General features: G+C 46.7%; 44 protein-coding genes and 1 riboswitch (1 of these 45 running past the window's edge). Of the genes, 26 read left to right on the plus strand and 18 right to left on the minus strand.

The window, feature by feature from the left end:
- A partial coding sequence (locus MO387_RS03100; protein WP_242325993.1) for an integrase core domain-containing protein occupies window positions 1–209 on the plus strand: 209 nt, incomplete at its 5' end.
- Window positions 210–313: 104 nt separating this feature from the next.
- Here MO387_RS03100 and MO387_RS03105 read toward each other — a convergent pair.
- Entirely contained in the window at window positions 314–1,561 is a 1,248-nt protein-coding gene (locus MO387_RS03105) for an MFS transporter (protein ID WP_107948262.1), read from the minus strand.
- Window positions 1,562–1,712: 151 nt separating this feature from the next.
- On the opposite strand from MO387_RS03105, the gene MO387_RS03110 reads away from it, so the two are divergent.
- The gene (locus MO387_RS03110; RefSeq protein WP_107948264.1) at window positions 1,713–2,594 is read left to right on the plus strand and encodes a LysR family transcriptional regulator; all 882 of its coding nucleotides are present in this window, start codon (window positions 1,713–1,715) and stop codon (window positions 2,592–2,594) included.
- 97 nt (window positions 2,595–2,691) lie between these two features.
- Here MO387_RS03110 and MO387_RS03115 read toward each other — a convergent pair whose 3' ends face one another.
- The 4 genes from MO387_RS03115 to MO387_RS03130 form a co-directional block, all read right to left on the minus strand.
- The gene (locus MO387_RS03115; protein WP_107948266.1) at window positions 2,692–6,588 is read right to left on the minus strand and encodes a S8 family serine peptidase; all 3,897 of its coding nucleotides are present in this window, start codon (window positions 6,586–6,588) and stop codon (window positions 2,692–2,694) included.
- A gap of 723 nt (window positions 6,589–7,311) precedes the next feature.
- Window positions 7,312–7,713, minus strand: a complete 402-nt coding sequence (locus MO387_RS03120; protein WP_006082308.1) for a YbaY family lipoprotein — start codon at window positions 7,711–7,713, stop codon at window positions 7,312–7,314.
- A 1-nt stretch (window position 7,714) separates the two neighbouring features.
- Window positions 7,715–8,581 (minus strand): acyl-CoA thioesterase II, encoded by an 867-nt coding sequence (tesB, locus tag MO387_RS03125; RefSeq protein ID WP_107948268.1) that lies wholly within the window; start codon window positions 8,579–8,581, stop codon window positions 7,715–7,717.
- A 91-nt stretch (window positions 8,582–8,672) separates the two neighbouring features.
- On the minus strand, window positions 8,673–9,611 hold the full coding sequence (locus tag MO387_RS03130) for an SDR family NAD(P)-dependent oxidoreductase (protein ID WP_063884917.1): 939 nt from the start codon (window positions 9,609–9,611) through the stop codon (window positions 8,673–8,675).
- A gap of 365 nt (window positions 9,612–9,976) precedes the next feature.
- Here MO387_RS03130 and MO387_RS03135 point away from each other — a divergent pair, with 365 nt between their 5' ends.
- Window positions 9,977–10,852 carry a 1,4-dihydroxy-2-naphthoate polyprenyltransferase gene (locus MO387_RS03135; RefSeq protein ID WP_006082311.1) on the plus strand — a complete coding sequence of 292 codons (876 nt, stop codon included), beginning with the start codon at window positions 9,977–9,979 and terminating at the stop codon, window positions 10,850–10,852.
- Window positions 10,853–11,009: 157 nt separating this feature from the next.
- Here MO387_RS03135 and MO387_RS03140 read toward each other — a convergent pair whose 3' ends face one another.
- Window positions 11,010–11,825: a class III extradiol ring-cleavage dioxygenase gene (locus MO387_RS03140; protein WP_107948270.1), complete on the minus strand. Its 816-nt coding sequence runs from the start codon at window positions 11,823–11,825 to the stop codon at window positions 11,010–11,012.
- A 61-nt stretch (window positions 11,826–11,886) separates the two neighbouring features.
- Entirely contained in the window at window positions 11,887–12,369 is a 483-nt protein-coding gene (locus tag MO387_RS03145; RefSeq protein ID WP_234420952.1) for a DoxX family protein, read from the minus strand.
- A gap of 162 nt (window positions 12,370–12,531) precedes the next feature.
- On the opposite strand from MO387_RS03145, the gene MO387_RS03150 reads away from it, so the two are divergent.
- Window positions 12,532–13,434, plus strand: a complete 903-nt coding sequence (locus MO387_RS03150) for a LysR family transcriptional regulator (protein WP_107948274.1) — start codon at window positions 12,532–12,534, stop codon at window positions 13,432–13,434.
- 47 nt (window positions 13,435–13,481) lie between these two features.
- Here the strand turns inward: MO387_RS03150 and MO387_RS03155 are convergent, their stop codons facing one another.
- The 5 genes from MO387_RS03155 to MO387_RS03175 form a co-directional block, all read right to left on the minus strand.
- Window positions 13,482–13,946, minus strand: a complete 465-nt coding sequence (locus MO387_RS03155; RefSeq protein ID WP_006085523.1) for a hypothetical protein — start codon at window positions 13,944–13,946, stop codon at window positions 13,482–13,484.
- A 10-nt stretch (window positions 13,947–13,956) separates the two neighbouring features.
- The gene (locus tag MO387_RS03160; protein WP_006085524.1) at window positions 13,957–16,071 is read right to left on the minus strand and encodes a S8 family serine peptidase; all 2,115 of its coding nucleotides are present in this window, start codon (window positions 16,069–16,071) and stop codon (window positions 13,957–13,959) included.
- Between the two features lie 789 nt (window positions 16,072–16,860).
- Window positions 16,861–18,387, minus strand: coding sequence for an NADP-dependent phosphogluconate dehydrogenase (gene gndA, locus MO387_RS03165; RefSeq protein WP_107948276.1), 1,527 nt, complete (start codon window positions 18,385–18,387; stop codon window positions 16,861–16,863).
- Window positions 18,388–18,546: 159 nt separating this feature from the next.
- Window positions 18,547–18,861 (minus strand): quaternary ammonium compound efflux SMR transporter SugE, encoded by a 315-nt coding sequence (sugE, locus tag MO387_RS03170; protein WP_006085526.1) that lies wholly within the window; start codon window positions 18,859–18,861, stop codon window positions 18,547–18,549.
- 366 nt (window positions 18,862–19,227) lie between these two features.
- Window positions 19,228–21,186, minus strand: coding sequence for a propionyl-CoA synthetase (locus MO387_RS03175; protein ID WP_107948278.1), 1,959 nt, complete (start codon window positions 21,184–21,186; stop codon window positions 19,228–19,230).
- A gap of 291 nt (window positions 21,187–21,477) precedes the next feature.
- Between MO387_RS03175 and MO387_RS03180 the strand changes: the two genes are divergently transcribed.
- The 11 genes from MO387_RS03180 to MO387_RS03230 all read left to right on the plus strand — a co-directional run bounded on the left by MO387_RS03180 (window position 21,478) and on the right by MO387_RS03230 (window position 33,405).
- Window positions 21,478–21,885, plus strand: coding sequence for a MerR family DNA-binding transcriptional regulator (locus tag MO387_RS03180; protein WP_006082318.1), 408 nt, complete (start codon window positions 21,478–21,480; stop codon window positions 21,883–21,885).
- A gap of 139 nt (window positions 21,886–22,024) precedes the next feature.
- The gene (locus MO387_RS03185) at window positions 22,025–23,194 is read left to right on the plus strand and encodes an isovaleryl-CoA dehydrogenase (protein ID WP_107948280.1); all 1,170 of its coding nucleotides are present in this window, start codon (window positions 22,025–22,027) and stop codon (window positions 23,192–23,194) included.
- Between the two features lie 116 nt (window positions 23,195–23,310).
- A complete protein-coding gene (locus MO387_RS03190; protein WP_006082320.1) occupies window positions 23,311–24,918 on the plus strand; it encodes a carboxyl transferase domain-containing protein in 1,608 nt (535 codons plus the stop codon).
- Window positions 24,919–24,967: 49 nt separating this feature from the next.
- Window positions 24,968–25,837: an enoyl-CoA hydratase-related protein gene (locus MO387_RS03195; RefSeq protein WP_242325994.1), complete on the plus strand. Its 870-nt coding sequence runs from the start codon at window positions 24,968–24,970 to the stop codon at window positions 25,835–25,837.
- Entirely contained in the window at window positions 25,837–27,879 is a 2,043-nt protein-coding gene (locus MO387_RS03200; protein WP_107948285.1) for an acetyl/propionyl/methylcrotonyl-CoA carboxylase subunit alpha, read from the plus strand. The genes MO387_RS03195 and MO387_RS03200 overlap by 1 nt, the downstream gene beginning before the upstream one ends.
- Window position 27,880: 1 nt before the next feature.
- On the plus strand, window positions 27,881–28,804 hold the full coding sequence (locus MO387_RS03205) for a hydroxymethylglutaryl-CoA lyase (RefSeq protein WP_107948287.1): 924 nt from the start codon (window positions 27,881–27,883) through the stop codon (window positions 28,802–28,804).
- Between the two features lie 87 nt (window positions 28,805–28,891).
- Window positions 28,892–29,596, plus strand: coding sequence for a CoA transferase subunit A (locus MO387_RS03210; RefSeq protein ID WP_006082324.1), 705 nt, complete (start codon window positions 28,892–28,894; stop codon window positions 29,594–29,596).
- Between the two features lie 127 nt (window positions 29,597–29,723).
- Complete coding sequence (locus tag MO387_RS03215; RefSeq protein ID WP_107948288.1) at window positions 29,724–30,380, plus strand: 3-oxoacid CoA-transferase subunit B; 657 nt, start codon at window positions 29,724–29,726, stop codon at window positions 30,378–30,380.
- A 345-nt stretch (window positions 30,381–30,725) separates the two neighbouring features.
- Window positions 30,726–31,043 (plus strand): cytoplasmic protein, encoded by a 318-nt coding sequence (locus tag MO387_RS03220; protein ID WP_107948290.1) that lies wholly within the window; start codon window positions 30,726–30,728, stop codon window positions 31,041–31,043.
- Window positions 31,044–31,222: 179 nt separating this feature from the next.
- A complete protein-coding gene (locus MO387_RS03225; RefSeq protein WP_107948292.1) occupies window positions 31,223–31,981 on the plus strand; it encodes a sulfite exporter TauE/SafE family protein in 759 nt (252 codons plus the stop codon).
- A 221-nt stretch (window positions 31,982–32,202) separates the two neighbouring features.
- The gene (locus tag MO387_RS03230) at window positions 32,203–33,405 is read left to right on the plus strand and encodes a PQQ-dependent sugar dehydrogenase (RefSeq protein WP_107948295.1); all 1,203 of its coding nucleotides are present in this window, start codon (window positions 32,203–32,205) and stop codon (window positions 33,403–33,405) included.
- Window positions 33,406–33,562: 157 nt separating this feature from the next.
- Here MO387_RS03230 and MO387_RS03235 read toward each other — a convergent pair whose 3' ends face one another.
- Window positions 33,563–36,640 (minus strand): transglycosylase domain-containing protein, encoded by a 3,078-nt coding sequence (locus MO387_RS03235; protein WP_107948297.1) that lies wholly within the window; start codon window positions 36,638–36,640, stop codon window positions 33,563–33,565.
- A gap of 134 nt (window positions 36,641–36,774) precedes the next feature.
- The gene (locus tag MO387_RS03240) at window positions 36,775–37,353 is read right to left on the minus strand and encodes a thymidine kinase (protein ID WP_012089650.1); all 579 of its coding nucleotides are present in this window, start codon (window positions 37,351–37,353) and stop codon (window positions 36,775–36,777) included.
- 544 nt (window positions 37,354–37,897) lie between these two features.
- Between MO387_RS03240 and MO387_RS03245 the strand changes: the two genes are divergently transcribed.
- Window positions 37,898–40,003 (plus strand): cytochrome C, encoded by a 2,106-nt coding sequence (locus MO387_RS03245; RefSeq protein ID WP_107948299.1) that lies wholly within the window; start codon window positions 37,898–37,900, stop codon window positions 40,001–40,003.
- A gap of 203 nt (window positions 40,004–40,206) precedes the next feature.
- On the plus strand, window positions 40,207–42,357 hold the full coding sequence (locus tag MO387_RS03250; RefSeq protein ID WP_107948301.1) for a M3 family metallopeptidase: 2,151 nt from the start codon (window positions 40,207–40,209) through the stop codon (window positions 42,355–42,357).
- 173 nt (window positions 42,358–42,530) lie between these two features.
- Here the strand turns inward: MO387_RS03250 and MO387_RS03255 are convergent, their stop codons facing one another.
- The 3 genes from MO387_RS03255 to MO387_RS03265 form a co-directional block, all read right to left on the minus strand.
- The gene (locus MO387_RS03255; protein WP_063884897.1) at window positions 42,531–44,099 is read right to left on the minus strand and encodes a Na+/H+ antiporter NhaC family protein; all 1,569 of its coding nucleotides are present in this window, start codon (window positions 44,097–44,099) and stop codon (window positions 42,531–42,533) included.
- A 79-nt stretch (window positions 44,100–44,178) separates the two neighbouring features.
- Window positions 44,179–44,375, minus strand: a riboswitch (Lysine riboswitch).
- A 95-nt stretch (window positions 44,376–44,470) separates the two neighbouring features.
- Entirely contained in the window at window positions 44,471–45,397 is a 927-nt protein-coding gene (locus tag MO387_RS03260) for an FAD-binding protein (RefSeq protein WP_006085545.1), read from the minus strand.
- Window positions 45,398–46,147, minus strand: a complete 750-nt coding sequence (locus MO387_RS03265; protein WP_106651012.1) for an electron transfer flavoprotein subunit beta/FixA family protein — start codon at window positions 46,145–46,147, stop codon at window positions 45,398–45,400.
- 299 nt (window positions 46,148–46,446) lie between these two features.
- On the opposite strand from MO387_RS03265, the gene MO387_RS03270 reads away from it, so the two are divergent.
- From MO387_RS03270 to MO387_RS03300, 7 genes are all read left to right on the plus strand, one after another.
- Window positions 46,447–46,839 carry an H-NS family nucleoid-associated regulatory protein gene (locus tag MO387_RS03270; protein WP_006082339.1) on the plus strand — a complete coding sequence of 131 codons (393 nt, stop codon included), beginning with the start codon at window positions 46,447–46,449 and terminating at the stop codon, window positions 46,837–46,839.
- A 215-nt stretch (window positions 46,840–47,054) separates the two neighbouring features.
- Window positions 47,055–50,144, plus strand: coding sequence for an amidohydrolase family protein (locus tag MO387_RS03275; protein ID WP_107948303.1), 3,090 nt, complete (start codon window positions 47,055–47,057; stop codon window positions 50,142–50,144).
- The gene (locus MO387_RS03280; RefSeq protein WP_107948305.1) at window positions 50,144–51,490 is read left to right on the plus strand and encodes an amidohydrolase family protein; all 1,347 of its coding nucleotides are present in this window, start codon (window positions 50,144–50,146) and stop codon (window positions 51,488–51,490) included. The genes MO387_RS03275 and MO387_RS03280 overlap by 1 nt, the downstream gene beginning before the upstream one ends.
- A gap of 78 nt (window positions 51,491–51,568) precedes the next feature.
- Window positions 51,569–51,949 carry an Rcs stress response system protein RcsF gene (gene rcsF, locus MO387_RS03285; RefSeq protein WP_107948307.1) on the plus strand — a complete coding sequence of 127 codons (381 nt, stop codon included), beginning with the start codon at window positions 51,569–51,571 and terminating at the stop codon, window positions 51,947–51,949.
- Window positions 51,950–52,142: 193 nt separating this feature from the next.
- A complete protein-coding gene (tsaA, locus tag MO387_RS03290; protein ID WP_106651017.1) occupies window positions 52,143–52,877 on the plus strand; it encodes a tRNA (N6-threonylcarbamoyladenosine(37)-N6)-methyltransferase TrmO in 735 nt (244 codons plus the stop codon).
- Window positions 52,878–53,513, plus strand: coding sequence for an acyltransferase (locus MO387_RS03295; protein WP_107948309.1), 636 nt, complete (start codon window positions 52,878–52,880; stop codon window positions 53,511–53,513).
- Between the two features lie 198 nt (window positions 53,514–53,711).
- Window positions 53,712–55,427: a proline--tRNA ligase gene (locus MO387_RS03300; protein WP_107948311.1), complete on the plus strand. Its 1,716-nt coding sequence runs from the start codon at window positions 53,712–53,714 to the stop codon at window positions 55,425–55,427.
- A 153-nt stretch (window positions 55,428–55,580) separates the two neighbouring features.
- Here MO387_RS03300 and MO387_RS03305 read toward each other — a convergent pair whose 3' ends face one another.
- The gene (locus MO387_RS03305; RefSeq protein ID WP_107948313.1) at window positions 55,581–56,468 is read right to left on the minus strand and encodes a helix-turn-helix transcriptional regulator; all 888 of its coding nucleotides are present in this window, start codon (window positions 56,466–56,468) and stop codon (window positions 55,581–55,583) included.
- 183 nt (window positions 56,469–56,651) lie between these two features.
- Here MO387_RS03305 and panB point away from each other — a divergent pair, with 183 nt between their 5' ends.
- Both panB and MO387_RS03315 read left to right on the plus strand, forming a co-directional pair.
- Complete coding sequence (gene panB, locus MO387_RS03310) at window positions 56,652–57,494, plus strand: 3-methyl-2-oxobutanoate hydroxymethyltransferase (protein WP_107948315.1); 843 nt, start codon at window positions 56,652–56,654, stop codon at window positions 57,492–57,494.
- A gap of 136 nt (window positions 57,495–57,630) precedes the next feature.
- Window positions 57,631–57,671, plus strand: partial view of a patatin-like phospholipase family protein gene (locus tag MO387_RS03315; protein WP_106651022.1) — the beginning only. It continues 1,111 nt past the right edge of the window; 41 of the gene's 1,152 nt are visible here — the first part of the coding sequence; it begins with the start codon at window positions 57,631–57,633; the stop codon falls past the right edge of the window.

Here is a 57,671-nt window from a genome sequence, read left to right on the forward strand (position 1 = left end):
ATTGCTACCAAAATGCATTAGCAGAAAGAGTGAATGGCATACTGAAGCAGGAGTTTTTACTGCACCGATGTAGGACATTTGCGGAGCTGAAGATACTTGTTAGAGAATCGATAGCAATATACAACGAAATGAGACCGCATCTGAGTTTGAATATGGCAACCCCTAATCAGGTGCACAATAGAAAAGGCCAGCTACAGGAGCTGGCCTAAAAACTGTCAACCTATCTTAGGACGGGACAGATTTAATCACTTGATATAATAGCTGAGCGATTTTTTTACTTTTATTGCTTTAACAACAATAGCCCTGTCAAAGCCTATGCAAGCGCACGAACATCATTGGTTTGATGGTAGTGCAAACGAGTGATGGCCAAGGCAATCAAGGCCAGTAAGGTTAACGAGCCCATCACCACGCCGCGCCACTGCGCCTCATGCCAAAACATCATCAAATAAGGCCCACCAATCGCAGCGCCTAAGTAGTAACAACATAAATACAGCGATGTCGCTTTAGCCCGATCGCGACTGGCGCGCATCGCGACAAAGGAATTACAGCAACTGTGGGTGAGGAAGAAACCACAGGCCGTCATCAAAAAACCTAAGCTAATGGTTAAAGTGGTCTCAAACAGGGTCAGTAAGCTTCCGAGCAACATCACGCACCAAGACCACTGATACAACTTATGTTGGCCAAATTTGGCGAGCCATTTCGCAGTGAAATACGAAGCTATAGTCCCACTGGAATAACACAGGAAAATCAAGGTTGCTTGAAAGCGACTCCATTCATAGGGCGCCGCCATCAAATGCAGCTGAATAAAACTAAATTGATTCACCATCATCATAAAGGTTAAGCCGCCAATCGCGTAGACCAAGCGCATTTGTGCATCGGTGAGATGATGGCTAAAGCCATGAAGATCTTGGGCTAAACGGGCGCGTTTTGATAAAGAGGGCTCAGTTTTACTCTTTGACATGGCCTGCGCATCGGCAAGTGAAGGCAGCAAATAGTTCACTAAAGCCACGCCCGCTAAGGTGACTAAAAACAACAGCCACATGGATTCTTGCCAAGATAAAAACTGCGACATAACGCCGCCGAGTAAACGACCAACAATGCCACCAATGCTATTCGCCATAATGTAAATGCCCGCGGCTTTGAGCATAGTGCTCGGTGACAACTGCTCTTTAAAGTACGCCATAGCAATTGCTGGCACGGCAGCGAGTAACGCACCTTGCAGCAATCGCACTAGCACTAGCCCGTTAAAGTCCGGTGCCCAAATTAACAGTAAGTTAGATAGCGCCAACAACCACAGGCTGACAATAATCGGTGTGTGTCGACCGATACGGTCTGACAGTACCGCATACAAGAGCAATGAAAAGGCCAAGGAAAAACTGGTTACCGACAGGATTAACGTCGCTTTAGACCCCGATACCGCAAAATGCTCCGCAATCAGCGGCAACATGCCTTGCATCAGATACAAGTTGATATACACCACCACAGAGGCGACACATAGCGCCCACATCAATCGGGTGTCACGCTGTTTATGATCAATCATAGTATCTAACTCGGCTTGCACAGGAGCCTCGACAAAGCACACTCATAGGATAGACAAAGGTTATCACCGGGCATAACATAACAATAATAGATAATATCTATCGCTATCATTGATTTTTGTTATAGCCACAAAGTACCTACCTTACCACTATTCAACAGTATGGGCCCGATTGATGGATATCCGCCAACTCAAGCATTTAGATGCCCTTGCCAGTACTGGCAGCTTTACCGCCGCAGCCAAAAAGCTCAATATGGCCCAACCTGCCTTAAGCCAAAGTATCAAGCGCTTAGAAGTCGCACTCGGCGTGACTTTGGTCAATCGTACGAGCAACAAGAATGACAAGCTGCTCGCACTCACGGCCGAAGGTTTAGTCCTACATCAACATGCCACTTTGATCCTGAAACAGATTAAGCAGGCCGAAGCGCAAATTCGCGCCATGGCCAATCTCACCTCGGGGGAAGTCCGCATTGCCGTACCGGGCATGCTGGGGTCTTTCTACCTGCCCTCGCGCTTAATGGCTTTTCGGCATAAATACCCCGAGTTGAAACTGTCACTGTTTGAAGGCGGGACGCGCGACGCGTTGCGTATGTTGCAACACGAAGAAGTGGATATTGCGATCATTACCGCCCAAGACCTACAACCTGAATTTGATAGTCAGCTATTGATCCGTGAGCAAATGGTGATCGCTATGGGAGCCGAACATCCTTTAGCGGAACATAGCGCCGTCAGTCTCAATGATTTTTTCGACCATGAGTTAGTAATGTTCAAGACAGGTTATTTCCACCGCGAGTGGATCTTATCGCAAGCCAAGGATCTGGGGAAAAAGCCCAATGTCGCCTTCGAGACTAATCTGATCAACCTTATCAAACAGATTGTTTCCCAAGGATTTGGGATCACCAGCGTGCTCGAAATGGCAATAAGTTCAAAAGATGACATTTTAGCTAAACCCTTCGATCCACCGGTATTTTTAAACCTGCATATCGCATGGAAAAAACAACGCCCCGTCAGTCAAGCAGACCGCGCCTTTGTCGATTTTTTAATGTCAAATCGCTGACCTAAATCGATTAAAACAAAAAGGGCTGATATCAATATCAGCCCTTCTCTTTTTACTATTAACTTACTGTTAAACCTTTCGATTTAACCCTGAGCGATTAGCCTTGTTTACGACGACCAAAGGCAAACGGTAGCAATAACAAGCTTAACCAACCTAATGAACCACCATCATCTTTCTTAGCTGGTGTTTCAGTCACAGACACAGACACGACACTTGAATCCTTGTTGCCATGGTTGTCCGCTACAGTCAGTTGGAATGACACGGTTTGAGCTGTACCACTCACTTCTGGCGCCACTAGATTAAGCTTGGCTGCATTAGCGTCAAAGTTAAAGCTCGCGCCGCCTAACTGAGTCCATTTGTAGGTTAATGGATCATTATTGGCATCGGATGACTTGCTCGCATCGATAAACAGTGGTTTACCTTCTTGAACAGATACCGGTGCTTCAATCACTGCCACTGGCGCAACTTCTGGCACATCAAATTGATATTCTTGCTTCAAGACTTCAGCCGACTCGTTGTTCACTTTGTTGGTCAAAGTCACAAGGTTGTCTTGGCTTGCCTTACGTGGCACTAAGTCAAACGTCACATCTTGCGCCGCGGCACCAGAGGCCATCTCGATAGTCCAAGTGATCTTATTGCCCACTTGTGTACCTTGATGGCTGATATTAGCCACTTCATGACCTTCTGGTAATAACGCTTCTAAGGTGTAAACGCGGGTTTCTTGCGTTTTGTTCGCTTCGATACGGGTCTTCATTACCTTAGCGGCGCCTGGCATTAACTCACCTGAAACAGTGCTACCTAGAGGCGGTAACACATCATCACTGACGCGCTCAAATAATACCGGAACTTTAACTGGAGCGACTTTGTCATCAGTAGTGGTCAGCGTCAGCATTGCCAAGCCTGTATCGCCCACTAACATCGCTTGTTTCCATGCTAAGTTGACGTTGAAATCTTTATGGTCACCCGTAAGATTTGCCGTTAAGTTATCACCCGCTTCATCGTATAAAGTCACTTGTTTCAAACTAAAAGCATCATCCGCATTGGCTGCAGATGCCTGATAGTTTTGTATCACGACAATATACTCACCTTTCACTGGGTTCTTAATAGATACACTTTCCTTTGAACCACCAAACGCTGAAGATGCCGCGATAGAAAGTGGACTACCATCTTTCTTATCGAGTATCACAAACATGTCTAAGTCAGGAGAGGTGGTATTACCGATTGATGCATTGAAAAATAACGCTTTGTCTTCAACGTTAAAGCGAAATACTTTTACGCCATCGGCCAAATCATCAAATGCACTATCGGTATTTGAATCCTGTTTCACACTTGATTCATAAGTAGCGCTTAACTTAAGTTCAGTCACTGTCGCCGCAACACCCGGTAGATCAATCGCTTTCAAGTGAGCCAAATTGCGCTCATCGGCATCACGTGAGGCTGAAACATTAACAACCGCAGGTAAGTCGCGTTTAGCAATCTTAGCCACGATCGGCATGTTAGCCGTTGGGAAGGCTTCCGAAGCTAATACTAAGTTACCAAAGCCCCAACTTGCACCGACGTTAGTCACATCCGCAGTCACAGTGATAGTTTGACTCTCACCTTTTTTCAGGTTGAAGCTTTCTGGCGTCACAGTTAACGCGAACTTATCGGTTGCGGAAACACCTTTTGCTGTCCAGCTACCGTCAGCCGTTGCAGTGACAGTACGTGTCCAAGTACAAGTATCGATACAACGTGAATCAGCCATGCTTGGAATGTTTAACTTACGTGGATCGCCACCTGTTGTAGGGTTAGCAATCTCGTAGTTTAAGGCACTTTCATCCATCACTAAGCCAGATTTAGCCGCTAAATCCACACGAATACGGCCTGCGCCTACGTCAAACGGATCTGCAACAGTTTTGCCATCAGCCTTTTTCATCGCTTGGGCTGTCGTTGCTGTCATCATTAGCGCAGAACGAATGTTATCTGGGGTCCAATCTTTATGCAGTGATTTAAGTAACGCGCCAGCACCGGCAACGTGAGGACTCGCCATCGAAGTACCTGACATCAACGTGAAATCAGCAGGATCAGTTCCCGCCTTATCATGGCCGAATTGTTGATCTGAATAAGCAGCATAGATATCACTACCCGGTGCAGCAACATAAGGCACCAGTACATCGTTAGTCAGGTTAGGTCCAATCAATGAGCTGGCAGATAAAACATCCGCTTCTTTACTGATGACTTTAGGGGTTGGAGACAGCGTGATTTCAAGCGCTGGATTTGCCGCCATAGCAGCAATCAGTTCTAAGCCATCGATATCGCCAATAAATACCGCTGGAATATCCAATTTATCTAGCCCAGACATGGTCAGACGCGCATTATTTTCACCATCTCTATTGAAAACAATCACACCCTTAGCGCCAGCTTTCATCGCCGCAGCGACTTTAATATCGAATGAACAACCACCGCGTCTTAAAATGGCGATCTTGTCTTTAAAAGCATCCGCAGCAAATGGTTTACAGGCTTCAAAATTGGTCGCATCGATTGTGCCAGCATAAACAGGCACACCTTTGAGCACTTCAGTTTGAACCGGGCCAGAGCCAGCAGTGTAGTGGTAGTTTTTACCATTAAATTCAACCGCGCGAACTATGTCGCGATTGTGGGTCGAGTTAGCAACCGACGTATACCAAGGCGCATTTTTAGGCGTAGAGTAAGGTGTTTGATTAATAGCAGGGCTAGTGTTTGTCGCGGCACGTGTGTTACCCGCAGCAACGGCAGCAAAAATACCCGCATTACGCGCAGCTAAGAAACCTTGTTCTGTTGCACTATTCCACGGATTTCCACCACCGCTGATTGAAAAGTTAATCACATCGACGCCATCTTTGATTGCATCGTCTAACGCTTTCAAAATAGGTGCGGTCGGGCAGCCAGAATAAGTGTCGCCCGCATTACCCGGATTACAGATTTGATAAGCTATGATGTTTGCATGTGGTGCAACACCTGAGATTTGCGTAAATTCAAGACCCGTCGCAATACCATCACCTTCTAACTTACTGGTTTCACCTTGCACGTAAGGGACATTAACTAAAATGTTACCCGCTGCTGTACTAGCAACGTGCGAACCGTGTCCGCCGTAATCCTCACCATTTTTTGCCGGGGGGGTGTCACCATACACTTTTACGTCATCAAAGTTATTGGTGATTTCTGGATAGCTACGGACACCGATCAGTTTGTCGTTACACATGCTGGCGAAGTCAGTTTTACAGTCACCAATATAGATGCCTTGACCTAATGGGTTAGTGTGGTCATAACCATCTTGGCCAACATCCGCAAATGAAGCATGGTCAGAGTTAATGCCTGAGTCGATAATACCGACGATCACGCCTTCGCCCATGGCTTTCGTGCCCGTTGCGCTGCCATCCCATACATTTGGAGAACCGATAAGCGCTTGGCTGACGTCGGTTTCCATTTGTTCCATGCGTTCGCGCTCAACAAACGCAACCTCAGGTAACTCAGCCATTTTCTTCGCTTGAGCTTGAGTCATGCGAACTGCCATACCGTTTAACGCATACTGATAGGTCGTTAATGGCTGCAGATTGGTGCCAATTGCCGCACTCGCGTTAGCTAAAAATCGGTTTTGTTTGACTTTCAAATAGCTTACATAACTTTTGACTTCAGGTCTTGAAGCATCGAGTTTACCATTCACAGCGACTTTTGAAGTGCCACTTGTCTGCACTCTCTGTGAGCTCGTCGCTTTAAAGCCAGGAGTCGTTCCTTGATAATTGGCGACTGAACTGTCACGTAAACGAACGATATAAGTAAATTCACCCTCGCCTAAATCCGCTTCTGGTACAAACTTAACTTCAGCTCCGGCGGCATTACCGCGTAATGACGTGGCTTGTAGTTCACTTGGAATATCTAACTGCAAGGTTTCACCCGTAGGTGATAAAACGGTTTGCGCATTTGCCGCCGACGATAACAGCGCCATAGACACTGCTAGTGCTATTTTAGTTTTCATTGTGACTTCCCTAATTCTTATAAGTTGTATGATTTATAAAACTCAGGTTGGTGGCATGAACATACTGCAACAACCAAGAACGTCACCTGTAACTGACATTTTTTATGAATAACTATTCAATTTACTGTAATGATGATCACTGAGTTTTATCGCGACAATTTGTAACACGCGAAGATACAAATTAAAACATTAAGTTAACGGAACGTTATTCAGTAAATCGTATATCAGCTTCTATTTATCTTAAAAAAGAGAAATAGATTGTTTCGCAGGTTGAATAGCCGGTAAATTAAAGCTCATAAACAAAAATGTGAAATACAAATAGTTATTTAAAATCAGTACATTAATTAAAAACTTAAATGTTTGAGCACCAAGATAGTGCACCAAAAAACAGAACGAGTGACCGTAAAAGTATTATTATTCGTAAAAAATATCTGTTACAAAATAAACATTTACGAAAATAAAATTAAACACAAATTAAACATGACTTTAACTTTTTTTAAACAATTTAGTGTGAATGCCATTTTTACAAAATGCCACTCCTTATAAAAAATACTAACTTATGCATTAATATTCTTAGCTCTGTGTAAAGCAAAATCATATTTGATTTTACATTTACAACATGGATACCCGAATATTAACCAAAAAAAAGCCCTTGCAATATAAATTGAAAGGGCTACATCTTCAGCAATACAAAAATAATGCGTAGGCAATAATTAGGAGTGATTAATTCGCCATAACCGCCTTCATTAACACTTCTGTCGTGAACTTATCATTATTGACGACAGGGAACCTGTCATAGGTTTGGAAGATCACTTGGTCTTGGAACTTGATCATCGCCACTACGCCATATTGGATACTCTTATCGATCGATTTTGCAGGCAGCGTAAATTTAAACGGCACTGGCGCTCTGGCGATGTTAAAGGTTTTCTGTGCGACGATAATACCCGGGGTATTCAAATCAATAATTGCAATAGTGATTTGGCAACCTTGAGGCAAGGGAATTTTCTCTAAATAACCCGCTGCGCCATTGATAATAATCGGGGGTTCAGGTTTCACCGTCACGCAGCCATTAAGTAGAATAGCCATGAGCGAGAACAATACAAACGACTTTATTTTCAGATACATATTAACGTCCTTTTACCATGCGGATCAGGCCTTCTTGGGTAGAAGAAGCCACTAATTCACCTTGTTGATTGAAAAACTGCCCTCTGACGTAACCTCTGCCACCGCTGGCATTGGGGCTATCAATACTGTAAAGCAACCACTCTCCCATATTAATCGGGCGATGGAACCACATCGCATGATCTATCGTCGCCATGCGAACTCCAGGACTTAAAAACGACACGCCGTGGGGCTGAGCCGCTGTCACGAGAAAGTTAAAGTCCGAGGCATAGGCGAGTAAATATTCATGAATATGGGCGTCATTTGGCATGGGACCATTGGCCCTCATCCACACGTAACGGTACGGCTCGGTTTCTTTGGGCGCAAAGGGATGTAATGGATTAACCAGTCGCATCTCAATGGGCGCATCGGCCATAAACTTTTCCAGTATGCTCGGCGGCACTTTATCCCGCATAGTCAGCGCTAATTCCTGCTGATTCAATAAACCTTCAGGTCCTGGTACTTGCGGCATCATCGCTTGATGACTAAATCCTTCTTCAGGTTCTTGGAAGGAACAGGTCATGTGGAAAATCGGTCGACCTTTTTGAATTGCACTGACGCGGCGGGCACTAAAACTGCCGCCATCCCGCATATTTTCAACTTCATACACAATCGGTAACTTCTCGTCACCGGCACGTAAAAAGTAGGAGTGTAATGAGTGGACCTTACGCTCAACGGGGACGGTTTGTTTAGCGGCGCTCAGCGCTTGCCCCATCACTTGACCACCAAACACATGCCCAAATCCCAGATCTTGGCTCTGACCACGAAAGAGGCCGATTTCAATTTGCTCAAGGGAAAGTAATGATAAAAGATCGTCTAATACCTGACTCATGGGATCCTACTGCATAATTAGCCATTAATGCTAAAGGGTAACTCAGTTCGCCTTAAGCTGACCAGTCTTCTATCGATTATTCACAATCAAATCAATCAATTTTAATATGGTGTTCTAGCGCGCTTAACTGAGACCAAGACAAGACTTTATCCTCACCACTGGAGTGCAAAGTAACTGGAAAGGATTGGTATAGCTGGGGCCACTGCTGCGCGAGATTATCAGGCGTAAAAAGCCCCTCATTAAAATACATAGGCTGAAACTCGACAAACATGCCATGGCTGACGCTGCCCGCACCTGCGAGTAAGTGTTGACCATTGGGCGCCTGTTCACTCACCAAAAAAGCCGTTGTGGCGGTTAATGACTCAAAGGAAAATAACGGCTGAATCGCACTTGCTAAATGTTTGGCTGTCATCGCGGTGACGGCATGTGGGCATAAACTATTGACACAAATATTATGAATTTCTCCTTCTATCGATAAGCAATTCACCATGCCCACCAGCGCCATCTTACTCGCACTGAAACCGACTTGATGCACATCACCAAACAAGGCCGAAACCCCAGTCGTCATGATAATCCGACCATAATTCTGTTGTTGCATATAGGGCCAAACGGCTTGCGTCAGATAAAAACTGCCATTGAGATCGACATCCAATTGCCGTTGCCACTGCTCAAGCTTAATATGCTCGAACGGACAAGCACCGTAGACCCCCGCGTTATTAATCAAGATATCAATGCGATGCCAACGTAAGATCACTTCTTCGACCATGCGGTTTACTTCACCCCGCTGGCTAACATCAAGCACAAAGTAGAGACAGTCACCGCCGAGTTTAATAATGCTGCAGTAGGTTTGCATCAATGCTAAGTTGGCCGGAATTGTTTGAGCACCATAGGTAGAAATAGACTCGGATGACGATAACGGCTGATCAACGAGCACCACCTTCGCGCCCCGCTCAGCCAACATGATGGCATAGGCTCGACCTAGCCCTGCTCCCGCCCCAGTGACTAACGCCACCTTATTATCGAAACGCATCCAATTATATCCTTATCGGCATAACAGTAGCGGCAAACGCAGCCAATGAATGCTCAAAAACAACTCGCATAAGGCGACTAGCACCTGTGGTATCTCCAGTTGAACATAGGATTTAGCGTTACGCCTATGTCTTGGGCGGTGCAGCGTCTCCAACAACATCCGCTATAGAAACACAGACTTTTTTGATTTTCTTTGAGCTTGACGACAAATCTCCGCCTACATCAGTGAACATATGTGCGCCAATTCAAACTCTGTTAAATGCGTTTATTAGATAGTGCTCACTTTCGTGTTAAATCTTGTTATGCTATGCGCTAATTGAGCCCTTGCTCGATACCATTCCCATTTACCAATAACGACTGGACGCCATGAATCCTTGGATTTTAGCTATAAGACCCCGTACGCTACCCGCGGCCATAGGTCCTCTATTGATAGGCAATATTCTCGCCCTGCATCTTGAGAGTTACAGCTGGTTAATCGCTGCCACTTCTATGCTGTGTGCTGTGCTATTACAAATTGCCGTCAATCTCGCTAACGACTATTTTGACTTTAAAAACGGCATAGACACGGCCGAACGCTTAGGACCCGTTCGCGTGACACAAAGTGGTTTAATTCCACCAACGAGCGTCCGCAATGCCATGATATTTTGCCTATTAATGGCACTTGCTGTGGGTTCCTATTTAATTTGGCACGGAGGCTGGCCTATCGCGATTCTCGCCGCGGCCGCCATTTTAGGTGCACTCGGTTACAGTGGTGGCCCCTATCCCCTCGCGTCCCATGGGCTGGGCGAAGTCGCGGCCTTTATCTTTTTCGGATTAGTCGCCGTCGTGGGGAGTTATTATCTGCAGGCGGGCGATACAACAATCAATGCTTGGTTATTAGGCTGCGCCATTGGGCTGTTCAATGCGGCTATCATGCTGGTGAATAACACCCGCGATATTCGCACCGACACCCAAGCGGGCAAACACACATTGGCAGTACGTATCGGCGAAGCACAATCAAAAGTGTTATATCAAGCGCTGATTTACCTGCCCTTCGGCTTAGTGATTGCAGGCTTTCTACTGGGTATTTTACCTGGGTTACCAGTATTGCTCGCGGGCTTATCACTGCTTATCGCCCGTAAACTCAGCAGTGATTTCTATGCGGTGTCTGGTGAAGCGTTAAATCCGTTACTCGGCCGCACGGCTAAGTTAACCATGATTTTCAGTACTTTGTTTAGCGTGGGTTTAGTGTTTACCGCATAAGAGTAAAGCCGCTAGGCTAATGCTATAAGCCGCTAAAAGCTTAATACTGAATACAAAAAAGGTTCGTATCTTCAACAGATACGAACCTTTTTTATTGGCTGAATATGCTTAATCTTAGGTTTACTGCCATGTTCGATGACACAAATCCAACATCAGATTATTGCCAGATATAGCCTGAGATCAGAGTATTTAGCAAAATGCCGTTAAAGTTACGTAGCGCTTGGGATGAATCACTGTGACCAGCGCCGAAACACACATGTAGTGTCAATAAATGTTCTTCCCGCGGATGACTAAACCGCGCCTCAGGAGCCGCTTGCCAGTGAGTCAATGCTGTTTTGGCCTCGGCAGTGTTCACGCTTGCGGTTAATATTTGCGTCAGCCAATAGTCAAACTCTGCGCTGCGACTTTGGACCGTGGGATCGCTTGAGAAAAACGCCCGCATATTGTGAAACGACATGCCAGAGCCCACAATCAATACCCCTTGATCCCGTAGCGGCGCTAAAGCTTCGCCAATCGCTATATGGGTTTCAGGATCGAGACTGTGGACTAACGACATTTGTACTACGGGAATATTCGCCTCGGGATACATCAACTTAAGTGGTACAAAGGTGCCGTGATCAAATGCGCGTTCGCTATCTAAGCGGGCGGCGATACCTTTATCCGCGAGCATATTCACAATCTGCGCCGCTAATTCTGGCTCACCCGGTGCAGGATACGTCAGCTGATACGCTTCGGGTGGAAAACCATAATAATCGTATAAAATTCCGGGCTTAGGGCTACTCGACAAGGTCACTATAGATTCTTCCCAATGGGCGGTGATCAGCACAATCGCCTTAGGGGTTTCAATGGGCGCGGTCACTGAGGTTAAAAAAGCACGTAACTCTTTATGATTGGCATCATTTAGCAAAGGCATTGGGCCACCACCGTGGGGCACAAATAGCACAGGCATACGACTCGCTTTAACTTGCATCATGGCTTTCTCTTGTTAATTAACTTAAATCGGTACGACTGACTTCAGACTCTATTTTCATCACTTAAAATGCGGAGCGACTTAGCGCCAACTGCCGCTGAAATTGCACTAAACGCTCAATAATTTCATCCAGTTTGATAACTAGAAAGAGCCCAGCCGATAAACTCAATGCAAGCAGTGCATTAATCGCCGCTTCATAGTTAAAGTGGAAATAAATCGCCCCCATCATAATCGCCAGCAAACCGCTCGCCGATAGCACTCGGTAGTCACGTAGACACAATCCAAGGGCGCCAATCACTTCCATCAAACCAATAAAATAGCCAAACCCTGTGGGAAGATTCATCAAAGTAAACGGAACATGGAACATAGGCACGCCAAATAACTTGGCAAATCCCGAGATAAAAAACACTATGCTCATCGCCAGTGTAACAGTTGCGGCGGCGCGATTGAGTGTATTGGCACAAAGGAATAGCTTCTGCGAATCGGCCTCAGCAACTAAGCCATTGATACTTGAGCCCTTAGCACCACATAAGTTTGAAAATCGCATCGCACACACCCCATTGATCTTAATATTGTCGTCAGTCTTGGGCATAAATGCGCAGACGACGAGCGAGAATGGAGTAGATTATGAGCCGATAAAAGATAAATAAATATGGAATAAAATCTAATATCTCATAAACTAATACTTTATGACTTGCGAGCAATCCCAGTGACCTTAGACCAACTGCTGATGTTTAAAACCGTGGCTGAGGCGGGCTCACTCAAAGCCGCCAGTGACAAGCTACATAAAACCCAACCCGCCATTAGTCAAAGTATCAAACAGTTAGAATCTCAACTCGATCTCATCTTATTTAACCGTGAAGGTTATCGACTCGCCATCACAGAGCAAGGCCGAAAACTGCTGCAACATACCCAGCGGGTGCTGAATGAAGCACAGGAAATGAAGCAAGTCGCGAAACATTTAGCCAAAGGCAACGAAGCGAGTATCACCTTAGCTTTTGAAGCATCTTTCAATCTCGCTCGAATTCTACCGATTTTAGAACTGACTCAAAATGAGTTCCCCTATACTCAAATCATTCTCAAACAAGAATTTTTAACCGGTGCACTCGAAGCGTTGAATCAAGATAAAGCCGAAATCATCATCTCAGCTGGCGGAATTGAGCCCATACGTTCGAGCCATTTAGAATTAGCCTATTTATTTTCCGGTAGCCTGCTCGATGTCGCCGCGCCGCGCATGCTTGAGCGCCATCCGACACTGACCTACGCACGAGAGCTCGTTAACGAATATCAAATCGTGATCCAAGATACGGGCTCAGGTACTGCGAATATTGAGTTTGGGGTACAGGCGGGGCAACGACGTTGGTATGTTAATGATTTTTATACCAAGAAAATGCTTATTCAAAGTGGCATGGGCTGGGGCAAGCTGCCGCACTATATGATTGAAGATTCACTCAAACAAGGTGCATTAATCGCACTGGATCTACGCGAAAGACAAAACAACATTCAACTCGATTACTATGTGATGCGAAAACCCCACTCGCCTTTAGGCCCAGTCGCCCAAGCACTCTGGCAAAAGCTGATCGCTTTTTCTGTAGATGAATTTAAAACATAACGCCAAAGTAAAAAAGGGCCAATAGGCCCTTTTAAATCAAACAAAAATTACTGTACTTCTTGCTTGGCAATGGCGCGGTCTAACTTAGCTCGTTCAACTTCAGGGGACGCTTTAATCGCGTTCACTAGGTTGATGAGATCAGTGCCATCTTCAGCGGCTAACAAGAGTAAATTACTCTTGTTTTGCCAATCCACTTTCAGGCCATGAACTTTTGCAAAATCCTCAGCTGAAACGCCAGGTTTAAGCTTAACAACCAATTTACCTGTCATTTCTGCAAATGGCTTACCAGACTGAGTCACTACTTTCTGTCCTTTTGTTAACTGTTTCGCTTGCTTCACGCCAGCATCAGTTTTGACAAAATATTGGTTGTCAGTACCCAAAAATTCAGCACGACTGACTGTGACGCCTTGTGTTTCACCTTGAGGTTCAACCAAATCAACTTTGTCATGTGCCATAACTTGTGCAGATAACGTAAGAGCAACTGCAACTAATGATAAATTCAACGCTTTCATTTAATACTCCTTAAGATGCAGACTTGGCAGCATGGCCATGGAAACGAATTGACCAACCTTTTAGTTTTCCATCAGCTTCATTAGGAATAGAGATATAACCTTGATCATATTTGATAAATTTATAGCTACCACTATTCACATCAATAAGCTTGATAGTCCATTCTCCCTTAGCTGATTCACCATAGAAAGCATTAGACAGCATAGGCGTTGCATCAAAGCCTGTAATGAGATCTTCAGGATCTGTTTTATCCATAACACCTTGATATACCAAACCATTATAAGGTGTCATTAATACACTTTTAGTTCCTGCTGGAGATATTAGCTCAACAGCAAGATCCGGTAGGCGTAAGTGATCTGCCGTTAACTCGATTTGTACAGCTTCAATGATTAAATCATCCGCTACCATCTGAGTATCACTAACACCATTGACGTCCGCGTCAGGAATAGCTTTTGCCAATTCTTGGCTCGCTTGCCATTCAGTTACCACATATTCACCTAAATCCTCAGCATAGGATTTAGCCAATTTTACCGCTTCGCTTACGTTAACTCGGCCGAAACCATAAAAATTATGGAATGAATAACCAGCGGCGTTTTCTTGCCATTCCGGAATAGCAACATATTCTTGAGCTGCATCGCCCTCGCCAATAGTAACGGTTTTAGCCGCAATATCAGCATTCACTTTGGTTGAAGTTTTAGCAAGAACATTGCGTACATCACGCCACGTCAAATCTGGGTTTGCACTCATAATCACGGCGACTGCACCTGAAGTATTTGGTGCAGCTGAAGATGTACCGTTCATTGTCGAAGTGTAATCACAATTTGAGTTTAAAGGATGTAACCCACCGTGGAACGGTGTGCTTGGGCGATCTTCTGCAATCGCAGATCCATTTTCACAACCTACGCGGTCTGTTGTTACAATCGCTGGATTAACTTCACCATATTCTCCACCTGGAGCAGTGACAAAAATATTAGACCCTACTGATGAATAGCTCGATAATACGCCTTTAGCATTGATTGCACTGACCACTAAGTTGTAGACGTTTGCATTATCACTGGACATGTTTGAATTATGGAAAGGTAATCCATGGTTAGCAGGGTTTTCGGCTGTAGCAGAAAAATAATCACCTGGAAGCCAAAAGGTGCTGAAACGGTAATAGTCATAACCATTACCTGCAGATTTAACAAAAATACTCCCTTTTCCATCAAAGCTCTGAGTGGCCACATCGCGATATACCTCAGACTCATCCTCATCAAAACCGTGTGGGAAAGGAACACTGTAACCATAGCTTTGGTTAAAAACACGGGCACTATCGCTGTAAGCACTAGCGCCATGTGATTTAGTAAAGTTTTCAAATGTTTGAACATTTGTCACTTTACCTGTTGGATCGGAATCTAAGAAGTTAAAACCAATTAGTTGTGCCTTTGGGGCGACACCACGACCACCAATACCGTTCCAACCTTCTGCTGCGATAATCCCGCCCACTGCAGTGCCGTGACCAGATTCACCAGAAAAAGGTGTAGGATCAACGGAACCTGTGATCAGATTATACGATCCTCCCTTGACAGTATTATTCACCAGATCAGGATGAGAAATTTCCAAGCCATCATCCACAACGGCAACTGTGATGCCTTGACCCATAACTTGCTTTGAAATTGCTTCACTAACATTCATGTCTTCGCCAGCGATACCACGATTCAATGCAAAAGAATTCTGGCCTGTGTTTTTCAAATGCCATTGATAAGCATATAAGGGATCGCCATTTTTGATATGAATTGTTAATGTACCCTCAGCTTGATACTGACCGTCAGATACTTTAAATCTGACAACATCAGTGCCTTCACTGGCATTGGAAGCATAAGTAAATTCACCGGTACTTTTATTAACTAAAGTCAAAGTACCTAGTTTTAAATCAGTTGGATCAACTAAAGAGTAAGTCAAACCGCCTTCGGCATCTGTCGCATCTAATTTGCCAGTAAATAATAGAGACTGCGACACATCAATGGTCATATCAGCAGTTGTTGGTGCTGTGTTGATCTTAGCGACTGGCTCTGGAGCCTTTTTGTCACTTCCACAACCTGCCAATAAGGCGGCCGTGATGCTTAATGCAACAATGGACATACGCATAGATAGACATTCCTTCTTGTCATTACATCTTATAATTTAATATTGGATAGCTAGAATTCACTCGCCTTTTATCCGCATTAAATACTGTTATTTTAGTTATTATTTAACCACCAAAAAACCAATATTAGCATTTAATGGTGATACACCTTTTAACAGATTAGAAATTGAAATGAAAACAAAAATAAACAGAGCTGTAGATTGAATGTAAATTCCCTTGTTGTATTTACAGTAGCAATAAACTTAAGAAACGGAGTTGCACACCTTATTTATAAAATTAATGCGCTTTAAAATCAAATACTTACGAGATAAAATTGAATGCTAGAATTAATAGAATCACTTTTTTAGTGTATTTGAAATTTAAAAATAAATTGTTACACTTTTAAAAATTCAACAGCATTAACAACATAACATACTCATTATTGGTTAAATAAATATGCTAAGCCTTGTATAGAAAGCATGCTGCGTCTAAAATATTTAGCAACAATATTATGTATAAAACAATTCTTAAGGTGGATTGAAACTCAATATTGCATATGATTATCTGCAAGCCAATATACAGAAAATTAATGACGACAGACATGTTCTTACTGACTCTTAATTTAATTAAGTATATAACCCTAGGCATAAGATTAATCGCGAAAAAATAATAGACCACTACGGTAAAATAATAAGCTGTTATCTTTGGCGTTAATGAGTTAACTGTCAGTTCCAATCAATGTAGAACAGGCATAAAAAAACCCTCAATATTGAGGGTCTTTATAAAATACTATATACCAGTTTTCACGAACATTAGACCTTAGCTAAGGTGCGCTCTTTAGCGCTCCAATCTAAGTGATATTTCTCGCCAGCTGGCGTATCGATCCGCTCGAAGGTGTGAGCGCCGAAAAAGTCACGCTGACCTTGGAGCAAGTTCGCTGGTAATGTTTCGCAGCGATAACTGTCGTAATATGCCAGTGCTGAGCTAATACACGGCGCTGGAATACCTTGCATTACCGCAGTCGCTACCGCAGTGCGCCATAGGCCTTGCTTTTCAGATAAGGCTGACGCAAAACTGTCGGCCATCAACAGATTGCTAAGCTCGGCATTGTCTTCATAGGCTTGAGTGATTGATTGCAAGAAAGTCGCGCGAATAATACAACCCGCACGCCAAATTTTTGCAATTTCAGCAAAGTCTAACTGCCATTTTTGTTCATGGGCCGTCATCGCCATCAACTGGAAGCCTTGCGCGTAACAACACACTTTCGCGCAATATAACGCGCTTTCTAGAGCCTCAATCAACTGCGCTTTTTGCGCATCATCGATAGCAGGTACATTTGGCCCAGCCAATTTCTGGCTAAGTTGTAAACGTAAGGATTTTTGGGTACTTACGGCGCGAGCATATACAGCTTCAGCAATCGTCGGTGCCGGACAACCAATTTGTAAACTGCTTACGGCCGTCCACAAACCCGTGCCTTTTTGGCCCGCTTTATCTAAGATCATTTCCACCAACGGTTTACCCGTTAATGGATCGGCCTGTTTTAAGACTTCGGCACTGATCCCCATCAAATAGCTGTTTAAGCTGCCTTTGTTCCAGCGTTCAAACACATCGCCCACTTCTGCAGCGCTCATGCCTAAACCGTCATGCAGCATTTGATAGGCTTCGCAAATCAACTGCATATCTGCGTATTCAATACCGTTATGCACCATCTTCACGTAATGGCCAGAACCCGCAGGACCAATATAAGTCGTGCATGGCTCGCCTTCTGTCACTGGATTACCCGGTTCGAAGCGCTCTATGGGTAAACCTGTACTCGCATCAACCTTAGCGGCAATGGCTTTCCAAATAGGTGCAACGTGATGCCATGCATCGATATCGCCGCTTGGCATAAGTGATGGACCGAAACGCGCACCGACTTCACCGCCCGAAACCGCAGAGCTAAAAAATACAAACTGACCTTTGTAGCGCGCTTCACGCTCAACAGTGTCAGTCCATAGGCTGTTACCGGTATCGATAACGATATCATCGGACTCAATTCCGGCAGAAATCAAAGCACTACAGACACCATCGACGGGTGCACCCGCGGGAACAGAAAGCACAAGAATGCGGGGTTTTGTGAGACTGGCTAACATTTCGGTAAGATTAGCACAGCCAAGAATGCGAGGTTCGAGTCCGGCGCATTCCTGTTTTTCTTGCTGTATAACACCATTAACTTTAACAGGATCGAGATCAAATGCGCTGACGTGATATTGGTTATCCGCGATGTTTAGCGCGAGGTTTTTACCCATAACGCCAAGGCCAATTACGCCGATATCATTAAGATTGCTGTGGTTTTGCATTATATAATTCCCACGGGTCACAGAGGTTAGAGCTAACCAATTTTGGGGGGTAATTATACCGATCTTTGTAACTTAATTACCAGAGACATACGATTGGCAATTTCGATTGTGCTGAAAGCACCAATCGTTTACGTCTCATTTATCCAATGTAAGCGTCAATTAATGGGCGAGTTTAAGCCCTAAAACCCCCAGTAAGATCAGTATCAAACTGGCGATTTTCAGTAAGCTAACTCCTTCTCCTAACAGGATAATTCCAGCAATAGCTGTACCCATGGCGCCAATACCGACCCACACACCGTAAGCAGTACCGATTGGCAGTTGCTTAACCGCGAGTCCGAGTAGCAACACACTCACGGCCATCGACGCCACTGTAAAGATACTTGGCCACAAACGTGTAAAACCTTCGGTATATTTAAGCCCTATGGCCCAACCAATTTCGAATAAACCCGCAAGGACTAATAAGAACCAACTCATAGTGAACTCCTAATTAGGGGTCGTCCCCTACCAAATTAAGGCATGTTTAGGGTCGTCCCTAAGCCGGTGAGAATACAAAGTAGTCAGTGATGTGTAACTAAAATATCCATAGAAACACATTGCTTCTAGTGGTGGTTTTAGTTGAATGGATCAATTAAACAATTGCTAATGCTCAATTCCCGCATATAAACAACTCAAAATAATGCAATTGAGTAACAAAAACATTCAATAAATACGCGGTAATATTAGCAAATCATAATGGACTATTGCTCAAATTTAGCGGGGATATTTGTTTCAATTCGCAACAGCAAGCGATTTTTAGAGTGGGAATTTCCAACATGAAATCCCCATTCACTAAACGCAAGCTTAGATTAAGGCATCGGCATAACCCATGCGAGTGAGCGCGGTACGCACTAACTCTAAGGTCTGTGGATCTTCTATAGTTGCAGGTGCGGTATATTGCTGATTATCAGCAATTTTTCGCATAGTACCACGTAAAATCTTACCAGAGCGCGTTTTGGGCAATTTTTGAATCGCACTCACTAACCTAAAGGAGGCGACGGGACCAATCTCTTGACGAACTAAGGTAATAAGCTGTTTATGCAGCTCTTCATCACTGATCGTCACGCCCTTTTTCAGTACCACTAATCCTAAAGGCACCTGACCTTTAAGCTGATCATCCACACCAATCACAGCCGCTTCGGCCACATCAGGATGTTGACACAAGACTTCTTCAAAACGTCCGGTCGATAACCTGTGCCCCGCCACATTTATGATGTCATCGATACGACTCATAATGTAGAGATAACCATCTTCATCGGTATAACCCGCATCGCCAGTTAAGTAATAACCTGGATACATAGACAAGTAACTGTCTTGATAGCGTTGATCATTTTGCCACAATGTCGTTAAGGTTCCCGGCGGCAAAGGCAGCTTGATCACCACATTCCCCGAAGTATTGGGCGCAACTTGTTCACCCAATTCATCCACGACTTCAACCGCATAACCAGGCACAGGTAAAGCGGGTGAACCCGGCTTAATGGCGACGGGCGCTGTGCCCATCAAATTTGCCGCGACTGGCCAACCCGTTTCGGTTTGCCACCAGTGATCGATAACAGGTTTAGCGAGTTTAGTGTGTGCCCAAACTAAAGTGTCGGGATCGCAACGTTCACCTGCCAAAAACACATTTTTAAGACAAGCTAAATCAACACCTTGTAGATACTCACCATCAGGATCTTCACGCTTGATTGCGCGAATGGCCGTCGGCGCGGTGAAAAAACTTTTGACTTTATATTTGGCAATCGTGCGCCAAAAAGCGCCGGGATCGGGCGTACCGACAGGTTTGCCTTCATACATTAAGGTTGTAGCGCCCACCAGCAGCGGTCCGTACACTATGTAAGAATGACCCACAACCCAGCCCACATCAGACGCTGCCCAAAACACATCGCCCGCTTGAATATCGTAAATATGTTGCATCGACCAAGCCAGTGCCACTGCATGGCCGCCATTATCGCGCACCACACCTTTAGGCTGACCCGTGGTGCCTGAGGTATAAAGTACATACAAGGGATCGGTGGCCTTAAGCGCGGCACAATCGGCCTTAGGCGCAGTCGCTAATGCAGCTTGCCAATCTAAGTCACGGCCCTCAAGTAAATCAGCCTGATACTGGCTGCGATTTAAAATCAGGCAGTGATCAACCTGATGCACTGACTGAGCTAACGCTTTGTCTAGCAAAGGTTTATAAGGAATGACGCCCGAAGGCTCAATTCCGCAGGATGCCGACAGTACCAATTTAGGCTTAGCATCATTAATCCGAGTCGCGAGTTCATTGGCGGCAAAACCACCAAAAACCACAGAATGAATCGCACCTATGCGAGCACAGGCCAGCATAGCGAAGGCGGTTTCCGGCACCATAGGCATATAAATCACCACACGGTCGCCCTTCCCTATACCAATAGATTGCATAAAGCCCGCGAGTCGGCTCACTTGAGCCTGTAACTCCGCGTAGCTAATGCCGTATTCAGTATCAGTAACAGGGCTCACATATTGGATAGCCACTTGGTCACCGCGTCCAGCCAGCACATGGCGATCAACGGCGTTATAACAAGTGTTCATCTCACCATCGGCGAACCAATGATAAAACGGCGCCTGCGATTCATCGAGCACCGTTTGCGCAGGTTTAATCCAATCGAGCGTCTTCGCCGCTTCTCCCCAGAATTCGGCTTTATTAAGCAAGGATGCTTGGTGCAACGCTTGATGTTTTTGTTGGTTCTCTTTTTGATTTGCGGCTTGCGCTACAGATGCATTTTGCTGTTCGGTCAACATATGTCCTCCAATCAGGACTGCGGCTAAAATCGTCAGCCGCAATAACTACCCCTTCCAACAACCATTATTAACAGGGGGGCATCCAGCCCACTATTAGACGTTAGCCTATAACCAGAAAATATTTGTGGTTTTATGTGAGAACACTAATTTAAAGCACCCGTTTTAATCTGGCCGCACAGGCTGATGGCAATTGGGATTGACACTTTTATGGCAACAGAATAAAAGTCAAAATCTTTACCTTTACGTAAACTTCATATATCTTGCTTAAAACTGATTATTTAGGGTGCATGAATGAGCGCAACGAACACACCACAAACGACTTACTCGATCAGTGATCTCTCAAAAGAATTTGATATCACTACGCGTAGTATTCGTTTTTACGAAGACCAAGGTTTGCTTAAGCCTAAACGCCGCGGCCAAACCCGTATTTATAGCCTCAAAGACAGGGTGCGTCTCAAGCTCATTCTTCGCGGCAAACGCTTGGGCTTTTCTTTGGCAGAAACCCGTCGCTTGTTCGAATTATACGATGCCGACAAGAGCAGCACCTCACAGCTCAATACCATGCTGGCGCTAGTGGAAGAAAAAAAGTCCGCACTACAACAGCAAATGGACGACATCAAAGTCGTATTGATGGAACTCAATTCCGCCGAGCAGCAGTGCCGTTTAGCCTTAGAAGATAACAAAACGGCAAAAGCCTAAATCTCCGTTGACACAAAATCAAATCAATTTGATGGCGATAACACTACGGATTTAAGTACAAGATTTAAAAGACTCAAGCACCTAAAAATCATAAAAACTATAACAATCTGAAATTAGAACATCTGAAAGGACACAAGCAATGAACTCTCTCTACACAAGTCTGAATTTTGGTCTAGGCGAAGACGTCGACATGCTGCGCGATGCAGTGCAGGATTTTGCCGCGAATGAAATCGCTCCAATTGCCGCGAAAGTGGATCACGACAACGCCTTCCCCAATGAACTTTGGCCTGTGCTAGGAGGAATGGGACTGCTCGGCGTAACCGTACCCGAAGAGTACGGCGGCGCGAACATGGGCTACCTTGCCCACGTCGTGGCAATGGAAGAAATCTCCCGTGCATCGGCCTCTATCGGCCTAAGTTATGGTGCCCACTCAAACCTGTGTGTGAATCAAATCAACCGTAACGGTAATGCTGCGCAAAAAGCCAAGTATCTGCCCAAACTGGTGAGCGGTGAACATATTGGCGCCCTCGCCATGAGTGAGCCAAACGCAGGTTCTGACGTAGTATCAATGAAGTTACACGCCCGTAAAGAAGGCGACCGTTTCATCTTAAACGGCAACAAGATGTGGATCACCAACGGCCCCGATGCACACACCTATGTGATTTACGCTAAAACCGACTTAACCAAAGGCGCACACGGTATTACCGCCTTTATCGTTGAGCGTGATTCGAAAGGTTTTAGCCAAGCGCAAAAACTCGACAAACTCGGCATGCGCGGCTCTAACACCTGCGAACTGGTGTTTGAAGACGTGGAAGTGCCAGAAGAAAACATTTTAGGCGGCCTCAACAACGGCGTAAAAGTGCTGATGAGCGGCTTAGATTACGAGCGCGTCGTGCTATCTGGCGGCCCGCTGGGGATCATGAACGCTTGTATGGATATCGTTGTACCTTACATCCACGAGCGTGAGCAATTTGGTAAATCAATTGGTGAATTCCAACTGGTACAGGGCAAATTAGCCGACATGTACACCGGCATGAATGCCGCCAAATCCTACGTATATGCCGTAGCAAAATCCTGTGACCGCGGTGAAACCACCCGTAAAGATGCCGCGGGCGCCATTCTGTATAGCGCTGAATTAGCAACCAAAATGGCACTGGATGCAATCCAACTGCTCGGCGGCAATGGTTATGTTAACGAATACGCCACCGGCCGCTTACTGCGTGATGCCAAGCTGTATGAAATCGGCGCAGGCACCTCAGAAATTCGCCGCATGCTGATTGGCCGCGAACTGTTCAATGAGTCGAAATAACGCGAGTTCCAATAATCTCTCACAAGTGAATGGGTAGCCCCTCACTGTAATTTACAGTTTGCGCCACCCATTCGAGCAAGGTGATACCGAGTTTCCGCTTTATAAGGACAATCAAAGTGACGCAAATAAGCAGTCGTATCAACGCCCGTAGCGATGAATTTAAAGCAAAATCCGACGATATGGCCGCCCTAGTGGCCGATCTTAAAACTAAACTCAATAAAATCGAACTCGGCGGCGGCCCTGTGGCGCTAGAGCGTCATTTATCCCGTGGAAAATTACTACCACGTCAACGGGTTGAAAAGCTGCTCGATGCAGGTTCACCCTTCTTAGAACTGTCGCAATTTGCCGCGTTTGAAGTCTACGACGAAGAAGTGCCCGCAGCGGGCATTATTGCCGGTATCGGCCGTGTGAGTGGCGTGGAGTGCATGATCATCGCCAACGACGCCACAGTGAAAGGCGGCACTTACTACCCGATTACCGTCAAAAAACACCTTCGTGCCCAAGATATTGCCAGCCGTTGTCACTTGCCTTGTATTTATTTAGTCGACTCGGGCGGCGCTAACCTGCCCCGCCAAGATGAAGTTTTCCCCGACCGCGACCATTTCGGCCGTATCTTTTACAACCAAGCGCAAATGTCCGCCAAAGGTATCCCACAAATCGCAGTGGTCATGGGCTTATGTACCGCGGGCGGCGCTTATGTGCCCGCCATGGCGGATGAATCCATTATCGTAAAAGATCAAGGCACTATCTTCTTAGCAGGCCCACCATTAGTGAAAGCGGCCACTGGCGAAGAAGTTAGCGCAGAAGAACTGGGCGGCGCCGAAGTGCACACCAAAATTTCCGGCGTGGCGGACCATTTAGCGCAAAACGATGAGCACGCGCTGGAGCTTGCCCGCCGCGCGGTATCACGCCTTAATCATCAAAAAGAAATCAAATCACTGCTGAGCCCAGTCAAGCCGCCAAGATTTGACATTAGCGAACTGTACGGCATTGTCGGCACCGATCTTAAAAAGCCCTTTGATGTCAAAGAAGTGATCGCCCGTATCGTCGATGATTCTGATTTTGATGAGTTTAAAGCCAACTACGGCGCAACCTTAGTGTGCGGTTTTGCCCGTATTCACGGCTATCCTGTCGGCATTGTCGCCAACAACGGCATTCTGTTCTCAGAGTCGGCGCAAAAAGGCGCACACTTTATTGAACTGTGCTGCCAGCGCAAAATTCCGCTGCTGTTCCTGCAAAACATCACCGGCTTTATGGTGGGTAAAAAGTACGAACACGAAGGCATAGCTAAACATGGCGCTAAAATGGTGACCGCGGTTTCTTGCGCCAATGTACCTAAATTCACTGTGATTATCGGCGGCAGCTACGGCGCGGGTAACTACGGCATGTGTGGCCGCGCGTTCGAACCGACCATGATGTGGATGTGGCCTAACGCCCGTATTTCTGTGATGGGCGGCGAGCAAGCGGCTGGCGTACTCGCGACAGTGCGTCGCGACGGTTTAGCCCGTAAAGGTGAAGAATGGTCGGCTGAAGCTGAAAAAGCCTTTAAAGCGCCGATTGTCGCCCAGTACGACAAAGAAGGTCATCCGTATCATGCCAGCGCCCGTTTATGGGATGACGGCATTATTGACCCAGCGCAAACCCGCGATGTGGTCGGACTTGCCCTATCAGCGGCGTTAAATGCTCCTATCGAAGACACCCGCTTTGGTGTGTTCCGTATGTAAAGGCACATGTGAAAAACATATGTCACACAAGAAGATAGGGAAAAGAATAATGACAGATACATTAAACAGCACTAGCGGCACAAAGGATTTAAGCAACTTGCAGCACGTCACTTACGCGCTCAATAACGGCGTTGCCGAGCTTATTCTTGACCGAGCAGAAGTACACAACGCCTTCGATGAAGTGATGATTTGCGAGATGATTAGCGTCCTTAGCTATTTTGCTGAGCACAAGCAATGCCAAGTGCTGGTACTCAAAGCAAACGGCAAAAACTTCAGCGCCGGCGCCGATCTCAATTGGATGCGCAAACAAGCCAAAATGGACTTTGAGCAAAATCTAAATGATGCCAAAGCCTTAGCAAAACTGATGCAGGATCTAGATACCTTTCCAAAACCCACCATTGCATTAGTGCAAGGCGCAGCCTTTGGCGGCGCACTGGGGCTGATTTGCGCCAGCGATATCGCTATCGCCACAACGCGCGCCAGTTTTTGTTTGAGCGAAGTGAAACTCGGATTAATTCCTGCGGTGATAAGCCCTTACGTTGCCCGCGCTATGGGTAACCGCGCATCGCGCCGCTACATGCTGACCGCCGAGCGTTTTAGTGCAGAAACCGCATTAAAGCTTAATGTCATTCATGAGATCAGCGATGACTTAGACGCCGCCGCAAAGCCGATTATTGACGCGCTGCTGGTCAATAGCCCGCAAGGCATGGCATGGGTAAAAACACTGCTATCGCATCTTGAAGATGGCGTGATAGACCAAAACACCATTGATTACACTAGCGAGCGTATCGCCCGCATTCGGGTATCAACCGAGGGCCAAGAAGGCTTAAATGCCTTTTTTGAGAAACGTCTGCCTAATTGGCAACAAGCGCTCTCAACTCCCACGCAAAAGCCAAGTGATACCCAAGGAGCCCTTTGATGTTAACCAAGCAAATGTTTACCAAGCTATTGATTGCTAACCGCGGTGAAATCGCCTGTCGCATCATCAAAACCGCCCATGCCATGGGTGTTCGCACCGTTGCCCTATATTCCGATGCCGATAAAGAAGCGCGCCATGTCGCCATGGCCGACGAATCTTTCTATCTAGGTGGCAGTGCGCCGGCAGACTCCTATTTAAAGGGCGATTTGATTATCGACATCGCCAAAAAAGCCGGCGCCCAAGCCATTCACCCTGGTTATGGTTTCTTATCTGAAAACGCCGACTTTGCCCGTAAATGTGAAGCAGCAGGCATCGCCTTTGTTGGCCCAGGCAGTGATGCTATCGATGCCATGGGCAGCAAAAGCGCCGCTAAATCTATTATGACGGCGGCAAACGTGCCCTTAGTGCCCGGTTACCACGGCGATGACCAAACCGACGCGACCTTAAAAGCCGAGGCACTGAAAATCGGCTTCCCTATGCTGATTAAAGCGGCGTATGGCGGCGGCGGTAAAGGCATGCGTATCGTCGAGAATGAAGGCGAAATCATGGAAGCCGTTAACTCGGCGCGCCGTGAAGCGGCCTCTTCTTTTGGTAACGATAAGTTATTGATGGAGCGTTATTTACGCCAGCCGCGCCACGTCGAAGTACAAGTGTTTGCCGACACCTTTGGTAACGCGATTTACTTATCGGATCGCGACTGCTCGATTCAACGTCGCCACCAAAAAGTGGTCGAAGAGGCACCAGCACCAGGCTTAAGCGATGCACTGCGCGCCCAAATGGGTGATGCGGCCGTCGCGGCAGCTAAAGCCATCGATTATGTTGGCGCGGGAACGGTAGAGTTTCTGTTAGATACGGACAATAGCTTCTATTTCATGGAGATGAACACCCGTCTGCAGGTTGAGCATCCAGTGACTGAAATGGTCACAGGCCAAGATTTAGTCAAATGGCAATTGCTGGTCGCCAGCGGTCAGCCACTGCCCCTTAAGCAAGATGAAGTGCGTATTCACGGCCATTCCTTTGAAGTGCGTATCTACGCCGAAGATCCGCAAAATGAGTTTTTACCCGCCAGCGGTAAGCTCAACTTTTTGCGCGAACCCGAGCAAAGCAAGTTTGTCCGTATCGATTCGGGCATTCGCGAAAATGATGTGATCAGTAACTTCTACGATCCTATGATTGCCAAGCTTATCGTCTGGGATGAATCGCGCCCGCGCGCCTTGCAGCGTTTAGTGCATGCCTTAGAGTCGTATCAAATCAGCGGTCTTAAGCACAACATTGAGTTTTTAGCGAACATTGCCGAACACCCAGCGTTTGCCAATGCCGACTTTAGCACTGACTTTATTGGCCGTTATGGCGATACCCTGATTGGCACAGCTTCAAGCGAAGCTGATACTGCGCTTGCCTTTGCCGCGCTATATCAAGTACTTGCCCGTAAAGAAGCCGCCAAAGCGCAAGCTGTCAACAGCGCCGATCCTTACTCGCCTTGGGGTCAAGTGAGCGGTTTTAGACTCAACAGTTGTAGTCAGCACAATATTGCCCTGCTCGATGACGCCCATGAATTGCAGCAGTTAGTGATGCTCGATTTAGGCGGCATGTATCAGTTGCCACTGCACGGTCAAGATTGGTTGCTAAATGGCGAGCTGAAACAAGACTTACTGCTCGCCGAAATCAACGGCCATAAGAGTAAAGTGCCGGTTAGCGCACAAGGTGATGACTTTACGCTGTTTTTATCCTCTGGCAGTTACCACTTCAAAGCAGTGCAAACGCTCGTGGTCGAAGAACAAGCCAGCAATGCTGATAAGTTAAAAGCGCCCATGAACGGCACTGTTGTGACCCATTTAGTCGATGTCGGCACACAAGTGAAAGCGGGCCAAGGTTTGCTAGTGATGGAAGCCATGAAGATGGAATACACAATCGAAGCGCCCTTTGATGGCATAGTCAGTGAATTCTACTTTAAGGCGGGCGAGCTGGTAACCGATGGCGCAACCTTGCTTAACGTTGAGCCGTTAGAGACAGACGAGCCAACCGCGACCAAGGAAGCCTAAGATGTCGTTAGTCAATCTAAGCCAAGCAGCGGACGCCAAAGATAGGGTCAGCATCTTCGAGATGGGCGCGCGCGACGGCCTGCAAAACGAAGTCGCTGTGCCAACGGCAGCTAAAATCGCCTTGATTGAATCGCTGGTAGATGCAGGGCTTAAGCGCATCGAATCCGGCAGTTTTGTGTCACCCAAATGGGTGCCACAAATGGCCGATTCTGCCGATGTGCTCAAGCAAATACAGCGTCAAAGCGGCGTGGTGTATAGCGCGCTCACGCCCAACGTCAAAGGCTTTGAACTGGCACTGGATGCAAAAGCTTCCGAAGTAGCGATATTTGGCGCCGCCTCACAAAGCTTTAGTCAACGCAATATCAACTGCTCGATTGAAGAGTCGATTGAACGCTTTATCCCTTTGATGGAATTAGCAAAAGCGCACAATATTCCAGTGCGCGGCTATGTGTCCTGCGTGCTAGGTTGCCCCTACGAAGGTGAGATAGCGGTCAGTGAAGTGGCCCGCGTGTCTGAAATCCTTTACAAAATGGGCTGTTACGAAATATCGCTCGGTGACACTATCGGTATCGGCACGCCGCAAAAAGCCCGTAGAATGCTGCAAACTGTGGCTGAACGTGTGCCTATTGAGAAACTGGCGCTACACTTTCACGACACCTATGGCCAAGCATTAGCTAACATTTTGGCCTGCTTAGACTTAGGTGTGCGGGTGTTTGACTCCTCGGTTGCAGGTCTTGGCGGCTGCCCCTATGCCAAAGGCGCGTCGGGCAATCTTGCCACCGAAGACTTAGTGTATATGCTGCACGGCATGGGATTCGAAACAGGTATCGATTTACAAAAACTCGCTTTAGCAGGACAAGCCATTAGCACACAGCTGAATCGCAACAACGGCTCGAAAGTGGCCACTGCCCTGTTAGCAAAATAGAACAACAATAATTAACGACACCAACAACCGTTATTAAAAACGCGCGTTATTTCCCGCGCGTTTTATAAAGCATAAAAGGACATCACAATGGCAGGACTCAATAAAGTCGTCAGCAGCTATGAAGAAGCGTTAAACGGCTTATCAAACGACATGACCATTATGGTCGGCGGCTTTGGCCTGTGCGGCATTCCCGAAGGCTTAATCAATCAAATGGTTAAGATGGGCGTTAACGGTTTAACGGCGATATCAAACAACGCTGGCGTTGACGACTTTGGCCTTGGCTTACTGTTAAAACATCGCCAAATCGCCACTATGATCGCCTCTTACGTGGGCGAAAACGCCACTTTCGAGCAACAAATGCTCTCTGGCGAACTGAACGTAATTTTAACGCCACAAGGCACACTAGCGGAAAAAATCCGTGCAGGTGGCGCAGGCATTCCGGCTTTTTTCACTGCAACAGGTTACGGCACGCCGGTTGCTGATGGCAAAGAAACCCGCGAAATCAAAGGTCGCCATTACGTGTTAGAAGAGTCGCTGACCGCAGATTTTGCCTTAGTGCGCGCATGGAAAGCCGATACCATGGGTAATTTGGTGTTCCGTAAAACCGCCGCCAACTTTAACCCTATGATGGCGACCGCTGGCAAAATCACTGTAGTAGAAGCCGAGTTTATTGTTGAGCCGGGCGAGCTAGACCCAGATCATATCCACACGCCGGGCATCTATGTTGACCGCGTTATTCAAGGCACGTTCGAGAAACGTATTGAGCAGCGCACGGTAAAAGCCGCGAAATAAAAGGCGCTGGCAAAACCTTGAAACACAGTTAACGCAATTGGCACTTAGCTCCCTAAAGTAAAAACTAAGGGTAAAAACCTAAGAGTAAAGGCCAAAGCGTCAAAGCCAAATAGAAAGGATAGATATCATGGCATTATCAAGAGAACAACTGGCTCAGCGCGTCGCCAAAGAATTAAAAGATGGCTACTACGTCAACCTCGGCATCGGCATTCCAACACTGGTCGCTAACTATATTCCTTGCGGCATGGAAGTCATGTTGCAATCGGAAAATGGTCTACTTGGCATGGGCGAATTCCCCACCGAAGACACCATAGATCCTGATTTAATCAACGCGGGTAAACAAACCGTTACCGCAGTCAAAGGCGCGTCGTTTTTCTCCTCGGCGGAAAGCTTTGCCATGATCCGTGGCGGCCATGTGGATTTAACCGTACTCGGCGCCTTTGAAGTCGATGTGAATGGTTCTATCGCCTCGTGGATGATCCCAGGCAAACTCATCAAAGGCATGGGCGGCGCAATGGATTTAGTCGCTGGCGCTGAAAACATTATCGTGACTATGATGCACGCCGATAAATACGGTAATTCCAAACTGCTACCCGTGTGTGAGTTGCCGCTAACAGGTTACGGCTGCATTAAACGCGTCGTCACAGATTTAGCCTTTATCGAAATCAAAGATGGCGCCTTCCATTTACTAGAGCGCGCCCCAGGCGTGAGCGTAGAAGAAATCGTCAGCAAAACCGCCGGCAAATTAATCGTGCCAGAGCATGTACCAGAAATGGTGTTTTAAGCGTTCTCTAAAATGCGCAAGTAACGTATAGCGGCTAAGGTTGAAACTCAAGTTAGTTTGAAGCTTTAGCCAAATGAGTTTGAAACGTTAACTGATGTTATATGCGAAAAGCCCAGAAGATGATTCTGGGCTTTTTATTGCTTTGCTTAATGCATTGACGCTATTGAGTGAAACAGCCCTCTTGCTCTGGCGACACGCCGTAAACCCATCCTTGGGGGCTCAACGAAAAAGTCCCTTTTTCCGATGGTCGCCATCGCAAGAGTGCAGTTTGCTGTTATGCCCGCGTATTCCATTGATAGTGCAATTTGTTAGAATCAAGTTCACTAAAGGAAGTAAGGGATTGTTATGATTAGATTGAAAAATCTTCTCGAGGCTATAAAAGCCGAGCATCAAATAACCACCCAGAATGAGCTTCTGGCCTTGCTATCGCAAAATGAATTACTCATTCAGCAAATCCAAGCTGCTGATGCGCAGTATTGGGTTAATTTTGCTAAGAATACCTTCGATGGTTGGTATTGCATTCGAACACCTATGCTCAGTACCTTTCATGTTTATTACCAAGAACATGGACAAAACTGCTGGGGAGAAGATGTTTTTACCGAGCAAAGTGAAGCCATAGCAGCGGTTATTTTTATGTCTGGCATTTGGGATCAAGTCCCTTAGCACTAAGCAAGTAAAAGCCTGCTCACTCATCCTATATCTTCACCTTCACAAATGGCGATATGTAACGAATCATTACGCGACTTTCAATATCGAAATCATCCTGTTAGGGTGAGTGCATAATAACAGACACATTTTTAGCGCTCTGTTTAACTCTCTCATTGCCCAAAGGAGCGGTATCTATGGACTGGCTTATTATTGCACTCGCTGGCTTTTTAGGCGGCATGCTCAATGCGGTTGCCGGTGGTGGCAGTTTTATTACCCTTTTGGCGTTAGTGTTTGTCGGGGTTCCACCGATTGCGGCGAACGCAACGGGGACCGCTGCGTTGTTGCCAGGATATATCGCCAGTGCTTGGCGCTTTAGAAAAGAAATCGAATATCCGGCGAGTCTTAGCCTTAAGCATCTGATCTTGATTGCCCTTATCGGCGGCAGTATTGGCGCGGGTATTTTGCTGACCACCAGCGAGCAAGTCTTCGCAAAACTCATTCCTTGGCTGATTTTACTGGCCACCGCGGCCTTTATTGTTGGCCCTTGGTTACTCAAACGAAGAATCGCTGAGCAAGGCGAAAACCCCTCAACGCCAATGTTAAGTCCGATGACATCACTGATAATGCTGTCGGCCGTGTGTATCTATGGTGGTTATTTTAATGGTGGCTTAGGCATCATACTGCTCGCGAGCTTTGGGCTGATGGGCCAGACCAATCTGCATGGGATGAACGGTCTTAAAAATCTCATTTCTGCCCTGCTCACCGCCATCGCCGTTGTGGTTTATGCAGCGGGCAATGTTATCGATGGGCAATATCTGTTGCTGCTTGCTGTGATGGCGATTATCGGCGGCTATGTCGGCGCGGCGCTGGCCTATCGTATTTCACAGCCCTTGCTGCGCGGCTTTATTGTGATTGTCGGTTTGGCAATGGCCTTAGGCTTTTTCATGCGCTGAGCTGTTTATGCGTGAAGCAACGTTTTCATTTATTGAGCTTTTAATACGTTCGTCTCTTTTAATACGTCAGTCTTTTAATGCATTAGCCAACACGCAGTTCTTGGACTCAAGGGAACAAGACAGTGAGCTTCGATACAAGGTCACATCGAGAAATTGCCCTTAGGTTACTGGCTTGTTACTCTGAGCCATCATTTAGGAAAGCACTGTGACTAAGGATAGCGATGAAACGGATCACCTTTAAACTATGCAGCTTGAAGCTAAAGACCTTGAAGCTCAGCAGCTTAAGTCTTGCCCTGTGTCTTGTTGCAAGCTCGCCCGCTATTTACGCGCAAACTGCTAGCGCAACAAGCATTAGCGTCAAAACGGAAACGGGTAACATTCAGGTAAAAACCATAGCCCAAGGGTTAGAAAATGTCTGGGGTATGGCATTTTTACCCGACGGCAGCATGCTCGTGACTGAACGCGCCGGCAGAATGCGCATTGTCAGCGCCGCAGGTAAAGTGGGCGAACCCTTAACGGGTTTACCACCACTATATGCCAAAGGCCAAGGTGGTTTACTCGATGTGGTGCTTGCGCCAGATTTTGCCAGCAGCAAAAAAATCTATTTCAGTTATGCCGAACCCGCTGGAGGTGATGCAAGTGAACTCAATAGCACTGCGGTGAGTTTTGCCACGCTCAATGGCAACAAGCTTGAAAATCTCAGCCGCGTTTTTAGTCAGCAACCTAAAATCAACAGCGGCCACCATTTTGGATCTCGTTTAGTGTGGGCGCCTGACGGCACACTGTTTATCACACTCGGCGACCGCTACAGCGAAAAAGATAGCGCTCAAACATTAGACAATCATTTAGGCAAAGTGGTGCGGATTAATGCCGATGGTTCAGTGCCTAAGGATAACCCCTTCGTCAATACGGCGGGCGCTTTGCCCGAGATCTGGTCTATTGGTCATCGCAATATGCAAGGCGCGGCCATTAATCCCATCAGCAAAGTATTATGGACTGGCGAGCATGGACCGCAGGGCGGCGATGAACTCAATATTGATGAGGCGGGCAAAAACTATGGCTGGCCTGTGATTACCTATGGTGAGAATTACGGCGGCGGCAAAATTGGCGAAGGCACTCACAAGGCTGGAATGGAGCAACCCGTCTACAAGTGGGTTCCCTCGATTGCCACCGCGGGCTTTATGTTTTACACGGGCGATAAATTTCCGCAGTGGAAAAATAATATTTTACTCGCCAGCCTAAAGGAAAAAACGCTAGTACGTTTAGTACTTGATGGCGACAAGATTATTAAAGAAGAACGGCTGCTAAAAAATGAATTGGGACAAAGATTACGCTCAGTCGTGCAAGGGCCTGATGGGTTGATTTATCTTGTGACCGATGAAGCGAAATCAAAAATTTACCAGATCTCACCGCAGCAATATTAAGCACTCGCTTTAACCACAGCCTTTTAACCAGTGCAACATGCTCAATCGATAGAGAATTTAAACCTTAAAACGACAAAGAGTGTTCATCAGGAACACTCTTTGTTATTAGCGAGCTTTGCTAACTTGCAGTTGTTAGAGCGGCACTAACCTCCTGCCTTTATTCATTTACCACGCACATCCCCTGCTCGGTTTTCACATAGGGAGACAGAATAGGCATCATGCCTTTCATCACTTGTAATGGCAGCGCCGAAGTAAAACTAAAATCATCGGATTTACTGCCGGGCACGAAGGCCGTCAGAGTGCCGAAGTATTTATCCCCCAGATAAAACACGAAGGTCGCGGTGCGGTTCATGGCAGTCGTCGCCACTTTTTTACCTTGCTGCATCTGAGTCACGATACGGTTATCACCGGTGCCGGTTTTCCCGCCTATGGCTAACATCTCGCCTTTTTCATCGGTAAAAATGCCCTTCAAACGACGGGCAGTACCGTTTTGCACTACGTTCGCCAGCGCAGCTTTTAAGGCTTGCGCGACTTCATGGCGCATCACTCGCTCACCTTGGGTGTTCTGATTCTGCAGCGTCACTTCATAGGGCGTATCCGCGGCAAAATGCAGCTGATTGATACGCACGGTAGGCAAACGATAGCCATCATTCTGAATAATGCCCATCAACTCGGCTAAAGCAGCTGGTCTATCTCCCGAGCTGCCGAGCGCCGAACCTAAGGATGGCACCATAGCATCAAAGGGGTAACCTAAACGCGCCCAACGCTGATGTATGTCAAGGAAGGCTTCCACTTCGAGCATCACTTGCACTCGAACGTCACGGGCGTTTTTATGTCGCGTCCTAAATAACCAACGATAAACCTCTTGGCGTTGTGCTTCACTCGCCTGTTTCACATCGTTCAAATTGGCATCGGGATTGTGATTAAGATAATCCAGCACCCACAATTCCAACGGATGCACCCGTGCGATATAACCTTGATCCGGCAGGTTATATTTATCAGGGCCGTACTTGTTATATAAGCTCTTAATACGACCATCGGTATAACTCACCTGCGGCAATCTTTGCTGTAGAAAAGCTTTAAATGCCGACATAGGTTCATCGGGTAAGAGGTAGCGATACGCCGACGTTAATTGTTGCTCCGACTGGGATAAACCGTCGAAGAACATCCCAAAACGCTCATTCGCGGCCACTTTTTTATACTTGCGATAAAACTTAGTGACGAAGGTATTACCCTCTCTATCGGCAAATACCCGCAGGTATTCGTCGCGGCGCGGATCTTTATCATTACGTAGCAACTGGGCCATATTGCCCTCATTTTGCATACTGCTGCTGTAATTGACTATGTCGCGCATGAGGCGCACAAACGGCAAGTTAATCGAATCCTGCAAAGCTTGATAAAGTGTCGGAGTCTTAACATCTTCCGATTTTTTAAAGTTATTAAACACATGCAAACCACCACCGGTAAAGAACTGCTCACTGGTTGAGGCAGAATATTCCCGCTGTAGCGCTGCATCTAACATGCGATCTAAACGTCTATCAGGATTCACAATCAAGTAATCAATCGCCCAACGGGTTAAGTGATCCCTAGGTTCGATAATGATAGATTCCAGTTCAATACCATGTTTTTTCGAATATTTTTCGTGGATCTCAGCGATGATTTCTAAGTAGGTCGCCATCACCCGCAATTTAGCGGTTGAACCCAGTTCCAACTTACTGCCTTCGTTAATATCAAAGGGTTGGTCGGTACTGTCGGTCTGCACACGAACTCGGTTGGCGGTGTCGGTACGCTCATAAAGCGTAAAGCTATACAGCACGTTTTGCAGTTGGCTTGGCTCGAGTAAACGCTCACCCAATAAACCCACTTGCTCAGCGGTCGACACTTGCGCCAGGCTGCGTAAGTAGTGACTCACTTGCTGCTGTAAATCACTGTGTAAGCTACTGTTGACCGTCAAGTCGAGCCGGTCTAAATCGTACAGCCCCACATTTAACATGCCCGCGGTACGAATACGCACTGTATTCACGCCCTTATCGGCACCCGATTGCGTATTTCGTTGCGGCTTAGTGACCCTAAACTGCAATTTCTGCGCGAGTGCGGCATCACGCAGACCACGGTCAATAAGGTAATATTGGCCGAGTAAGCGGATATGGCTATCGACTAAATTTTCAAGATCTTCATGACCTTGCAATAAATAGTATGAAGGGCGACGCTGGGCAATCATCAGCGCGACCACTTGGCGGAATACTTGTCCACGCTTGGCGGCATTACCCTTAATTTGTGGCGATGCTAACAGCTTGTTTGCAGTATCGAAATCGGTGCCAAACCACGCCCACAGTCCATCACCTATACCATGCACTTCACCATGATTTGGCGCCGAGGATAATGGCACTGTGTTTAAATAATCTTGGACGATGCGCTTACGGGCAGGTTCGGTATTCTCACCTTGCTGGTACACGCGCACACTGGCCGAGCCAATTTGTAATAACTTATCCTTGATGCTTAAGGTTAAGCCTTGGGAAGAATGGCGGAATTTTTCAATCTGAGTCGCCAGCGTACTGCCACCGGCGGTGGACACATTCATGCCGACCATCTCTGCAATTTGGCTCATCCCTGCCACCACAAAACGTGGCCAGTCGATCACCGGATTGAGTTTATCTTCCGTGGTCCATAACTCGCGGTTTTCAATAAATAATAAGGTATTAACGATTTCATTGGGGATCTTATCGTCGTCCTGATAAACCCGTTTGGGATAGGCGAACTCGTACAAATCGGTATTGCGACAATCGAGCAGCGTTAAGCCAGATTGCGCCTTTTCGTGGTAAGGCGGGAAAAATCCCAGCTGCGCGTATTCCTGCAAGGCAGGCGAAAACGCCACTTGCTGCGTCACCTGAAAATTCCGTTGCATTAATCGGTCGATATACTGGGGTAACTTACTATAACCATGGCGCTCATCAAAGGGGCCATAACTTGGATAAATCACCGCTGTGCTCGGTGAGTTTTCTAATTCATAGGTGAGCGTCTTAGCATATTGATTGATGTATTTAGCTTGATAAAACGAGGTTTTCACTTCAAGGCCAATCAATAATGCGATACAGCAAATCAAAATAAAAAATAAGAACCAGACTCTGCCCTTTGATCTGGCTTTACGCGGAGTCTTAACCTTTACCTTAGGTTCAGGTTGTGGTGGACGAGGACGATAATTTTCGAACTTCATCTCTGACGGGGAATTAGGCAAAACAGCTCCAAAAAAACACTAAAATAAATATCTTTCATGCAACTCAGCAAATCCGTTGCCACTCAGTAAAACAAGACATTAATCCATTAAGCCACACAAAAAACTCACCGCCAGCAACGCCCAGCTAGCAAAGACTAATCCCAGATGAACTCACGAAAATGTTTACGGCAAACGGACTCATAGCTTTCATTTCCACCAATCGCCACTTGCTCACCCTCGCGCATCACTTTGCCCTCGCCGTCGAGGCGAACCACCATGTTAGCTTTACGGCCACAATGGCAAATGGTTTTCAGCTCAACCAACTTATCGGCCCAAGCTAATAAATAATGACTGCCGCTAAAGAGTTCGCCCTGGAAATCCGTTCTTAAACCATAACAGAGTACAGGAATATCAATATTATCGACCACATGCGTCAACTGCTTAACCTGTTCTTTACTCAAAAACTGGCACTCATCAACCAGCACACAGCTTAATGGTGTGGCTTGATGCACATCGCTAATCATCTGAGTCAGATCATCTTGGCTACTAAAAACCTGTGCATCCGTTTCAATGCCGATGCGCGAGGCCACTTTACCTTTGCCATATCTGTCATCTATGGAGGCTGTCATCACTAAGGTATTCATACCGCGTTCGCGATAGTTATAGGATGACTGTAATAAGGAAGTGGATTTACCAGCGTTCATCGCCGAATAATAAAAATACAATTGAGCCAAGACTTATACCCTTTAAAAAACGTTAGCGCTTACGCGTCTGCCATCGGAGCCAAATTGGCCGCTAGTCTAACATTGCGCTTCACATCAGAACACTAGCAGCGACTAAGCTTTTATCATGAATTACTGCAACTGCGCTGACTTATCCAGCGTTTTACTCTCCCATCGTCGACTTAACCAACTCCAGCTCACTTTATTTAATCCTTAGCACGATAAAAGCCATCACCAGCCACCAAATGATTAAATTTTGTTAACACAAGCTTAATTTAACCTTAAATACTGTTTTATAAGGAAATAGTAAATAAAGCTAAATTTCAAAAGTGAGATCTACCTCCAAAGTATTAAGTGTTAATGGGCTTGCGCTCAAAAAAAACAAACATCCTGTTAACAGTAATATTTCATTCGAGACAAATCGTGCTCATTTTAAAAAAAGAAAGTATTCGATAGCTTGCAAATTAAAGCTAACGGTCAAAGCACTAACCTACCCTGCAAACTTTAGTGCTCCACTCCGTCCTTTATGCGCATATTGGATCAAATGGAGATAATGATGAGAATTTTCACCTCTAGAAAACTGGCATACTTAGTGGCTCTAGCACTAACTGGTGCTCTTGTTGGTTGTGGCGATGATGGCAAAGATGGTGTCGATGGGGCTCCAGGCACGCCCGGTATTCCGGGAACACCTGGCACGCCAGGCACCCCTGGAGAACCTGGAACACCACCGCCAGTCACCAGCTCAACGCTGACGAAAGTCAAAGTGATCAGCTACAGCTTTGGCGAAGGCAGTATCAGTTACGAATTTGAAATTACCGATGAGAATAATAATTTAATCAACGGCCTGCAAAACGCAGAGGCAAAAGTCGCGGCGTTAACCGATAAGGGATTCATTAATAACCGTACCGAAAATGATCTTAATGGCGTTGCAGACAATGTGCATATTGGTGGCGCGGCAACTCAAGCGACTGAAGGTGCCACACTGACCTCTTTAGGCGACGGTCACTACACTTTTGTGGCCCCAATGTTAGGCGTCAATCCTAGTACTGAAGGCATTGTGTGGTTACGCGTTGGCGGCAATAGCGCAACAGGTATCGCACGTTCGGCCCCCTTAGTGGTCAATAAACCCGAAGGCACTCATTCCACCACAACCGATAGTTGCTATTCCTGTCACGTCGATTACGCCACAAGTCCTCGTCGCCATGCAAGCTATGTTGCAACCGGTATGGACGGTGAAGTCACCTTCGTAGAAGGCTGCTTAGTGTGTCACGGCTCAGTAAGTCGCGCAGTGGTCAATGCGGAAGGTTTCTCTGTGGGTGGCTATACGACAAACACCTTATCTAAAATTGGCCATATCAATCACCAAGATTTTACTAAAGACTTTTCAGTACAAAACTGTTCATCCTGTCAAGTTGAAGCCCCAACTAACATTAACCTAGCAGGACCCGGTTGTATCGATTGCCATGATAGTGGTGGTGTACCAGGCGTTACTATCCCAAGTAATGGTGCCGATGTCCGTACTATGCATGAAGGCAAGTCTGGCATTACTGAACGCCAAGCTATACGCGCTAAATACAAGGTCACATTAGCAGCCCCAGTGAAAGTCGATGATATTTCAACGAAAACAGATCACTATGCACCAACAGGTGCTGCCGCCGCAGTCGCCGCCCCAGGCTGGTGTACAACCCTCACAGTAAAAGATGTCGATGGCAATATCTTTAGTATCAAAGATAACTTCAACTACTCAGATCCGCTGGTGTTTGATGCCAAGAAACCGCTGGTATATGCCGGAGCCTATCTGCATGCCTATGAAAATGGCAGTTTAGTGGGCCGCCCAGGTAATCGTACTAACTATTACTATGGTTACAACACCGACGGCACTAAGAACATCTGTCACTTACTGACGGATATCAGCGCAGTGAATGCTAACTATATTTACTCTGCCCGCGTGACATTCAGTACCGCAGGTTGGATGGAATATGATGGCAATCAACGTTATCAAAGTAATGGTAGCCTAAGAGCGACAGGTTATGACGGCTCCATGGGCGTATCCTTTACCGCCTACTCAGACGTCGTTAACCCTGTCACGGCTCAAAAAGTCTCTGGCTTCGAACGTCGTGAGATAGTGAGCGCTAACAGCTGTACCACTTGCCATAACGATGCCACTGCATTCCACAAAAATGGGGCCTTCGATGACGGCGGTAATGGCTGTATTGCCTGTCACGATAACGGTATGGCACGCACATCAGCCGCTTTAGGCGCAGGTTTTGGCCCTATGGTTCACAGCTGGCACTGGGGTAATGGCGCTAAAGTTGGTGAAATGAAAGCGGATGGAACTCAAGCGAATGCGGCTAACGGTGCAGGGGCGATCAATCCTGTCACCAGTTGTGTTGCCTGCCATGATAAAGCGATTGATTTAGATAACATTCCTAATCAATACATTTTGGAACCCGGCAGCAAGATGACCAGCCCTGTATCTGCGAACTGCTATGCCTGCCATACGATTGATTCTGCGAAAGCGCATATGGTGAGCAACGGTGGTGAGATCAGCGTTCCGAGCGTGGCAGATTGGTTTAAACAACCAACGACTGAATCCTGTGCAGTATGTCATAACTCAGGTAGAAGCTCTGGTATTGATAAATACCACAAGTTTACTCGCTAATTAATCATCTCATCATCGCGTGATTAAATAGTCAGTAAAAAGCGGTACCGATTTTCCCTGCAAGGAAATAGTCAAAGGAGTCTCATCAAAACGGGACTCCTTTTTATTTAGCCACAGCCCGATAACAAGCCATTTTCAGTCCCATTTAAGTTACTAACGTTACAGTCCTAAAAAAACAACAATTCAAAGGAAGTCACTCAATTATGCGTAAACGTTTTATTGCCATCGCCATCGGCGCCACACTCACCGCCGGATTTATGGCAGGTTGTAGCAACACAGAAAGCAAAGCCCCTAACGCCATGTCGATACAAGCCCAAAACCCCTTCTTTCAAGTCAGTCGCCTACAATATCAAGCGCCCGACTTTAGTATCATCAAGAATGAGCACTTTACACCTGCACTAGAGCAAGGCATGGCCGAGCACTATCAAGAAATCCTCGCGATTGCGAATAATCCCGCCGCGGCCAGTTTCGATAATACTATTGTCGCGATGGAAAAAAGTGGCGCCCTGCTCAGCCGCGCATCGAGTGTGTTTTATAATTTAGCGGGTTCTAACAGCAATCCAGAACTGCGTAAAATCCAAGGTGAAATGGCACCCAAAATGGCGGCCCACTCGGACAATATCAACTTAAATCCAGCGCTATTTGCCCGCATCGAAGCCATTTATAACGATCGCGCTAACCTAGGGTTAACCCCAGAAGCTGTGCGTTTGGTTGAGGTCTATCATCAACGCTTTATCATGGCGGGCGCTAAACTCACCGACGAGCAGAAAGTGAAGATCCGTGCTCTTAACGAAGAACAGTCAACACTGACCAACGAGTTCTCCCAACGTTTACTGCGCTTAACCAAAGAAATCGCCGTGGTCGTGGAGTCTAAGGATGAGCTTACAGGATTAACTGACAGCGAAATCACTTCGGCCGCAAACGATGCTAAAGCAGCGGGTCACGATGGCAAGTATCTGATCAACATCACCAACACCACTCGTCAGCCCGTATTGGCCTCACTGGAAAACCGTGAACTGCGCCAACGCATTTGGGAAGCCTCAGCTAACCGTGGCTTAAGTGGTGAAAACGAAACGGCGTCGCTGGTATCTCGTTTAGCACAACTGCGCGCTGAGCGCGCCACCCTATTAGGTTATGAAAACTGGGCCAGTTATCGCCTAGCGCCGCAAATGGCCAAAACGCCAGAAGCGGTTTACAGCATGTTTGGCTCTATGGTGCCAGCCGTAGTCGCTAATACAGAGAAAGAAGCGGCCGATATTCAAGCAATGATCGACAAGACTGGCGGCAAATTTGAACTGGCGCCATGGGACTGGGAATTCTACGCCGAGAAAGTCCGCCAAGAAAAATACGTCCTTGATGGTAATAGCATTCGCCCATACTTTGAGTTTAACCGCGTCCTCGAAGATGGCGTGTTCTACACACTCAAAGAACTCTATGGCGTCACCCTAAAACCTCGCCCAGATTTACCGGTTTATCATCCCGATGTGAAAGCCTACGAAATGTTTGATGCCGATGGCTCAAGCATGGCCATTTTCTACGCCGACTATTTTGCCCGTGAAGGTAAACGTGGCGGCGCTTGGATGAGTTCGTTCGTCGGCCAATCCTTCCTCGAAGGCACTAAGCCTGTCGTGGTTAACGTGATGAACATTAAGAAGGCACCAGAGGGTCAACCGACCTTCGTCAGCTACAACGAAGTCACCACTATGTTCCACGAAATGGGCCACGGCACCCACGGCATGTTCTCCAAAGTGACTTACCCAAGTCTGGCAGGCACTTCGGTTTCACGGGACTTTGTCGAATTCCCATCAACCTTCGAAGAAGACTGGGCGGCCCATCCCAAAGTGTTGGCCAACTACGCTAAACACTATGAAACGGGCAAACCCATTCCCGATGAACTGCTGCAAAAACTGTTGAAATCAGGCAGCTTTAACCAAGGTTTCGATACGTTAGAATATATGGCTGCGGCGCTCGTAGACATGGAGTGGCATTCATTAAGCCCAGATGCACAGTTGCAAGATGTCGCCACCTTTGAAGCCAATGCACTGAAAAAGCACGGCTTAAACATCAGCGCCGTGCCGCCACGCTATAAATCGACCTACTTTGCCCACGCCTTCCCCGGCGGTTACTCGGCAAGTTATTACGCGTATATGTGGAGTGAGATTTTAGCGGCGGATGCCTTTGCCTATGTGCAAACCCAAGGCGGGCTCAATCGTGAAATCGGCATGAAATACCGCAGAACCATTCGTGAAGTGGGCAACAGTATTGCGCCAATGGAAGCCTACAAAAACTTCCGTGGACAAGAGCCTACGACACAAGGATTACTTAAACGCCGCGGGCTAGACCAAACACTTTAAGCTGCAAAAAACCTAAGCGGCAAGTAGCCTAAGTTAAGTAATGATAGCCTTAATGTGATTAGGTTAAAGATAGAGATAGAGCGTTAACCAAAAAAATCAGCCAGCATAATGCTGGCTGATTTATTTTGACTTATTCGCAGTAAACCTTTGCCGTGCAAAGTTTCAATTAGCGTTTAGCTAATTGCGCCTTTAGATTTGATTTTTAGCACTATGATGCTAACCACAAACACCACACTACAGGCCACTAAACCTGCGACGACTGACTCAGTAAATCCAAGTACGACATAACCCGTTAAGCTAATAAACGCCGCAATCAATGCATACGGTAGCTGAGTGACGACATGGTCGATATGGTGACAACTCGCGCCCGTAGACGACAAAATCGTGGTATCGGAAATCGGTGAACAGTGATCGCCAAATACCGCGCCCGCCAGCACAGAGGCAAGCATAGGTAACATCATGCCAGTGTGACTTCCCATCGCCATATCCGCAGCAATCGGCAACATGATACCGAACGTGCCCCAGCTAGTACCGGTTGAGAACGCAGTAATACCCGCTAACACAAACATAAGCGCTGGCAAAAACGCGAACGGAATATTGCCCGTCGCGAGACTCGCCATAAACTTACCAGTTTCGAGCTGGCCAATCACGCCTGCGATAGTCCAAGCAAATAACAGGATATAAATCGCTGGCAGCATAGAGCGAGCGCCCTGCACTATGCCTTTGACTATCATTGATTTCTCAACGCCTTGGACTAAATTCAATATCAGCGAAATCGCTAAACCGATTAATGCACCAAAGAAAAGGGATGAACTGACATCGGTTTTCTCAAACGCTGAAATAATATTAAATTCAATCCCTTCAGCGGCAAGTACTTGAGCGCCACTGTTGATCATAAAATACAGGGTCGCAAATACCAGCACAGTAATTGGCAGGAATAAGCCTAAGATCTTACCGGTTTCGGCTTCGGGTAAATCCGCATTCGCCCCTGGCGGTAATCCCTTTGACTCATCGTATAAATTACCACGTTGGGCATTGAGTTCATGCTCGCGCATTGGCCCAACATCTAATCCCATAAAAACTACGAAAAGTAATAATAACAAAGAGAAGATTGCGTAGAAATTCATTGGGATCATTTGAATAAAAATACTCAAATGACCCGTATCAGCAAAACCGTGGGCCGTTAATATTCCACCAATAAGCGCAATAATATAGGCGCCCCAACTTGATACAGGAGAAATAACGCACACAGGAGCGGCAGTCGAATCTAATAAATAAGCTAACTTAGCGCGGGAAATATAATAACGGTCGGTAACAGGTCTAGCGACCGAACCTACGACTAAGCTATTGAAATAGTCGTCAATAAAAACCACACACCCTAAAAACATGGTTAATAGTTTAGCGTCACGTTTATTACGTATATGTAAACGCGCCCAATCGGCAAAAGCCCGCGCGCTGCCACTGACAGTAATTAACGCTGTGATCATTCCCAGTACAATTAAGAAACCGAGAATATATAAGTTCCACGAATTAAGGCCTTCGCCCGTCCAAAAAAGTCCTTTAACGCCATTAAATACAAATTCACCCGTCGCTACAGGTGAAAATTGATTGAGCAATAAAGCACCAATTAAAATCCCTAACCCCAAAGAAAGCAGTACACGGCGAGTTAAGATCGCCAACACAATAGCCACCGCAGGCGGCAGCAAGGAAAGTGCCGAATCGGCATAATTCATAACAGTCATTGATTATTATCTTCGTTAAATACGAATGGAGGGCGACTGAACTGGTGGGGAAAGGCAATAGATACCCAAGGTCACCTGTCCTATCAGTAGCGCTCCATAGTAACTATTTCCAACATCCGTATCGGAAAATACTATGGCAGTGTTACACCTATTAAGTGCAACCCCAGCAGTTGATCGTGATAAATCGAACCACTTCGGCACCAAATCCTTTCGCAATCGATCAACGGAATCACCCTACTGATCACTACTAATATTTGGCGCGCCTCTACTTCTAAGAACGCCCGTACGCGGGCGTGAGGCACATAAAAACATAAGCGGCTTAGCAGATGCCACCGCAAAGCCACTTAATGTGACCTAGATCACAGATTAAATCAACCGAGACTTGTGATCAGCTCAGGAACCGCCTCAAATAAATCGGCAACTAAGCCATAATCGGCAACTTGGAAAATAGGCGCTTCCGCGTCTTTGTTAATAGCAACGATGACTTTCGCGTCTTTCATGCCCGCTAAATGTTGAATCGCGCCAGAAATCCCCACGGCAATATACAAGTTAGGCGCAACGATTTTACCAGTTTGGCCCACTTGTAAATCGTTAGGCACAAAGCCTGCGTCAACTGCCGCGCGTGATGCGCCAACCGCAGCACCGAGCTTGTCAGCAAGCTGCTCTAACATGCCGAAGTTTTCACCACTGCCCATACCACGGCCGCCAGAAACGATAATGCCAGCATTACCTAATTCTGGACGGGCTGATACCGTCAAGGATTGAGACACAAACTGAGTTCTCGCTTCAAACACTTTATCGAGTGTCGTCACAGCCGCGCTGTTACCTTCTGGCGCAGCATCAAAGGCACTGGCGCGTACTGTCATCACTTTGATGGCATCATGGCTTTGCACTGTCGCTAAGGCGTTACCCGCATACACAGGGCGCACAAAGGTGTCAGCATTGACGACGGTAATGACTTCAGAGATTTGCGCAACATCTAATAATGCCGCCACACGCGGAAGCGTGTCCTTACCTAAGCTCGAAGCAGAAGCCAGAATGTGGCCATAGTTTGGCGCTAAGTCCACCAGCAATTTGGCAAAATTTTCCGCTAAATGCGCTTCATACACGCTGGCATCGGCAACGAGCACTTGGCTAACGCCTTGTAGCGCTTGTGCAGCTTGGACAACCGCGCCACATTGGTGACCCGCAACCAGTACATGCACTTCATCGCCAATGGCGCGGGCGGCAGTGACGATTTTTGCCGTATCGAGTTTCAGTGCGGCATTATCATGTTCAGCTAATACTAAAATGGCCATTTAGATCACCTTCGCTTCATTTTTTAACTTTTCAACTAGCTCAGCTACCGACGCTACCATGATGCCTGCTTTACGTTCTGCTGGCGGAGTGACCTTCACGACCGTTTGGTGACTCTTTAATGTCACGCCTAAGTCGGCCACAGTAAAGACTTCTAATGGCTTACGCTTGGCTTTCATAATGTTAGGCAGTGAAGCATAACGAGGTTCGTTCAAACGTAGATCGGCAGTCACAACTGCAGGTAACGGCATAAGTAAGGTTTGCATACCGCCGTCAACTTCGCGAGCGACTTGCACAGAATGACCTTCTAATTTGATTTCAGAAGCAAAGGTCGCCTGTGGCATATCCATCAGCGCTGCGAACATTTGACCGGTTTGATTGTTATCGCCATCGATAGATTGCTTACCAAAAATCACCAGTTCGGCTTGTTCTTTGTCTTGTACCGCTTTGAGCAATTTGGCGATAGATACTGGCACCAGTTCGTCTTCAGTATCGATATGGATCGCACGGTCTGCACCTAATGCGAGCGCAGTACGTAATTGTTCTTGAACGGCTTTATTACCAATACTGACAACAACCACTTCAGTTGCACTACCCGCTTCTTTTAAACGAACCGCTTCTTCTACTGCGATTTCACAAAAAGGGTTCAACGCCATTTTTAGGTTTGCGGTGTCAACACTTGTATTGTCAGCTTTGACCCTGACCTTCACATTGGCATCAACAACGCGCTTAACGGGCACCAATACTTTCATAGGGTTTCCTTCCTACACTTTCATGTACATGGACAAAACATTGGTTAATACCAATGCAGGATAGAGCAACTTTACGTCCTGTTAACGTTAACGTCAACCAAAGTCAAACGCCTGTTTGCATTTTTTAATCCTCAGCAACGGCTACTTTTTTGAGGAAATAAGAAAAGTTCAAAATATAAATAATATTTAATTTACTTAAAATGCATAATTTTATTTGATTCGAGCTATATTAGTTTCTATCATTTAGCTGTTGTTCACCATTATCCTGTATTAAAAATTAGAGTGGGACGAAAATAGATATGAGCGAATTTTTAGAGATATTAACTCACGGCCGTCGTTTTAAAGCAGCAGTTAAAGAACTTAGCGTTGAAGAGTTACGTGATTTAGCCGACAAATTAGATAAAATTTTAGTAGAACGCGAGTCTATGGCTGAGGAAGAAGAACAAGCCATGGCAGCTCGTAATGCTAAGATTGAAGAAATCCGTCAACAAATGGAAGCCGTTGGTTTATCCATTGATGACTTAGGTGGCGTAGCTGTTAAAGCAACCGCGAAAAAACGCGCTCCTCGTCCAGCTAAATACCAAATCGAAGTTGACGGTGAAATGGTTCAGTGGACTGGCCAAGGCCGTATGCCAACCGTATTTAAGAACGAGATCAACAAAGGTCGTTCTATGGAAGATTTCTTAATCTAATCCAATTCGGTGTGGCGGTTCGAGTAACCAACACCTATTTGCATAAAAGCTCGCATTCATTGCGGGCTTTTTTATATCCATTATTGGCTGCAATCTAAAACGACAAGCGTAAATCCCACACCTCATCCCTGCTCAAATTGCGTTACAATTCAACCTTAGTATTTACATCTGCTTTCAGTTACTCTTTATTCACCCTCACTCGATTGAATAAAATAATGCAGATAAACAATAAGATAATTATAAGCTGCAGCATAATCGCTAGCTTAGTCTCACAGACCACATATGCCCAAATCAATACAGGGCCAACCTCCAATAAACTCACGGCTTTTACCCATGCTGAATTAATGATTGCGCCGGGTAAGCGTTTAAGTGATGCCACTTTATTGGTTGAAAATAATCGAATTAAAGCCATTATTGAGCACGGTGACATTCCCGCTGGCGCATTTAAAATCGATTTGAGTGGTTATACTATTTACCCTGGATTTATCGATCCTTTCACCGATTATGGGATTGAGTTCGAATATCCAAAACTTGGGCTCACTCGCCCTGTCTATGATATTAAACGTATCGGCGGCAATGCAGACAATGGTGCAATTCATTCTGAAAAAGAATGGTTTAATTACGTTTATCCCAATAAAGAACGCGCGAAAGAGTGGATCAATAATGGCTTTACGAGTGTGCAAAGTAGCAAACTCGACGGAATCTTCCGAGGGACGAGTGTCAGCCTGTCATTAGCAAACAAAACCGCCAACGAAGTGATTTATCGTGCCCGCAGTCAACCCTTTATGGCATTTGATAAAGGCTCATCTGAACAAGATTATCCGTCATCATTAATGGGCAGTATTGCGCTTATTAGACAAACCTTTGCCGACGCCAATTGGTATAACCAAAATAAAAACAAATCGGCCAATGGCGCAATAAACAATCAAGTCGAATTTAATATCGCCTTTGAACGCTTAGATAATTTAGCCGATAAGCAAATTATCTTTGAAACCAGAAATCTCAACGATCAATTGCGCGCCGCCCATTTACTCAAAGAACATAAACTGCCAGCCAATCTACTCGGTAATGGTCAAGAATACTCGCGCATCAATGAGTTAAAGGCGCTGAACTACCCGTTAATCTTGCCTTTAAACTATCCGCAAGCGCCTGATGTTGGAACAGATGATGCCGATCGCGAAGTGTCACTGGCGGATTTAAGACAGTGGGAACGTGCGCCAACCAATCCAGCAGAAGTTGCCAAAGCAGGTATTCCCTTCGCGCTAACGCAGTTTGGTATTAAGACAGATTCCTTCTGGCCGCGACTGCGCCAAGCCATTACTCAAGGTTTGAGTGAAGAGCAAGCCTTAGCTGCACTGACCACCCAAGCCGCCGAGATGACAGGCACCGCCGATTTTACCGGCAAACTCGCACCCGGTTACATGGCAGACTTTGTAGTCACTAAGGGCAATATTTTTAAAGAAGGTCAGATCTACAGTGTTTGGTTGCAAGGTCAGCAGCAAAGTCTTCGCTCACTGCCCCAAGCAAGATTACTGGGGGATTACCAATTAAGCCTCAATAACCTCACACTGGATTTATCGCTGCAAGATGCGAGCAAAGGTGATAAACCCAAAATCCAAGGCAGCTTAAGCAGTGGCGAGCAAAGTATCGCGCTCAGCCAACTTAAATTAGATGACGACGGTCGATTAAGCTTTACTGCCGATTTGAGCGCCGCGGGCATCAATGGTCTTAGCCGCTTTACGCTGTGGATGGCCGATGACGGCATTCAAGGTCGTATGGTCGATGCCAAGAGTCGCACCACAAATGTTGCTGGTATAGCGATAGCGCAAACTGCAGCGGTTGATAATGCCACTCAAGATGACCATCAAGCGCCCAAGGATAAAGCCAACACAAGCTTAGTGAGTCACCTCACCTTCCCTAACGTTGCTTATGGACTGAGCGAAGCACCTAAGGTCGAGAAGCTGCACATCAAAAATGCCACCCTGTGGACCTCGGATAAGCAAGGCATTCTCGAACATGCCGATCTCTTGATGGCCAATGGCCGCATCGAAAAAATTGGCCAGCAACTCAGTACGCCTTCTGGCTATCAAGTCCTCGATGCAACGGGTAAACATCTTACTGCGGGCATTATTGATGAACACTCGCATATCGCCATAAATGGCGGCACCAACGAAGGCACGGATGCTGTGACCTCTGAGGTGCGGATTGGTGATGTGATTAATCCCGACGATATTTCAATCTATCGTGCCTTAGCGGGCGGTGTCACCAGCGCGCAATTGCTCCACGGCAGCGCCAATCCTATTGGCGGCCAATCGCAACTGATCAAAATGAAATGGGGTGAGCCAGCCGAACAACTCAAATTTGCTAACGCGCCCGCCAGTATCAAGTTCGCGCTTGGTGAAAACGTTAAGCAGAGCAACTGGGGAGAGAAATTTGTACAACGCTTCCCGCAAACGCGTATGGGAGTCAAAGCGTTATTTGAAGAGACCTTCGATGCCGCCATCGCCTATGAAAATGCGTTAAAAGCCTATGATGACCTGCGCTCCAGCGATAAGAAAAAAACCGTTGCACCGCGCCCAAGTTACCGTCTGCAAGCAGTGGCCGAAGTATTAAATCAGCAGCGTGATGTGCACATTCATTCCTATGTGCAGTCAGAAATCCTGATGTTTATCCGCTTAGCCGAGGCTTATCACTTTAAAGTGCAAACCTTTACCCATGTGCTCGAAGGTTACAAAGTGGCGAGTGAACTGGCCGCCCATGGCGCTGGCGCTTCGACCTTTGCCGATTGGTGGGCCTATAAGTTTGAGGTGTACGACGCAATTCCACAAAATGCGTGTTTGATGCAAAACAAAGGCGTGACCACCAGCATAAACTCAGACGACTATGAAATGCAGCGCAGACTCAACCAAGAAGCGGCTAAGTCTATGATGTATTGCAATATGTCGAAGGAAGATGCTTGGAACATGGTCACTATTAATCCGGCCAAGCAATTAAGAGTCGATGAATTTGTGGGTTCACTCACCCCTGGGAAAATGGCCGATATCGTGCTGTGGAACGCAGAGCCTCTGTCGATTTACGCCAAAGTGACACAGGCATGGGTTGAAGGAAAACGCTACTTTGACCGCGATCAAGACCAAATTGCCCAGCAAGCGGTCGTCAACGAGCGCGCCGCACTTATCCAAAAAATTCTCAGCAGTGATGATCAAGCCAAAGCGGGTGAAAAAGTCACGCCACTTAACGAGCCACAGTGGCACTGCGACACCCACTATCAAGCATGGGGCCACACTCATGAGGGAGCCAAATAATGCAACATTTATCTAAACCCGTTTTATTTGCGGCGCTACTGGCCGCGATTTGCACCACGCTGGCCCCAGCGATGGCCAACGATATCGTGCCTACGCCTAAACAAAGCCGCAGCGTACTGATTAAAAACGCCACAGTGCACACCGTCAGTCAAGGCGTGCTCAGCAACACTGATGTCTTGATTGAAAATGGCAAGATCACGGCTGTTGGGCCTCAACTCACCAGCCAAGCCAACAGTGCAACCGCAGAAACCAGTGACACTCAAGTCGTCGATGCTAGCGGTAAACATTTATATCCGGGCTTAATTGCCCTCGATACCAGCTTAGGCTTAGTTGAAATTGAAATGAGCCGCCCCACGGTTGACAACGCCGAGGTGGGTTATATCAATCCGCAGATCAGCACAGCCACAGCTTACAATGCGGATTCGGAGCTCATCCCGACCATACGGTTCAACGGCATTACCCACGCGCAAATCGTCCCGAGCGGCGATGGTATTGCTGGGCAATCGGTACTGGTGAATCTTGATGCGTGGACGATTGAGGATGCGCTGACCCCCAGTGCTGGGCAATTCCATGTCTACTGGCCGCAAATTAAACGCATGCCTGAAGATGAAAAAGAGAAAGCCAAAGCCATCGAGAAAAATCAGCAGGCGATCGACCAGCTCAATATCGCCTTTGAAGATGGCTATCGCTATTTCTTAAGTGATAAAGCCAAGGGCAAAGATAACAACAAGGATGAAGATCCACAGTCCGCGACCAACAACCTTCGCTGGCAGGCCATGTTGCCGCTATACCAAGGTAAAGCGACACTGTTTGCCCATGCCGACAGTGTTGGCCAAATTGAGCAAGTGATTGCCCTGACGAAAAAATACCAATTCAAACTGGTGATTGTCGGCGGATACGATGCATGGCGCTTGGCCTCAAGCCTGAGGGAAGTTAAGGCGGGGGTCATTTATCCTCATACCTTGAGTCTGCCTAAGCGTAAAGATGAGCCGGTGGATTTGCCCTTTAAAATCCCCTCCTTGCTCGCCAATGCCGGAATTCCCTTCGCCCTAGGGTTTTCATCGGACTGGAATAGCCGTAACTTGCCCTATGCAGCAGGTTATAGCGCCGCCTATGGTTTAACGCCTGAGCAAGCGCTTAAGTCCATCACCTTAGATGCAGCAAAACTGTTAGGTGTCGAGGATTTAGGGGCGATTGCCGTGGGATACCAAGGCAGTGTTGTACTGTCCGAGGGGGACATTCTCGACCCTATGACCAATAAGATAGAGGCTATCTGGATTGAAGGACGGCAGATAGATCTGAATAATCGCCATCAGCAGCTTTATCAAAAGCACCTTAAGCGGTAGAATTTACTCAGATAATAATATCGCATCGGCGCAGCCTACCAAGGCTGCGCAGTTTTCCCCTCAATCTCAGGTCAAACCATGAAAATTATCCTCTCAAGTGCATTAGTGCTACTGCTCAGTGCCTGTGCAAGCGACTACAGTTTTAACAGTAATTTGGACGGTGAGGCGATCAATGACTATTTCAAGGCATCCGATGTCACCCTCTATGAAGGCGATACCTTGCCAAAAGGTCATTACGAATTAAAAGGTTTGGTCCAAGGGGAATCCTGTCAGCCCGATGTCAACAGCGTACCTGCGTCATTAGCCGATGCCAGAACCGAAGCCCGCCGTAACGCCGCAGATAAAGGTGCTAACGGCATTATCATCAAACAATGTGTGATGTTAGATGAAGCCGCCCAAGGTTGTATCAGCCGCGCATTATGCGTTGGTCAAGCAGTAAAAACGGCTACAACAGAGTAAGCCTCACGCATATTAAGCATACTGCTCGCGGCGTGATCCTATAGTGTTCTAAGATTGCCCCTATCAACCGCTTAATGGCTAACGCTTCGTGACCAACGCTGCATTATTAGCGCACAAAGATGGGCCTTAATGATTAGCTTAGAATGATGAACTTAGGCTGTTGTGATACTTACCCTTTTAGGTAATTTTTTGCATGACATTTACCAACCAAATTGTCGCAGTTGCGACCTGCCGCACCCCCTATAAACAAAAGTTTGGCATTCCAAGACAACCCGGACTCGTTGAGGCTCGCGGCTATGTCGAACTCGAACCCCATGTCAATCATATCGATGCGGTGCGTGGCATAGAGCAATATTCCCATCTCTGGTTGCTATTTTGCTTCCATGAAAATCTTGCCCAAGGTTGGAAAACCACAGTACGGCCACCGCGATTAGGCGGCAATGAAAAACTCGGCGTATTCGCCACTCGCTCCACTTTTCGCCCCAATGGCATTGGTCAGTCTGTGGTGAAACTGCACGGCGTAGTGCAGCGCAAGGGCAAAGTTTGCCTTGAGATTTCCGGTATGGATCTGGTCGATGGCACGCCCATTATCGATATTAAGCCTTACATTCCTTTCTCGGATTCGATTACCGATGCAGTCGGCGGCATTGCTCAAGACGCCCCAAAACTGATTTCAGTGGTGTATTCCGATAATGCCAAGGCACAGATTGAACGTTACGCCCAGCAGGAAACCTACACAGATTTAGCCGTGCTTATCCGCGGAGTCTTGGGTCAAGATCCACGCCCCGCCTATAAAAAAGCCAAGGACGATCCTAAGTTATACCAAGTCGCCCTCTATGATTTAGATGTATTTTGGCAAATGGCAGTCGATGATAATGACCAAGAATACATCTTGGTACTGGAACTCAAACTGGGGAAATGTGGCTAAATGTCTACGCCTAGCTCAGAACCAGCATCTTTACCTGATTATCAAAGCCAGCATAAAAAGCGGCTTTCTTGGATGCCGTGGCTGTATTTCTCTTTAAAAAAGAAACATTTAGTCTGGGCAAAACCTTGGCAGAATGATATTCAAGCAAAGCTTTGCGCCCTCGAAACAGTCAACATCGGCGAGCATTGTTTTATCGCCCCCGAAGCGCAATTATTTGCCGAACCCAATCGCGATATCCGCATGGGTAATCGCTGCATGATCGCCGCCGACTGTTTTTTACACGGCCCAATCACGCTAGGGGACGAAGTGGCAATTAATCATGGTTGCTCCTTCGATGGCGGCAGAGTCGGTATTCAGATTGGCAGCCAGACTCGCATCGCTAATAATGTCACTATTTATGCCTTCAACCATGGCATGGCGCCAGATACGCCCATATATCAACAAGCTGCCAACTCCAAAGGCATTGTTATTGGTAAAGATGTGTGGATTGGCGCTCAGGCAGGCATAGTCGATGGTGTGACCATTGGCGATCACGCTGTGGTGGGTATGGGCAGCATAGTGACGAAAGATGTGCCCGACTGGGCGATAGTGGCAGGCAACCCCGCCAAAGTGATTGGCGATAGGCGGGATAAGTAAGCAGTAAGGATAATCTTGATACTAGCAGTGACGAAGTCACGCTCTAACAGCACAGTGTTCTTCCTTGCGTTATCCGTTATCAAACATCAAAAATGCTATTTGTCTCCCAGCTAGTTGAATTTAACCTAAATACGTAGGTGACATCATCAAAGCAGGTGATAAAATGGCGACCATTCAACTCAAATTTGGACATCGGTAATGCGCGTCAGCAAGTACCTGCTATCAACACAGAAAGAAACTCCTGCCAACGCAGAAGTCATTAGTCATCAATTAATGTTACGTGCGGGCATGATCCGTCGTAATGCGTCGGGCCTTTATAGCTATCTCCCCACGGGCTTACGCGTACTGCGTAAAGTCGAAGCCATTGTTCGTGAAGAAATGAACAAAGCCGGTGCAATTGAAATTCTAATGCCTATGGTGCAACCGGCAGACTTGTGGGTAGAAACAGGTCGTTGGGAAAAGTTTGGTCCCGAGCTGCTGCGCTTTAAAGATCGCCATAATCGCGACTTCGTACTGGGCCCAACCCACGAAGAAGTGATCACCGATCTAATCCGTAAAGAAGTCAGCTCATACAAGCAATTACCGCTGAACCTTTACCAAATCCAAACCAAATTCCGTGACGAAGTTCGTCCACGTTTTGGCATGATGCGCTCACGCGAATTCTTGATGAAAGACGCGTACTCTTTCCACCTTGACGTCGATACCATGAATGAAACCTATGAGGCCATGTACAACGCCTATAGCAACATTCTAACGCGCATGGGCTTAGCCTTCCGTCCAGTATTAGCTGACACAGGTTCTATCGGTGGCAGCATGTCACACGAGTTCCACGTTCTGGCCCAAAGCGGTGAAGATTTAATTGCTTACTCAACGGGCAGCGAGTACGCGGCTAACATTGAGAAAGCTGAATCACCAGTACCCACTGAGCCTCGCGGCGCAGCCACTGAAGAATTGCGTTTAGTCGATACCCCAAATGCGAAGACCATTGCTGAATTGGTTGAGCAGTTTGATCTGGATATCACTAAAACCGTCAAAACATTGATCGTCGTCGGTGCATCAGAAGCGACGCCGTTAGTGGCACTGATTGTTCGCGGTGACCATGAACTCAATGAAGTTAAAGCCGACAAGTTAGACTTAGTGGCATCACCAGTAGAAATGGCGCCAGAAGCGCTGATCCGTGACGCCATTGGCGCAGGTCCTGGTTCACTTGGCCCTATCGGTCTTAACATCCCTATCGTTATCGATCACAGCGTTAGCGTCATGAGCGATTTTGCCGCCGGTGCGAATGTGGATGACAAACATTATTTTGGTATCAACTGGGAACGCGATCTGCCATTAGCGCAAGTTGCCGATATCCGTAACGTAGTCGAAGGCGAGCCAACACCAGATGGTTCAGGCACGTATGCTATGGCACGCGGTATCGAAGTGGGTCATATTTTCCAACTGGGTACTAACTACTCTAAATCGATGAACGCGACTGTACTTGACGAAAACGGCAAGTCACAGGTGCTATTGATGGGTTGTTACGGCGTCGGCGTAAGCCGTATTGTGGCCGCAGCCATCGAGCAAAACTTCGATGACCGTGGCATCATTTGGCCAGAAGCCATTGCACCATTTAGCGTGGGCATTCTGCCAATGAACATGCACAAGTCGCACCGCGTAACCGATATCGCCGAGCAGTTATATAAAGACTTAAACGAAGCGGGTATTGACGTGTTACTGGACGATCGTAAAGAACGCCCAGGTGTGATGTTCGCCGATATGGAACTGATTGGTATCCCACACACTGTGGTGATTGGCGATCGCAATATCGATGCTGGCGTATTTGAATACAAAAACCGCCGTACCGGTGAAAAGCAAGATATTCCATTTGATCAACTGCTCGACTTCCTGAAAAACGCAGTGAAAGGCTAAGCCTCAACGCGAAATATAGAAAAGCTTAACGATCAAAAACGAAACGCACTTAAGCCCAGCTTAAGTGCGTTTTTTCTTGGCTTTTTATTGGACTTTTATTGACCTTCGTCGATCACTCGCGACAATACTTTTTATCTGTGGCTGTTTATCTTTTTATTTTTGGCACTGTACTTTTGGCAAGGTACTTTGCGCTAACAGGTACTGACTCGGAGCGACGCCCATCAACTGCCTAAACATATAACCAAAGGCTGAACCCGAGGCATAACCTAAAGATAACGCTGTAGTGAGCACAGATTCACCTCGACTGAGCATTTGAATCGCCACCTGCAATCTAAGCCTTTGCAGCCATTGGCTATAACTCAGCCCTGTTTGCTGTTTAAATAATCTCGCTAACGTGCGGGCCGAGGCGCCGACCTCCCGCTGCCAATCCACCAAAGTGCGTTGCTCGCTCGGATCTGCAAGCAAAGCCTCGGTAATGCGCAGTAATTTTTTATCCTTAGGATAAGGTAAATCTAATGCGACCTTAGGGGCGAGTACCATAAAGTCACGGATCACCATCAAGAGTCGCATGACGCTATCCTTATCATCAGGCTCAATCAGCCCAGCCTCACTCCTCATCAAGGCATTAGCCTCTTGCAGTAACAACTGCAAAACAGGCTTCACACTCAAACAAGTACAGTCGGGTGGAAACCCGCCGATTTGGGTGTCATCCAAATACAGACTGCTCAATTGCACCTGACTTAGCGCGATAACCTCATGATCGACAAAGGGCGGCACCCACACAGCTTGTTCAGGCGGCACTATGTAACGCCCCGCAGGCGTAATCACACTCAACACGCCTTGGCTGGCATAAATGACCTGTCCCCAAGAATGACTATGGCGCTGCACATGTTCAAACGGCTTGAGCGCTCGCTTAAGCAACATGATGGACGCGCTTAGCCCTGCGGCGGCTAAACGTGAAGGTGCGACCTGAGTGTGCTGAGTAATATGCTGCTGGGATAAATGCGTGTCGCTGGCTTGATTCAAGGTGTTATCGCCCAAGGTGATTTTTATATCGAAGCTTCTTTTCGTATTAGCGTGCCTCTCAATTTAGCAACGCCAATTTAGCAACGTCTTTTATTTTAAGAAATGTCTTTTTATCTAGACATTAAGTCAATTTATCGAGCGAATGCCAAAGCTGCAAGCGCTAACATGCTTTCTCAGATTTAACAAATTGGAGATGACATGAGCATCCACATGAATCAAAACCGAGTCACGCCCGTGACCTTACAGAAAATGAAAGGCAAAACGCCAATAGTCGCCCTCACCGCCTATGAAAAACCGATGGCGGAACTTATCGATCCCCATGTGGATATGATTATCGTCGGCGACTCCGTCGGCATGGTGGTTTATGGGCAAGACTCCACACTCGGAGTTACCTTAGAAATGATGATTAATCATGGCCTTGCTGTCACTCGCGGCGCAGCACATGCCTGCGTGATTATCGATATGCCCTTTGGAAGTTATCAAGAATCGCCTCAGCAAGCCTTTAGACATGCCAGCCAAGTGTTGATACGTACTGGAGCGCAGGCGGTAAAACTCGAGGGTGGCGCAGAGATGCTCGACACCACTCGCTTTTTAACCCAGCGAGGGATCCCTGTGATGCCACACATAGGATTAATGCCGCAGCACGTGAATCAATTAGGTGGATTTAAAACCCAAGCAAGGGATACTGCCGCTATCGGAGCCCTCGTTAGTTTAGCGAAAGACTTTGAACAGGCTGGCGCTTTTAGCATACTGATAGAAGGCACCTCCGAACTCGCGGCGCGCACAGTGACCGCTGAAGTCTCAATCCCAGTCATCGGCATTGGCGCCTCCCCCGCCTGCGATGGTCAAGTGCTCGTAACTGAGGACATTTTAGGCTTATTTTCTGACTACACGCCTAAATTTGCTAAACGCTATATCGACTTAGGTCCCTTAATCACTCACGCCTGCGCCGAATACGCCAGAGAAGTCAGAACCGCTGAGTTTCCAACAGCAGAGCATTGCTTTGGCCTCAGCCCAACAACGAAGGTAAGTACTGATTAATTGTCTAAAGCGAAATGTTGTCGCAATCGAATAAAGGAGAAATCGAAATTTACAACTAATTAAGTCTATCGACTTGCTTTTTATAGGGCGGCGTTGCTTTAATAAAACTATTAAAACAATAAATTGAGTCTGAAGATTGCCTACATCAACTGCATTAGTATTAGGTGGCGGCGGCGC

This window comes from Shewanella sp. N2AIL (genome assembly GCF_022690845.1).
Classification (GTDB): domain Bacteria; phylum Pseudomonadota; class Gammaproteobacteria; order Enterobacterales; family Shewanellaceae; genus Shewanella; species Shewanella baltica.

Excerpts from the sequence above, each read along its gene's own strand:
- MO387_RS03110 (WP_107948264.1), top strand. The coding sequence starts at position 1,713 with ATGGATATCCGCCAACTCAAGCATTTAGATGCCCTTGCCAGTACTGGC.
- MO387_RS03115 (WP_107948266.1), bottom strand. The coding sequence starts at position 6,588 with ATGAAAACTAAAATAGCACTAGCAGTGTCTATGGCGCTGTTATCGTCG.
- MO387_RS03120 (WP_006082308.1), bottom strand. The coding sequence starts at position 7,713 with ATGTATCTGAAAATAAAGTCGTTTGTATTGTTCTCGCTCATGGCTATT.
- tesB (WP_107948268.1), bottom strand. The coding sequence starts at position 8,581 with ATGAGTCAGGTATTAGACGATCTTTTATCATTACTTTCCCTTGAGCAA.
- MO387_RS03130 (WP_063884917.1), bottom strand. The coding sequence starts at position 9,611 with ATGCGTTTCGATAATAAGGTGGCGTTAGTCACTGGGGCGGGAGCAGGG.
- MO387_RS03135 (WP_006082311.1), top strand. The coding sequence starts at position 9,977 with ATGAATCCTTGGATTTTAGCTATAAGACCCCGTACGCTACCCGCGGCC.
- MO387_RS03140 (WP_107948270.1), bottom strand. The coding sequence starts at position 11,825 with ATGATGCAAGTTAAAGCGAGTCGTATGCCTGTGCTATTTGTGCCCCAC.
- MO387_RS03145 (WP_234420952.1), bottom strand. The coding sequence starts at position 12,369 with ATGCGATTTTCAAACTTATGTGGTGCTAAGGGCTCAAGTATCAATGGC.
- MO387_RS03155 (WP_006085523.1), bottom strand. The coding sequence starts at position 13,946 with ATGAAAGCGTTGAATTTATCATTAGTTGCAGTTGCTCTTACGTTATCT.
- MO387_RS03160 (WP_006085524.1), bottom strand. The coding sequence starts at position 16,071 with ATGCGTATGTCCATTGTTGCATTAAGCATCACGGCCGCCTTATTGGCA.
- gndA (WP_107948276.1), bottom strand. The coding sequence starts at position 18,387 with ATGCAAAACCACAGCAATCTTAATGATATCGGCGTAATTGGCCTTGGC.
- sugE (WP_006085526.1), bottom strand. The coding sequence starts at position 18,861 with ATGAGTTGGTTCTTATTAGTCCTTGCGGGTTTATTCGAAATTGGTTGG.
- MO387_RS03175 (WP_107948278.1), bottom strand. The coding sequence starts at position 21,186 with ATGTTGACCGAACAGCAAAATGCATCTGTAGCGCAAGCCGCAAATCAA.
- MO387_RS03180 (WP_006082318.1), top strand. The coding sequence starts at position 21,478 with ATGAGCGCAACGAACACACCACAAACGACTTACTCGATCAGTGATCTC.
- MO387_RS03185 (WP_107948280.1), top strand. The coding sequence starts at position 22,025 with ATGAACTCTCTCTACACAAGTCTGAATTTTGGTCTAGGCGAAGACGTC.
- MO387_RS03195 (WP_242325994.1), top strand. The coding sequence starts at position 24,968 with ATGACAGATACATTAAACAGCACTAGCGGCACAAAGGATTTAAGCAAC.
- MO387_RS03200 (WP_107948285.1), top strand. The coding sequence starts at position 25,837 with ATGTTAACCAAGCAAATGTTTACCAAGCTATTGATTGCTAACCGCGGT.
- MO387_RS03205 (WP_107948287.1), top strand. The coding sequence starts at position 27,881 with ATGTCGTTAGTCAATCTAAGCCAAGCAGCGGACGCCAAAGATAGGGTC.
- MO387_RS03210 (WP_006082324.1), top strand. The coding sequence starts at position 28,892 with ATGGCAGGACTCAATAAAGTCGTCAGCAGCTATGAAGAAGCGTTAAAC.
- MO387_RS03215 (WP_107948288.1), top strand. The coding sequence starts at position 29,724 with ATGGCATTATCAAGAGAACAACTGGCTCAGCGCGTCGCCAAAGAATTA.
- MO387_RS03220 (WP_107948290.1), top strand. The coding sequence starts at position 30,726 with ATGATTAGATTGAAAAATCTTCTCGAGGCTATAAAAGCCGAGCATCAA.
- MO387_RS03225 (WP_107948292.1), top strand. The coding sequence starts at position 31,223 with ATGGACTGGCTTATTATTGCACTCGCTGGCTTTTTAGGCGGCATGCTC.
- MO387_RS03230 (WP_107948295.1), top strand. The coding sequence starts at position 32,203 with ATGAAACGGATCACCTTTAAACTATGCAGCTTGAAGCTAAAGACCTTG.
- MO387_RS03245 (WP_107948299.1), top strand. The coding sequence starts at position 37,898 with ATGAGAATTTTCACCTCTAGAAAACTGGCATACTTAGTGGCTCTAGCA.
- MO387_RS03250 (WP_107948301.1), top strand. The coding sequence starts at position 40,207 with ATGCGTAAACGTTTTATTGCCATCGCCATCGGCGCCACACTCACCGCC.
- MO387_RS03255 (WP_063884897.1), bottom strand. The coding sequence starts at position 44,099 with ATGACTGTTATGAATTATGCCGATTCGGCACTTTCCTTGCTGCCGCCT.
- MO387_RS03260 (WP_006085545.1), bottom strand. The coding sequence starts at position 45,397 with ATGGCCATTTTAGTATTAGCTGAACATGATAATGCCGCACTGAAACTC.
- MO387_RS03265 (WP_106651012.1), bottom strand. The coding sequence starts at position 46,147 with ATGAAAGTATTGGTGCCCGTTAAGCGCGTTGTTGATGCCAATGTGAAG.
- MO387_RS03270 (WP_006082339.1), top strand. The coding sequence starts at position 46,447 with ATGAGCGAATTTTTAGAGATATTAACTCACGGCCGTCGTTTTAAAGCA.
- MO387_RS03275 (WP_107948303.1), top strand. The coding sequence starts at position 47,055 with ATGCAGATAAACAATAAGATAATTATAAGCTGCAGCATAATCGCTAGC.
- MO387_RS03280 (WP_107948305.1), top strand. The coding sequence starts at position 50,144 with ATGCAACATTTATCTAAACCCGTTTTATTTGCGGCGCTACTGGCCGCG.
- rcsF (WP_107948307.1), top strand. The coding sequence starts at position 51,569 with ATGAAAATTATCCTCTCAAGTGCATTAGTGCTACTGCTCAGTGCCTGT.
- tsaA (WP_106651017.1), top strand. The coding sequence starts at position 52,143 with ATGACATTTACCAACCAAATTGTCGCAGTTGCGACCTGCCGCACCCCC.
- MO387_RS03295 (WP_107948309.1), top strand. The coding sequence starts at position 52,878 with ATGTCTACGCCTAGCTCAGAACCAGCATCTTTACCTGATTATCAAAGC.
- MO387_RS03300 (WP_107948311.1), top strand. The coding sequence starts at position 53,712 with ATGCGCGTCAGCAAGTACCTGCTATCAACACAGAAAGAAACTCCTGCC.
- panB (WP_107948315.1), top strand. The coding sequence starts at position 56,652 with ATGAGCATCCACATGAATCAAAACCGAGTCACGCCCGTGACCTTACAG.